Genomic DNA, 57671 nt, shown 5'->3' on the forward strand with positions numbered 1-57671 from the left:
TTTAGTTTTCAAGGAGCGACGCTACCGTTCGAGGCAGCCCAATCAATATATCACATCTCACACTTCATCGTCAACCGGTAAGTTTTGCACCGCTCACGCACTCGCGAGCATAGCATCGTAACCGACTGGCCACCGGGCGTCGCAAACTGCGCCGTCCGCAGCGGCATCGACTACTATACTACGCAGGAAGGAGATTGTCCACTAGAAGATGTTGGTGAACCAACTCGTCTTTGAGGAACCTCACAACGCGTAGTGTAGCAAGATGAAGGCCGCCATCACGGCGGCGAAAAGCATACTAACACCTTTCGCCGCCTGTGTCAAGCGCCACCCGCACATGCTGTGAATCACTCTGACCGCTCACGCATCAACGGGAACAGCAGTACATCGCGAATCGAAGGTTGCCCCGTAAGCAACATCACTAAACGGTCGATCCCAACACCGAGACCTCCCGTGGGCGGCATACCATGTTCGAGCGCAGTCAGGAAGTCCTCATCGAGCTCTTGTGCTTCCTCGTTTCCTGCTTCTTTCTCCCGAAGTTGGGCCATGAAACGTTCCCTTTGATCGATCGGATCATTCAGCTCACTGAACGCGTTGGCATGCTCGCGCCCCACAATGAAAAGTTCAAAACGATCTGTGAACCGCGGATCGTCCGCGTTTTTCTTCGCAAGCGGTGAAATTTCCACGGGATGCCCATATACAAAGGTAGGCTGAATAAGCTTGTCCTCAACCCGCTGTTCAAAGAACTCGTTGAGGATGTGCCCATACGTCATGTGCTCCTCAAAGCGCACCCCATGTTCGCGGGCGATCGCGCGAGCAGCATCGTCACCGTCGATCGTCCGGAAATCGACCCCAGTATGCTCACGCACGAGATCGAGCATATGGGCACGGCGCCATGGCGATTCGAGATCGATCTCAGCATCGCCGTACACAAGGTGCAGCGACCCTGTCACGGTTAGTGCCGCGTGTCGAATCATGGCTTCTGTCAAATCCATAATGTCGTGAAAGTCTGCATACGCTTCATATAATTCCAGCATAGTGAATTCGGGGTTGTGTCTGGTCGATACGCCTTCATTGCGATACACGCGCCCGATTTCATACACGCGCTCCAACCCACCGACAATCAGCCTTTTCAAGTGGAGTTCAATTGCGATCCGCAGGTGCAATTCCATGTCCAAAGCGTTGTGATGCGTGAGGAACGGCCGTGCATGAGCTCCGCTTGCCACCGTATGTAAGGTCGGTGTCTCGACCTCAAGATAGCCGCGATCCGCCAAGAAGTCGCGAATCGCTTGAATGATACGCGACCGCATGATAAAAATCTGACGAACGTCGGGGTTTACAATCAAATCGAGATACCGCTGGCGATAGCGCGTCTCGATATCCTTTAAACCGTGCCACTTTTCTGGCAGCGGCCGCAACGCCTTTGCCAATACTGTAATTTGCTCGGCAAGCACCGTAATTTCTCCGCGGTTCGTGCGAAACACAGTGCCCTCAACGCCGATAAAATCGCCTAAATCCAACAGCTGAAACATGTCGTATTGCGCGTCCCCAAGGACGTCAAGTTTCGCATATATTTGAATGTTCCCAGTTAAATCGTTAAGGACCGCAAATGTCGCCTTACCATGGCCGCGGCGCACCATCATTCGACCCGCAATACGCACATGCAAGGACACAGTTTCCAACTCATCTTTGTCCTTACCTTCACCAAACGCCAGAATGTCGGCCGCATGGTGAGTAACAGGATACCTCGCGCCAAATGGATCGATCCCGCGCTCGCGGAGCGCATTCATCTTTTCAATACGCATTTGTATCAAGTCGTTATCTTCCAAGATGCCACTCCCCTTATGTATGGTTGCACATAAATGGACGAGGCCCAGCCTCGTCCCGAGTTCATCGATCATGGCAGATGATTTAGCGTTTGATATCGAGAATTTTGAACTGAATGACACCTGCAGGGACATTGACCTCAACAATGGAACCAATTGTCTTGCCAAGCAGCGCCTTACCGACTGGGGACTCGTTCGAAATCTTGTTCTCCGCCGGATTTGCTTCGGCCGAACCAACGATGGTATATTGCACATCTTCGTCAAATTCCACGTCGCGAAGTGTTACCGTAGAACCAATGCTCACCACGTTGGTATCGACTTCGTCTTCATTGATAATTCGCGCATTGCGCAATTGCTTTTCGAGCGTCATAATGCGCCCTTCAATAAACGCCTGCTCGTTCTTGGCGTCCTCATATTCAGAGTTCTCACTGATATCTCCATAGCTAATCGCGACCTTGATACGCTCTGCGACCTCGCGCCGCTTTACGCTCTTTAGGAGTTCCAGTTCCTCCTCAAGTTTCTTCAGACCCTCCGGCGTCAAAAGAACTTCTTTTTCTGCCATATGCCTTCTCTCCTTTACACAAGCCAGTGAACGATTCATATGCGACAAGCGTGCCTACCATGTATATGGCAGCACGCGCATTCCAAGGGCCATCGCTGTCGAGAAGACGCCGAGCGAGAGGCTGTCGATGATCTATGCGCCATTATAGAGACGGCCCCACAGATTGTCAACGGACGTTCCGCTTGGCTTCTGTGTCATCATTGTCCACAGCTTCAGACCCGGAACGACCAAACAACTCATCTTCACTAATCTGCAAGATGCGGGATATTTCGCCGATCAGCTGGGGAGTCGGAACTCGGGTGCCACGCTCGAGTGAACCCACAATCGCGACACTGACACCTAATTTCTGCGCTAATTCGACCTGTGTCAAGTTTTTCAGTTTCCGAAACGCCCGTAGCTTTCTACCAAAAACGTCCGACATATCGCACCTCATCTCCAGCCTGCAAAGACCTTGCAAGTTCTGCCATCCGGATCCCCCCCAACGCCGGGCGATCCGGCGTCATGTCCGCCAGCGGAACGATCACAAAAGCCCGCTCCCACATTCGCGGGTGGGGAATCTGCAAATCGGAAACGCAATAGTATTCGTTGTCATACAACAGGATGTCGAGATCGAGCGTACGTGGTCCGAAGCGGATTGTGCGTTCGCGTCCCGCCTCCTGCTCAAGGCGAGATAGGTGCCCGAGGATCTCGCGCGGCTTGGCGTTGGTACGCAAATGAACGACCATATTGAGAAACTTGCCTTGATCTAGATATCCCACAGGTTCTGTTTCATAGACAGGTGAACATTGCACAACTGTTCCAATATCGCTTAACCCACACACTGCAGCATCGAGATGAAATAGGCGCTTGCCCACATTGGATCCTGCCCCAATATAGACATCATGTGCCTCATCATGCGCTTGAAGCATGGACAATCGCCTCCATCATCCGACACAATCGAACCGTCGCGCGCACATCGTGAACACGGATGATCTCCACACCTTGAATCACTGCGTAAGCAGCGGTCGCAAGGCTGCCCTCGAGCCGTTCGCCCACCGGCAAGTCCAACACGTTACCTATCACGCGTTTTCGACTCGTCCCAAGCAAGACCGGGTAACCCAAAGCACGAAACTTGTCGATCTCGCTTATGCACGCAAGGTTTTGCGCCTGGGTTTTCGCAAAACCCACCCCCGGATCGACAATCAGTTGTCCTGGTTGCACACCGCTCTCCAGAAGGCGATCAATTCCGTAACGAACTTCAGCCACGAAGCCGTCGACGGTAAGCGACGGCTCGATATGCGAACGGTTGTGCATATACACGTACTGTGAACCGGTCTCGCGAACGATGCGGGCCATATCGGGATCCGCAGCAGCAGACACATCATTGATAATGTCGACGCCCATGTCGGCAGCCCGACGCGCTGTCTGTGCGTGATACGTATCGACAGAAATCGGCACCGATAGTTCGCGACACAATCTCGTAAGGACGGGCTTTAATCGTTGCCACTCCGTATCGGGATCAACAGGCTTGAATCCCGGGCGTGTGCTTTCCGCACCGATGTCGATCAGCTCAGCCCCCTCGTCCACCATGGCGAACGCGCGCTCACTTGCCGCTCCCGGATCAACATAACGCCCACCATCAGAAAACGAATCCGGCGTGACATTCAAGATGCCCATGACACGTGTCATACGGTTCCTTCACCCTCATGATCCACGGTTGTCTGCAGTGTCGCCATCATCGACTCAAGTTCCTCTTCTTCAAACGTGTAGACGTTCCCACAAAAGTGGCAAGTAACTTCTGCAATACCCTGCTCCCTGCGGATGGCCCCAAGCTCATCCGTCCCCAAGTTGAGCAAAATCCGTTTAATGCGCTCATACGAACATTTGCAGCGAAAGCGCACATCTTGCATAGCCAATATCTGTGCATCAGGGAAAATTTCGTGTAGCAGAGCCTCTGCGCTCGCATGTGACTCGAGGAACGAAGTCACACTTGGCACTCGCTTCAGCCCTTCTTCGACGTAGGCAATATCGTCCTCACGATGGTCTGGCATCAATTGAATAAGAAATCCTCCGGCAACAATGGGTACGTCATCAGTGCCGACGAGCACACCCGCACCGACGGCGGATGGCGTCTGTTCGGATGTTACGAAATAATACGTAAAATCATCGGCGATCTCACCTGTCTGCAGTTCGCTGCTGCTCGTGTAGTAATCCCGCAAGCCCGTGTCTCGAATGACATATAATTGACCGCGCCCGACAGCACCACCAACGTCCAATTTGCCAGCCGCGTTGAGAGGAAGATCGACATACGGGTTGTCCACATAACCGCGGACGTCTCCGTTAGGCAGAGCCTCCACCCAAATTTGTCCAATCGGGCCATCCCCTGCGACTTTGACGGTAAGTGACTCCTCATTTTTCAACAGCATGGCCATCATCGCCGAGATCGAAGCGGTACGGCCAAGCGCGGCGGTGGCTACAGGCCACGTGTCGTGCCGCTTTTGTAATGTCGCGACAAGTTCCGTCGTCACACAGGTGAGCACACGCACACGACCTTCGCGAGCAATAGCTCGAATGATTCGATCCGTCGTCATGGTAATCCTCCAACCCCCGTATTTGAGCTAGACTGCTTGTTAAGATTCACACGCTTCAATCCGAATATCACTTACAGTTGCTAGGTCGATCTCATATGGGACAATCGCTTGGCCATGTTCATCTTCGATAACCCGCACAATGGGAAACTGAAGATGCTCTGAGGAACGCACAACAACGGCAAGATGCCCATTTGAAAGACGTACGGACATCCCGATTGGGTAAATCGAGATGGTTTCCAAGAAGGCCCGCACCGCAAAATCCGAAAAGCGCCCTTTCGCGTGTTCGTCTTGGATCACCCTCATCGCATCATGAGGCAAAAACGCCCGCCGATACACGCGATTTGCGGTCAAAGCTTCGTACACGTCAGCGACCGCCGACAACTGACTGAATGGATGGATGTCCTTCCCTGTTAGGCCGCCTGGGTACCCGCTCCCATCCATGCGCTCGTGATGTTGCAGCGCAATGATGGAAGAACGTGCAGAGATGTCCCCCTGCCGGCTGAGTATGTCATAACCGAGCTGCGCGTGGCGCTGAACTTCTTGAAATTCCTCATCTGACAAACGCCCAGGCTTTTGCAGCACACTGGCGTCGATGCAGAGCTTACCCACATCATGTAGTAAGGTTCCGATACCAAGATCAATTAATTCCGATTTGTTCAGTCCCATGTGCATACCCAACGCAAGTGCATAAAATGTCACATTCACCGAATGGTGAAAAAGTTCACCATCCGTCACATAGACCGAGCTGAGTTGGTCGCCCGCGGCGCCACTCTCTTTAAGTTGCGCGATCACGTCCTCGACCACCGGAGCAAAGGACTGCCGCAACCGCTTGGGCTGAACATACGGTGTAAATTGAGTGGTGGCAAGTTCGTGCAAGGTATCGTACGTCATCCCGAGCAATTGCACTTTCGTGCGCTCGTCGACAATTTCACGTACCAAAATGTCATCCGTCGCCCGATTTTCGATGCAGACCGCACGGACGCCCACCTCGCCAAGACGGCGAATCAGACTCTCGGTCAGTACAACGCCCCGTGCCAACAGGGTCCTTCCTCGTTTGTCCGCCACCCTTTGTGCTAACACAGAGTTTGGCTTAACGTATTGTAAGGCGACCCACCTCACGGGAAAAATCCCTCCATCGCGATATCATGATTGTTGTCGAATCCCATAACTATTTCACAAAAAAGCCTCCGAGTTCCTGCCTCGGAGGCACAATTTGTGATTCAAATCAGCCACAGCTTTCCATGATCTCACGAACCTCTTGTTCGTCAATCGTCTCTTTTTCCAGCAGTCGCTCTGCCAGCGCATTGAGACAAGCTCGCTTCTCCGTCAGAATCTTACGCGTACGTTCATGGCACGCCTCGACAATATCGCGCATCTCTTTGTCGATTTCGAAGGCAACCTGGTCGCTGTAATTCTGCTCTCCCTGTAAATCTCGCCCCAAGAATATCTGTCCGCCTTGACGGTTGCCGTATTGCAACAGACCGAGTCGGTCGCTCATGCCATATTCGGTAATCATTTGACGAGCGACCGTGGTCACGCGCTCCAAGTCGCCTGATGCACCGGTACTGATTTCCCCAAACACAATCTCTTCTGCAACCCGACCACCCAAGGTCATACAAATTTCATCGAGCATTTGCTGTTTCGTAATGAAATACCTGTCCTCTTTGGGTAGCGATAGGGTATAGCCGCCAGCCATGCCGCGCGGCACAATGGTCACCTTATGTACCGTGCGCTCGGGTTGTACGAAATAGCCAACCACCGCGTGCCCCGCCTCGTGAAACGCCACCAACCGACGTTCCTGTTCACTCATGACACGACTTCGCTTCTCAGGCCCAGCCATCACGCGGTCAATCGCTTCGTCGATATCGCCTTCCGTGATCTCCCGCTCCCGTCTGCGCGCCGCCAATAAAGCGGCTTCGTTCAGGACGTTTTCAAGGTCAGCACCGGTAAACCCTGGCGTACGCTTCGCAATGGTCTCCAAGTTAATACCCTTGGCAAAGGGTTTGTTGCGCGCGTGCACACGTAGAATCTCTTCGCGTCCCTTGACGTCGGGACGGTTGACGACAATTTGCCGATCCATGCGCCCAGGCCGAAGTAGAGCCGGATCAAGAATGTCAGGTCGGTTTGTCGCCGCGATGATAATAATACCCTCATTGGCTGAGAAACCATCCATCTCGACTAACAACTGGTTGAGCGTCTGCTCGCGCTCGTCGTGCCCACCGCCAAGACCAGCACCCCGGTGGCGACCTACAGCGTCGATTTCATCGATAAAAATGATGCAAGGTGCATTCTTCTTGGCGTTATCAAACAAGTCGCGCACACGAGATGCGCCGACACCCACGAACATTTCGACGAAGTCAGAACCACTGATACTGAAGAATGGAACGCCAGCTTCCCCGGCTACGGCCCGTGCAAGCAAGGTTTTACCTGTACCAGGTGGCCCAACGAGCAAGACACCCTTCGGAATACGGGCACCAAGTGCCGAAAAGCGTTTCGGATCCTTCAGAAACTCGACGATCTCCTCGAGTTCGGCTTTTTCCTCATCCGCCCCTGCAACATCCGCAAAAGTGACCTTCCGCTTTTCCTCAGAATAGAGGCGAGCGCGACTCTTGCCAAAATTCATCACTCGGCTGCCCCCACCCTGAGCCTGATTAAACAGGAAGAACATCAGGATGAACAGGAACACAAAAGGAACCACTTGCTCTAAGAACGAAATCCAGACACTTCCACGCGGTTGTGGTGTTACATTGAAGGAAACGTTGTGATTCGCCAAGAACGGTTCTAAATTGTTGTCATATAGGGCTCGCGTCTCAAACTTTTGCCCATTTTTCAGCGATCCATCAATGGTTGCAGTCAGCCCTTCCGGCGTCACCTGCACCGTCCCACTGATGTCTCCATCTTTGACGTAAGTCACGAATTGCGTGTATGGAATTGGCCCGCGCGCCCGTTCTGAGCCAGTCAGATATTGCACGACGCCAACGAGTACCAACAAAATCAGCACGTATAACAGGATGCTCCGGTAAAAACGGTTCATGCCTTACCTCCTCTCGGTCATGGCGCGACTATTGTACCATACCCATATGGGCGTTCCTAGCAATCGTCAAGCCTGTTCCGGCTTATCCGAATTGCCTGTCGCATAGATGTCAGATTTCAACACGCCGACGAATGGGAGGTTCCGATACCGTTCCGCATAATCGAGACCATAGCCGACAATAAATTCATTAGGCACGGTAAAGCCATAGTAATCCGGGGCAATCTCCACCTTGCGGCCACCAGGTTTGTCGAACAAGGCTACAATACGAACCGATGCCGCTTGCCGACGAAGTAATGTATCTCGTAAATAGGCCAGCGTAAGACCAGTGTCAACAATGTCTTCGACAATAATGACGTCTCGCCCCTCAATCGGTTTGCCAAGGTCATTCAAAATGCGAACCGCACCGGAGGATTGCGTGGAGGCGCCATAGCTGGAAATCGCCATGAAGTCCATCTCCATCGGAACCGTTACCCGCTTGACCAAATCGGCCATGAACAGCGCGGCACCCTTCAAAATGCAAATAAACAGCGGATTTTTATCATAGTAGTCCGCGCTCAACTGTGCGCCTAGCTGGCCCACCTTTTCTAGAATCGTTTGTTCATCAAATAGGATGCGTTCTAAATCCGGATGCATGAGTGCCTCCCAAAACACCTGTGGTTTCTTTATCATACGCTGACCCTTTGCCGTACATGTCCCGACCCTTGCGATCCTGTCCTAGGCTCTCGACGCCCGCGCAAACAATACGTACCCCCCGCTTGCGCCATCCCACCTTAGCACATCTGTGCGAATCGCGCCTGGGATCCAGACGATCTCGCCACCTACGCGAATGATGGGCCACGCAGGGCGAAGCCGACGCGGAATTTTGCTGTCTGAAAACACGTCTTGCAGTTTTTTACTGCCAGCGAGTCCCAGCGGACGGACACGTAGACTTGTCGGCAGACCACAGACGATTTCCACCCGTTCCACATCGGGAACATATGCTCGCCAAGGCGATCTGCGTAGTTGTGCTGGGCGTCTCGCGAGCGGAATCGCACGAAAACGCCAGAACACATCCGCAGAAGCAAATGACAAGTGCCGTACGCGCACCAGATCCCATTGTGCAAGTGAACGGGTACCTAGCGCTTCACAGCCATGCGGTGGTGCCTGATGTCCTATGTATATGCGCCCATACTCTCGCCAAGCGCCCAAACCGTGCGACAAGCTCACAGCAGCCGAGGCAGCATCTTGGCGCAGGGCGAGTTTTCGAATTGGCTCGACATGTGAAAAAAGCCAATCCTGCGCGAAGAAACAATTCAATAGTATGTGAATAACCCTGCGTTGTAAAGAAACGTGAAGCGCGGCAAACGCCTCGGTTGAAATTTCGACGAAACGCTCGGAGCGACGCACAACCACCTGTTCAAGCGCACGCTCTGCTTGTTCCTGCAAAAAGGACTCATCCGCCTGTAATTGTGTGGTCAGATCAAGAGTTCGCACTTCGATGGCAGGTTGAAACGTTTCGAGAACAGGAAGCAACTCGTGCCGAATGCGGTTGCGAAAGAAGCGCGTATCCGCATTTGTCTCATCTTCTCGAAACGGAATGCCCCACGCTTTTGCATACTGTTCAATCTCACTGCGCCCTGTCTGTAATAAAGGCCGGAACAAGCGCACGCCCTCCCGCATGGTAACAGCGCGCATGGCTCCGAGGCCTGCGAGGCTTGTTCCGCGCAACCAACGCATGACAAACGTCTCCAACTGATCTCGACTGTGGTGCGCAACCAAGCAAACGCCATGGTGGTGCAATCTCGTCCTGGTCAACAAAGCCTCATAGCGAGCACGCCGTGCGGCAGCCTCAATTCCTTCGCCGCAATGGTCCTTGACTTGTACCGGGACGATCTCGCAAGCGACTCCCAATCGAGCACATTGGTGGGCCACGAACTTCGCATCTTCGGCCGCAGACGGTCGCAGCCCGTGATCGACATGGACGACAGAAAAGCCGCCTAAAAGCGGCTCACTTCCCTGCGTGGCGCGATGGCATAAGTGCAGCAGCACCATGGAATCGACACCACCCGAAACGCCAATCACGGCGTGGGCAGATTGAAGTTGATGGACTTTGCAAAAATGAGCAAATTCGCGTTCGATCTGGCCGTTGTTCAATCGCGGTCCGCGCCTTTCGATGACATATCCATCATTGTAGCAAATATGCCACTCAGCTTTGCAAACTACGGCAAACAGGACATCCATTTTTATATCAGGCGCAAATACAGTGCCCATGCACAGGCTGTCGATAATGTTGCGCTGGCAAGGCTTCCCCACATCAGCCTTGCCGACCAATCAGGTCGCTCCGGATCCTTTGGTAACGGAATGCTGTGCAGTAACATTGCAAAGGTAGTAGCATCTGTCACCGAACCGCGTAACACCTTTTGCAGAATGCTCTGCCAGCACGCTCCCGGTGCTTGCACAATGGCCTTGTTGAGCCATGCTCGCCGCTGTTCTTGGGATTGACTAGATAGATTCGCAGGAGGTTTGACGTCGAGCAGCAAAGCCATAAGTGCGACGCCGACGAGATCGTACTGCGCGCACGCGCGGCGCTCGCAGACGCCCCAAAACGCCCCGTCCGAAGTCGGCGTGAACTGCCGTACGGCTTTGCCAAACGGCGTGACACCCCCCGCGTCCACGAAGCGTACACGCATGTCATCGGATACATCCACTAAGATATTTTGTGCCTTCACGTCGCAAAATGCATATCCGGTCTCGTGCAATTGGACTAACCCTGCCACAATGTCGAGTAACACACGTTGGCGATCCGCTGGTGTCAATCCAGACCACACTTGGTCGAGGGATTTACCCCCCACCCGCTCCATCACGTAAAAATATTGCGCAAGGGGATGGTCACTGTCGTCGATTTGCTGGGGCGCAGGAAACGGGGAACGGGCACCTTTTACGCGCTCCAGCAAAGACCATTCGAACGCGACTTGTCCTGCGCCCGCACAGACCTTCATCGCCCCCGGCAGTCCATCATCGCGATCGACAGCGTAGACGACGCCATTGGCACCAACGCCCAGGCAACCGCGCACGCGCCAGCGGCGACCGGTCCACTTCCCGTGGATCCACGTGCCACTCGGAATCTGCTTCTGCGACTTATCGCTCATGCAAAGTCACGCCTTGGCCCGTCAAACCCGTCGACTTCGCCGCGACGTTCAATAATCAGGGATACTGCATAGTCAATGGCTGGCCCGGTCGGCGTCCCTCCACGCGCGACCAATGCCGATTCAAGAGCGGCAACATCAACCTTGTCCGAGAATGGTTGCACGAGTTTTGTCATTTCCTCTCCTTTCCCGGGAAAACTCAACACGGCGACCGCAAGCGATCCGGTTCTGACCTGCAACGATAATGAAAGATCGCGCACCGCTTCGCGCACGGTAGGAATCTTGTCGCGCATGCTCGCGCTCATATCGAGGGCGACGACGAGTTGTAATGCAACCTCTTCCTCGAGCTTCTCGACCACCTGCATCACGCGCGAACGTTCCGTGGGTGGCAAATCCTCGGTTGTTTTCCCCATGACCGACATGAGTTCCTGATTGACAACCTGCTGCAGGGTCATCTGCATCGTCTGATGAGTCATCATCTGTGCAGTAGCCGAAATGTCGGCCGGTTGCACGATCCGGCACATACCGCCACCGGCATCCGCTATGGATTGTGCTTCTTCATATCCTTTTTGTGCCGCTTCACCGTCGCCAACAATGCCAATGACATTGACGACAATTCCTCGCCCGTAGGCACGTCGCGCTGCATCCACCGGATCCGGCCCGATATTGGAACAACCGTCGGTAATCACGAGAATTTGTCGAATCGTTGCCTCTTTACTCAACGAATCCACCTCCGTATGTCTAGTTGCCAGTATCGCCGACCAATCGGCGATTCATTCCAAAAAAGAGAGTAGATTCGCTTGCACAAAAAGCGCGGCCATTTACGCGCCGCGCTTGCTCTTGTGTGGTTTGCGCAGACTGGGGATGTTCGGCAGTTTAATGGCCGCCCATTCCTCTTGACTGCGTTCGACTACGGCTACAACGACGGTCATATCGTCGCGCACAAGGCCGTGATTCATGCGTACCGCGTGTTCAATCAATTCGTCGGCAATGGCCTGCGGTTCCATCACCGTCAGATCCGCAATCACTTTCTTCAACCAACTGTCACCGTCGTATCGATGCAAAGGAGCGTCGTATAGACCATCCGAGACAAGGATGAGGATATCCCCTGGATACAACTGTTGCTCGATGGCCTGTACCTCGATGTCTTGCAAAATGCCGATGGGCACGTTGCTACCGGTAATTTCGATGACATCGTTCCCACGCTTCACATAGCTGGGTGCAGAGCCGACCTTTAAGAATTCCGCCTTTGCGTTAAATAAGTCGATCAACGCCATGTCGAGCGTTGTGAACATCTCATCGCGGGACCGCAGTAAAAGTGTCGAATTGACGGTGCGGATGGCTAGTTTCTCGTCAAATCCGGCCTTCATTAGTTTTTTCAACAGGTCGATGGCAGCCTTCGACTCCTGGCGCGCTCGTTCGCCGTTACCCATACCGTCGCTGACGGCCACTGCATACCGCCCATTGCCAAGATCCACTGTCGTGTGCGTGTCGCCGGAAACTAAGCGACCATCGCGAGCGACCGCAGCCACTGCAGTGTTCACTTGGAACAAACGGGCGGAAGCAAAGACGCTCGTGCATGGGCCTCCTCCTTCGGACACATGGACGTGCGAGACCGAGATATGCTCGCCCAACACGCCGGACAAGAGGGGCGCAATCATCTTGGCTGCCGTCTCATAAGCTCCCTCGGTCGGTTGCACGACTTCGATCTCGACCTTGCCTGGTTCTAAGCTGACGATATGTACATCGTCGACATATAATCCAAGCTGCTCCAAGGCCCCTAGGATTTGCTCCTCATCCGACAAGAGCGTCTGTTGTTCAGCATCGAGTTCGCGAGCCATTGTACGCACGACTTCCGCGACCCCGGAAAGCTGAGCGGAGAGTAACGTCCGCTGATCGCGCAACTTTTGCAACCATTTGGCATCGCGATGCGTGATGTCAAGGTTATAGCGAAGCGTACCAAGCAATGGGTCAAGTCGGATGCATCGTTCGCGCAACTCCGGGCTGGGAACGGCGCGACGCCCAGCGGACATTTCGAGATTGCGCAACGTGTTCGCGATTGCGTGATACGTCTGCACGCTTTCTTTCTCCCAACAGCGAGATCGCCGCGGACACAACGAGCACACCGTCTGCCTTGTGGCCTCGACCATTTGCGTCACGAGTTGCTGGGCTGTCTGAAATTCACTGTCGCTCGTATCGGCAAAGCTCTCGGACAGTTCGTCAAACACGAGACTGACCTCACTGATCTTTTCCGTAAGTAGAGCATGCACTCGATGCGCGCGGGCTCGCTCCTCCGCCGAATGTTCCGTCGTGCCTGGCACGAACGAACGCAACTCGCGGGACAGGCTGAGAGGGGTGATAAGAAAGCCAATCGAAGCGACGCCGGCAGCAATCATTTGATCCAAGAGCAACGTATAGCCATGCGCATAGGTCAGTGTCAAAACAGTCGTGGCCAGCACGAACGCCAAGGCAATCAAAACCTTGTGTGTATCGCGTAAAAGTCCGCATAGCAGCCCCGCAAAGCCAAAGATGGCCACTTCCGGAAGGGAGGACTGGTGGTTGAGCAGCGTGAGCATGCTCACAGCGATGGCACCTGCGGCACACATGCCCATTCCGCCGGCACTCATGACCAGCACCAACCAGTCGACGGCAACGAGCGCAACAGACACGTTGTGCACCTGTAGGCCATCAAAGCCCATAATCACTGACGCAATCAAGATGATGACACTTAAGAGTTGTTCATATCGCAGTGTGCGTGATGTTTCCTGGCCGACAAACAGGTTCATGCACTGAATGAAAATTAACGATAATATGGTGACGAGAGCTCCTTCGGCGAAGCTGACAAGCACTTCGAGTCCAGTGATTCCTGTACCATACATCCCGAGTTTGGCCAAAAAGCCAACTCCGCCTGCAGCGATGGGGATCCACATCAGATCGGTTGATTCGCGACGAATGACGAAACGCCGGACAAGCCTATAAAGCACGAGCGAGGCAAACATCAAAAAACCATTGTCGATACCGGTGGTTAGCGCTCCAATCACAGCGGCATAGGCAGGCCAAGCGCGGCGCTGGCCTGCCACCTCGGCGAGCACAGCAAAATAGGCAAGGCCGAACGGAGATACAACGTGATCGATGTTGGCTCGTCCGAGCAATAAGCCAAGTACCGCCAACAGAGCAACGCGCCGCCACGCCCGCCAAGTCCACCGTGGGGAGACCGCCGTACGAACGGGCGCTTGTTGATTTTTCTGGCGCTTATGAAGCGATGAGAGTTGGACCATGAGACGTAACTCCCTCCTCGAATGTGTATGGCCATTATACGGGTGGTATGCCTGAATAATTTGTCAAACGGCGTCCGTAGAGGGAACAAAAATTGTGACATGATACGAGAAGGTTCGCATAAGAAAGGGAGAAACCGACATGGAAGAAACACCGTCGCGCGAACGCATGGATTGGCATACGTTTTTTGCCTCACAGAGCCGCGTGATGGCGGCGAGATCAACCTGTCCACGACTCGCGGTCGGATGTGTCATTGTCCGCGAAAAACGGATCATTGCCAGTGGCTACAACGGAAGCATCCACGGCGATGAACATTGTATCGATGTTGGCTGCAAGGTCATCTCCGGCCATTGTGTACGAGCTGTGCACGCCGAACAGAACGCGTTGCTGCAGTGTGCCCGCTTTGGCATCGCGGCGGAGGGTGCAGATCTGTACGTAACACATACACCGTGTCTTAACTGCACCAAAAGTTTGATTCAAGCTGGAATCGCAAGAGTATTTTACGAGTTTGCATATCGTCCCGATCCATACGCGCAGGAACTGTTGAACAAAGCGGGGATTTTTGTCGAACAAGTCACGAGTAGGCTCGATTTGCTTCTGGATCTTCGCGAAGGAAACCGATGACGTCGATTTTCGGCGGTCAAGTGAGAAGAATGCGGTCATTCTGGGCGCAGATTGGAGCCATCGTGCGTAGACTAACAACAAACACCGAAGAACCGCGGCGAACACCGCGATGGGCGAGGTGAAGTGGAATGCCAGAATGGCTTCGTAGTCAGCTCAGGCGAGCGTTCCTCAATCGCGATCGAAAGTCCATCCTGATGCTTAATCAAGCATTCTACCGTTATCGCCAGACGCGAACATAAAACGGGCGGCCACACTGGGCCGCCTCGAAAAGCCACTGACCTTGCACCGCTCAACGCTATCTGGCAATGCGGCCATGAAATTTGTTTACAATGCGCGACAGAACTTCCTCTGTGACAGGACCAAGTTGGGCTTTATACATATCGAGAGATATGTGGCACCCATCGCGGTCGTTCTCCTCATCAAAGGCTAGAATCACACGTTGGCCGTCAGACAACTCGTATTCCAAATAATAGGTATTCATGAGCAACCAACCTCTCCACAACAAAACACCGGGCCTTGCTTCCAAGCCCGGTGTTTTGCTTGTGCATTAGCCGCGGCGTCCGCCGCGCCCACCGCGTTTGCTTTCATTGCGGCGCAGCGCTGAAAGGCGCTCTTCGCTGTCCTTTAGAAACCGGTTCATAATCTGTTCGAACCCCGGTCGCCGCCCATCACCGCGGTGACCGCCCCCGCGCGGACCACCGTGCCCACGGCCTGATTGGCCGTTGTTGGAAGACTCATTGGCCTGGCGAATGGAAAGGGCGATTTTTCCATCCCCACCGATGCTGATGATCTTCACTGTGACTTCGTCGTCGACTTTCAAAAAGTCGTGGACGTCCTTCACGTAGCTGTCCGAAATCTCGGAGATGTGCACCAATCCAGTTGCGCCCTCGGGCAAAGTTACAAAAGCCCCAAACTTCGTGATGCCTGTAACTTTCCCTGTCACCTTGCTGCCGACCTCAATGGCCATAAAGACGTCTGTTCCTCCCTGTTCGCATGAGACGAAAGAATCATTTCTGATGAGTGCGAAGCTATCCAACGAGTCATCCTTGGATCAGGATATCCTCTTTGCAAGAATGGAACACAAGGACCGACTGCGAATTACGACAATCTTAGCCTTTATGACCATTCGGTTGCAAATCGAACGGAACTTGATTTGGCATCACCAAATTCTGATGTTCCGTTGCGTACTTTTCAATATACGATGGATCATTCAATTGTTGCTTCTCTTTTTGAAGGGTTTGCTGCTGTGTCTGTATGCGGTGCAGTTGATTCTGAAGCTCGACGTTTTGGGCCTGAAGTTGCTTCAACTGAGGACGCTCCGCATGTAGAAAGTACACTGCGGCCCAACCACAAATGACGATCATCGCAAGATAGCGTACGCGCATCCACGGATGCCGAACGGCACGGCTTCTATGTTGCTCGGCACCATAACGTTGACGGTCTGCTCGCACGAGTATACGCTCCCTCATGGACGTTGACAAAGCTGAGGACTACTGTACCGGCTTTCGAGTACGCCTTAACCATTTCGCCGTCAGTTGCCAAAACTCCTCTTGCCATTGCGAAAGTTTTTTCCGCCAAGCGGCATCTACCGCCACGTATCGTCGGATTGGAAACGTGAGTATCAAGAACACAATCGACAGCAGTCTGGCCATGACATCCTCGAACCGACAGCCCAACCGATACAACAACGTAGCCAAGCCACTGACCAATCGCCAAATCAAACGCGCTGGCACGCCAAACAGCATGTACAACATGCGGCCACAGATGAGTACGACAACGCGCATCACATGCAGGATGGCAAAGGCACTACCCACGACCCAGCGCCTCAGGAGTAAGCGATACAAAGCATACCCGGCGGTAAGCAACAAGAATGTCCAAATGCGGAACGCACCGGAGATGGTACGATACGTGCATACGTATGCGACAACAGCAGCGACAAGCCAAAAGGCGAGATCGAACAATGGCCGTAACCGACGCAACCAACGCGATGCGCCCGTGATGGTATTGTAGAAGTCAAACGTCGCTCCCATAGCCATGCCGCACAGAACCATCCATGCGACGTATGCGGCGTTTTGCGCTGTGTTCATCGCAACAACCGCCCCATCAATCCCCGCGGCTTGCCATCGTCATACACGATGGCCCCTATCTCGCCCTCGATGCACACGATACCTGCTTGTCTATCAAACTGCTTCATGTGCAGCGACTGCCCTGCGATACGCATATTGCCTGCCGTGGTGGACAATTCAAACGCCTGAACGTCAAAGCTCTCGACGCGCTTGACCCCCGTGATTTGCAACTCGCGGCGCCCTGTCAAGTGCACATCGTGTTCCTCAGCCGCAGCCATACCGCCACCTCCATCGACCCAAGTCGTCCATCTTTAGTCTATGAGGACGTTTGCGATATAGAACGGCGGTAAATGCAAAAGGATCGATCCGTTACAAACGGATCGATCCTCCCACTTAGCGAGCGACGTCTTCGTCTTCGTCGTCGACAAACGCGGCATCTACTTGATCTTTGCGCGTCTCCACCGCGATCACGTCATACAGGGAAGCAGCCTCATCCCGGCGCGGATTCTCGGTCAGCTTGCGAACGACGACCGTCATGGTCTTGTTACCATAGCGAATGATAAGTTCGTCGTCGACCGCGACGTCTGTCGATGCTTTCGCTGTGCGCCTGTTGACGCTCACACGACCAGCGTCGCAAATCTGCTTCGCCAATGTACGTCGTTTGATGAGACGCGATACTTTGAGAAACTTATCGAGACGCAAGGCTTACCGCGTGCTTTCCTTCAGCTTGTTGCCCGGCTTAAATGCAGGAACGGTAGACGCCGGGATTTCAATGACTTCACCAGTCTGCGGATTCCGGCCGGAACGCGCGGCGCGCGAACGAGTCTCGAATGTGCCGAAACCGATGACCTGCACCTTTTCCCCTGCAGCCAGAGCTTCCTCGATGGTGTCGAAGACGCTGTTGACAGCCAATTCGGCGTCCTTCTTTTTCAGACCGGTCTTCTCGGCCACCTTGTTTATCAGTTCCATCTTATTCACTCGCGAGATACCCCTTTCGTGGGAATGTCGGGAATCTAATTCGTCCTTCGCCGCAGGAATCCTGCTAATTTTCCTTCGGAAGCGTTATTTTTGCTTCATTCCAGTAGCGATCGAGCGTTTCCTGCGATATGTCTGACCAGGATTCGTTGCTTTCCGCCACACGCCGCTCCACGTACTGAAATCGATTGGTGAATTTGCGCGTCGCCCTTGCCAATAACGTCTCGGCATCCAGTTGCAGAAACCGGGCGATATTGACACAAGCGAACAGTAAATCCCCCAACTCTTCTGCCACCGCTGTATCACGCCTGCGATCGCGGACAAGCTCGATTTCAAGTTCATTCATTTCCTCTTTTATCTTGTCCCATACATCCTCGAGCTTTGCCCAGTCGAATCCGACTTTGGCGGCGGCAACCTGAACGCCCTGTGCAACCGCGAGCGCAGGCCCTGCAAAGGATACCGTGGAAAGCACACTCTTCTGACTCTCTTGTTTTGTGCGCTCTTCCGCTTTCACACGCTCCCAAATGGCATTTACTTCTTCGGCAGATTGTGCAGATTTCTCACCAAACACGTGCGGATGGCGACGCACCAGCTTCTCTGACAGTCGAGCGAATACGTCGCGCACGTCAAAATCGCCTACTTCGCTGGCAATCTGCGCGTGCAACAACACCTGCAAAAGCAGATCCCCAAGCTCTTCCGCCAGATGGTCTGGATCTTGCTCGTCGATGGCTGCCGCGACTTCGTAGGCCTCTTCGATGACGTACTTGCGCAACGATTCGTGCGTTTGCTTCCTGTCCCACGGGCACCCATCCGGACCTCGCAACGTCTCGACGATGCCAACAGCCGCAAACGGTTCTCGCCAGGTGAGCCGAGCCTCCTGTACAGGCGGGACATACACAGTCGTCAGGTGATCGATCCAATCAAGCCTGTCCAATTCGTACAACGGCACGACCTCTATGCGCTCCTCCCCTGTCACACCGGCAGCGCGAATCACGGTTACTGGGTAGTCGTCCGGATAGACATCCATGAGACTCAACTTCACATCAGTCGCTACTTGCCGTTGATATACTTGGGCGATAAGCGTGTGCAGGCGCGGGTGTAACAGACGGCTCGCCAGTTGCGTCCCGTCAAGCAACAGGAGTCCCTCTATGGGGTCGATCCGCAACCTCGATGCGGCAACATCCAGAAAGCTCTGCCCGGGTCCGATTTCGATCGCGACCTCAGGGTCGTTCATTGCGAGTAGAAGCTGCACACTCAACTCCGCGATGAGCGGATGCCCTGGCACGGCGTAAATCACGTGATCGTGCGTTCGCGCGCGCTCCCGCACCCGCTCGGCCATCCGAGCGTAGGCCTCATCAAACGTCTCGCTTGTTTCATAGATGTCGTCAAGGGACTCATACGCGACGCCGAGTTCGGGCAGCGAACGGACGACCGGATGCACGGCCGTGCGCAACACGACAGGCCATCCGGATTGTAGCAAACGATATGTGCCAAGGGGCAACCCGTTCAAATCCCCCGGTCCGAGCCCTACTACATGCACGATTCCCACGTAAAAACCGCCCTTCTGCAACGTAAACGTGTCATTGGCCAGTATAAACAATCTGCCACTGCACGGGAAATCTCCTTACGCCGAAAAGGCCTGTTGCGGACTCTCCTGCAACAGGCCTTTTCAGAAAAACAGCAGACAATACCAGGATTCCGTGAGCAAGCTCATTATTGCTCCATTTGTTTACCAAGAAAGCCGGCTGCCGTTTCGGCAAGCTTCGTTTCCGTCTCTCCCATCCGCACATTGTCTTCGCGCGTCACCAGGATGACTGCACCAATTGGATCGCCAGCGGCGATAATGGGAGCGATCACGCGTGCACCAAAGCGCTCGCTCCGATCCCGGACAATCGAGTAGTCGCCGGGTGTAGAGTTGATCACCGTCTTGCGATCCTCCATCGCCTGTTCGATGTCTTCGCTGACCTGCTTCTCCAAGAAATCCTTCTTCGAGGCACCCGCAACTGCGATGATGACATCGCGATCGGCAATCATAGCGATATGTCCAGTCGACTCCGCCAATGAATCGGCGTACTCCTTTGCAAAATCACCAAGTTCGCCAATCGGCGAGTACTTCTTCAAGATGACTTCCCCGTCGCGATCGACAAAGATTTCTAAGGGATCGCCTTCGCGGATCCGCAACGTGCGTCGAATTTCCTTCGGAATTACAACACGACCGAGGTCATCAATTCTCCGTACGATGCCTGTAGCTTTCAAGAAATGATCCCTCACCCTCATGAAGTTTGGTGCAACGGATGTCTGACGTGACTGTATTATGTGACACCATAAGATCCTCTATGCACCAAGGAAGCATGAGGGTTGTCGTTAAACACCGGCCACTTCCTCCTGCGTTTTGGACTGGCGGACCATCTCCAGATAATCGCGCAAAAATGCGGAAAGCTTGTTCAGAATCTCTTCCCCAGGCATACCCTTCGTGCGGAACGACACGAAGAATAGGCCATTGGGTCGGCTTGTCGGCTGACCGTGGTGCTTCATCGCCATCGCCAACGCTTTGCTATAGTCGACAGGCCGCGATGCATCGTTGCCAAAGCGAATAGCTGTCTCAGCGCCATGCACCGAGATCTGATCGACGCCGGCGCTGGCGGCGAGGCTCTTGAGCCGCGTGACGTTGAGCAGGTTGCGTACCTCGGTGGGCAGATCGCCATAGCGATCCTCGAGTTCTTCTTCGAGATCGTCTGCCTCCATCAAGGTCTGGACCGCACGGAAGCGTTTATACATCGCAATTTTCTGCGCCGAATCGGAGATATAGGTATCCGGGATATACGCTTCAACCGGCAGATCGATACTCGGTTCGACGCCTTGTTCCACTTGCTCTCCGCGCAGTTCGCGAACCGCCTGCGCCAGCATCTCGGTATACATATCAAAGCCGACGGAATTGATGAATCCGTGTTGTTCAGCGCCGAGCAAATTGCCTGCACCGCGAATGGACAGATCGCGCATGGCAATCTTAAAGCCGCTGCCAAGTTCTGTGAACTCCTTGATGGCTGACAACCGCTTTTCTGCCACCTCTGTGAGCACTTTGTCCCGCTGATACGTGAAATACGCGTAAGCGATCCGATTCGAACGCCCAACGCGCCCGCGCAGTTGGTACAACTGTGAAAGCCCGAACTTGTCGGCATCGTAGACAATCAACGTGTTGACGTTGGAAATGTCAAGTCCCGTCTCAATGATGGTGGTCGTAACGAGAATGTCGATCTCGCCCTCGAGAAAATCGAGCATCACCCGCTCGAGTTCAGCCTCCTGCATCTGCCCGTGGGCAACGGTCACGCGGGCGTCCGGCGCCATCTCCTGCACCCGCTCGGCCATGCGATGAATGTTGTGAACCTGGTTGTAAACAAAGTACACCTGACCACCGCGCCCAAGTTCTCGCTCCAACGCTTCCCGAATCAACCCCTCGTTGTACTCGACGACATACGTTTGTACCGGAAAGCGATTCTCTGGAGGCGTCTCAATCACGGACAAGTCACGCACACCCATCATCGACATGTGCAGCGTTCGCGGAATAGGCGTCGCGGTCAACGTCAAGCAGTCGACATTGGCGCGCAACTGCTTTAGGCGCTCCTTGTGCGTCACGCCAAAGCGCTGCTCTTCATCGACAATAAGCAAGCCAAGGTCCTTAAATTGAATGGACTTTTGCAGCAAACGATGCGTTCCGATCACGACGTCGACTGTGCCGTCCTTTAATCCCTTGATACAAGCCTGCGAATCCTTGCGCGATCGAAACCTGCTCAACATGTCGATAGTCACCGGAAACCCGGCAAAACGCTCCTTAAATGTCTCATAGTGCTGTTGTGCCAACACAGTTGTTGGTACAAGGACGGCCACCTGCTTGCCGTCCATAACAGCCTTAAAGGCAGCCCGGACAGCGACTTCCGTCTTCCCATATCCGACATCTCCGCACAACAGCCTATCCATTGGCCTTGCCCGCTCCATGTCGCGCTTAATATCCGCGATCGCACGCAATTGATCCGGTGTTTCCTCGTACGGAAACATATTTTCGAAGTCAACTTGCCATGGTGTGTCCGGTGAGAATGCATGTCCCGGCGTCGCCTCGCGCTGCGCGTACAACTTCACGAGGTCGGCCGCAATATCCTTGACCGTCTTACTGACGCGATTTTTGACCTTTTGCCATTCGCCACTACCCAGATGGTGTAGTTTGGGCTCCTTTTCGCCCGAGCCGATATAGCGCTGAATTTGATCGATCTGATCGACCGGTACATACAAGCTGTCGTTGCCTGCATAGCTCAAGTACAAATAATCGTTATGTCGTCCCTCGACTTCGAGCGTCTTGATGCCCATGTACTTGCCAATACCATGGTTGACGTGGACGACATAGTCGCCAACATTCAATTCCTGATAGCTTTTAATTCGCTCGGCGTCCGAGACGTTCGAGCGCGTGCGCCGGTGTTTGCGTTTGGCGGTAAACACCTCGGTCTCGACGATGAGCGCGATATGCTGCATCGGCAATTCAAAGCCACTCGACAAGTTGGCGACGACGATTTGCGGCTCTTTGGCGCCAGGTGTGAACGACTCCACTTCGTCCGCACCGATCCGATAATCGTCCAACACGCGCGCGAGATGCTCCGCACGCTCCTTGGTCGCAGCCGCAAACACGACGTTCATACCGGCGTGCTGCCAGCGTGCGACTTCCGTCTTCAAGACATTCATCTGGCCATGGAAGTTCTGCATGCTCCGCGCCGTCAGATTGACAACCTGCCCGAAACGCGTACCTGCCTGGCTGCGGGTGAACGTCGAAAAGTGCACCTTCGCTTTCGACAATTCTGCAATCTTCGCCTCATAGTCAACGGCCTCGACCGTGCCTGATAAGACTTCACCACGCATGAGCGCACCCGAGAGCCACTCATTGAACTCCCTCTCTAAAGCTTGCGCACGCTCCAGCAATCGCGATGTCTCGTCCAGGCAGACAAACGTCGAACCCGTGACATGATCGAACAGCGTATCCACGTGATCGGTAAGAAGTCCGCGGTATCGGGCGAGCCCTGGGAACGACTGCCCACTCTGCAACTTGCGCAAATCTGCACCAATCGCCGTCTGCAATCGATCGCGTACATCGGCGTCCGTCGTCGTGCGCAGGCGAGACTCAAGGTGTTCGGCAACGCGATCCGCCACCTCTGCCGCCACACTGGGGGGCACGGCCAAATCGATGGCAGGTCCGAAAGATACCTCGTTCAGCTTCTCAAGCGAGCGTTGCGTGTCGGGATCGAACGTGCGAATCGAATCGATCTCGGTATCAAACCATTCCATCCGATAGGGCTGTGTCGCCGCCATCGGAAAAACGTCCAAAATGCCGCCGCGAACGCTGAACTGGCCTCTACTCTCAACCAGATCAACACGTTCATAACCGCCTTTCACCAACTGCGCCACAACATCGTCAAGTGGCTGATTCAGGCCAACCTCGAGCCGAACGAGCGTTTGCATAAACTGACTGCGCTTCGTAATAGGTTGCCAAGCGGCCAAAAGCGTCGTTACCACGACAACAGGGCCCTCCGCAACGAGGGCCTCCATCACATGCAACCGATCCGACATGACGTCAGATGAAGCTGCGATATAGTCGACCAAAGCGTTTTCGCGCTCCGGAAACAGATAGACGCGCGCATCTGGAAGATACTCTTTCAGGTCTTCCCAAACGGTTTGCGCTTGACTCGCCGTATGCGTCACCACGATCATGGACTCGGGCCCACGTGCATTGCGCAATGCGTACAGTGCGGCCATCGTCAATTGTCGAGCCGCGCCTGTCACGCCTGTGATCAGTGCGTCATTGCGCCGTGGCCCCATCCCGCCGGCCAACGCTTGAAGCGCGTCATCAGCAGCCATGAGTTGGACGAGACCTTTCACACTACTCCCCCTCCCAGTCCGCGCACGGAGTTGGATCTATTGAATGATGTTGCCCTCTATCAAGAGCTCTGGATGCATCGCAACAGCTTGTTCGCAGGCGTCGCAAACCGTCTGAATCTCATACTTGTCCGGGCCCGCATGAATCACGTCGCGCTGATGTTCAACGTCCAAATGATGCAACCCAAGCCGTGATACGGCGTCGGCGTATGACCAAGCTTCGTGATCGACGACGCCAACCGGCTGTTTACAATACCGGCATACGTATTCAAAGCGCATCTGCGCCACCCCCGACAACGATGTCTGCCATTAGTATGGGGGTAGAACAAAATGGACATACGTCACACAGCAAATTTGCACGCACAAGCCGATCCAACTAAAACGAAACGCGGTTATATTGATTCATCGCATGTTCAAAACCGTGCTCGACGGCATGCATTGCCGCCTCCGCGGCGGCCGCGGCTGCCTTTTCCACCCGCACGCGCTCCTCTTCAGGGAAGGTGCCCAGCACATACGGAATGATGTCGGATCCACGCGGTGGACGCCCGATGCCGATGCGAATACGGCAAAAGGTATCCGTTCCCAACGACTGTATCAGCGATACCACACCGTTGTGCCCGCCCGCCGAACCGCGCGCACGCAGTTTGAGTTGACCGGGTGGAAAATCCATATCGTCGTATATCACCAAGATGTCTTGCTCGACATCCAATTTGTAAAAGCGGACGATCTCGGCAGCTGCAACTCCGCTTACGTTCATATACGTCTGCGGTTTCACGAGCAGAACTGGTTCCCCCGCAATCCGCGCCTCACCGATGAGCGATTGAAATTTGGCGCGATCGACAACGACGCCGAGCCTTTGAGCGGCGTTATCGATCGCCCAAAAGCCGACGTTGTGCCGGGTTCGTTCGTATTTGAAGCCTGGGTTACCAAGCCCAATGATTGCTTTCAAAAGTCTGTATCCTCCTGTGGCGATGGCGCTCAGTCAAACAACTGGCTGATGGAGCGCTGTGTATGCACGCGGATGATGGCCTCGGCAATCAGTTCGGCTACGGATAAGACGCGAATTTTATCGATCCGCTTATGTTCCGGCAAGGCAATCGTATTGGTGACTACGACTTCTTGGATCTCGGATTTCGCGATGCGCTCGACCCCGGCACCGGACAGCACCGGGTGAATGCAACACGCGTAAACACCTTTCGCTCCCCGTGCCAACAACTCGCTGGCCCCTGCCGAGATGGTTCCGGCGGTGTCGATCATGTCGTCGATAAGAATAGCCGTCTTGCCCTCAATATCGCCGATGATGTTCATCACTTTTGCTTCGTTGACTTCGGGACGTCGCTTATCGATGATGGCCAAAGGCGCCCCCAGCCGCTCGGCGAATGCGCGGGCTCGCGTCACACCACCCATGTCTGGCGACACGACGACGGGATTCTCAATTTGCTTGTCCAGAAAATAATCAGCCAGAATCGGCATGCCAATCAAATGATCCAGCGGGATGTCGAAGAAGCCCTGAATCTGACCTGCGTGCAAGTCCATGCAGATCACGCGGGAAGCCCCTGCTGTCTCAAGCAGGTTGGCGACCAATTTTGCCGTGATCGGATCGCGAGCGCGCGCCTTGCGGTCCTGACGCGCATATCCATAATACGGAATGACAACGTTGATGGTGCGCGCCGACGCTCGCTTGACAGCGTCGATCAAGATCAATAACTCCATGAGGTGCTCATTGACCGGCGCGCTCGTCGGTTGAATAATAAACACGTTGCTACCGCGAACGCTCTCGCCCAGCTTGATCTGCACTTCGCCGTCCTTGAAGCGGCTGACCTTGCACTCGGCCAAAGAGACGCCAATATAATCAGCAATTTCCTGCGCCAAGGCTGGATTGGCGTTTCCCGTGACAAGCTTCAAATCGCTGTCAATGGCCACTGTCGTCCCCGCCTTTCACGAGATTCTGGTTCTGCTTGCGCGCTTTCCACGCTCGTACATAGTTCGGCTTCGTCGTTTGGGGAACGCGAGAGATGACAAACGCGTCATCCCCTACGTTGTCTGTGACGGTCGATCCGGCCGTGATGTACGCCCCCTCGCCGATGACGAGCGGCGCGATAAGATTGACGTTCGATCCGACGAAACTGTTGTCGCCAATCACCGTTCTGTGTTTGCGCTCGCCGTCGTAGTTGACCGTGATCACGCCGCAGCCGACGTTCACTTGGCTACCCACGTCTGCGTCGCCGACGTACGCGAGGTGACTTACCTTTGTATCGTCGCCAATATTGCTATTTTTGACTTCGACGAAATCGCCAATCTTGACGCGCTTACCAACGCGCGAACCCGGCCGCAGGTAGGCAAACGGCCCAACTTGAGCTTGCTCACCAATTTCACTTTCCACCGCAACCGCATTCTGCACGACGGCACCCGCTTCAACCCGCGTGTCGACGAGCCTGGTATGCGGGCCGATCACCGCGCCTTCGCAAACTACCGTGCGACCGCTGAGCAACGTCCCAGGCAACAGTGTAACATCCGGAGCGAGCACCACGTCGGCATCGATATAGGTATTGCTTGGATCAACAATGGTCACACCTTCGCGCATCCATCGCGTGGCGATATTGTGGCGGCAAATCTGCTCGACGTGCGCCAGTTGTGCGCGATCATTGACACTGGCGATTTCCAAAGGATCCTCGACCATCCGGGCAATCACGCGTTCGCCGTCGGTACGAAGGATGGCGAGCGTGTCCGTCAAATAATATTCACGTTGAGCGTTATCTGCTTGTAACCGACCCACCGACGCTTGAAGTGCGTCCAGCCGATATGCGTAAATGCCAGTATTGATTATTCGATGCTTGCGCTCTTCAACAGACGCGTCCTTTTCCTCGACGACGCGAAGAACGCCGCCCTCGTCATCCAGAAAGACACGCCCTAATCCCGTCGGATCTGGAACAGAGGCCGTTAATACGACCGCCGCTGCACCAGTCGTTTCGCGCGCCTCAAACATACTTGCAATCGTCTGCGGACGGATGAGCGGCGCATCGCCGTACAGCACGACCACGGTATTTGTATCCGAACGCAATGTGGGAAGAGCCGCCTTGACGGCGTCGCCAGTACCAAGCTGAGCTTCTTGAACTGCGATGTCTGCACGCCCAGCGACTGCTGCCGCCACGCGTTCCCGCTGCTGGCCGACGACAACGACAATTTGGTCGACGCCCACCTCTTCGAGTGTGTCGAGAATATGGTGAATCATCGGTTTCCCGCAGACCGGATGCAACACCTTATGCGTCTGCGATTTCATGCGTGTGCCATGGCCAGCGGCCAACACAATGGCACTCCTCGTCATTCGGATCTCCCCCACACAACGTAACACTGCGGATCTTGACTGATGTTGTCGACCCCCAGTGTACCTGAAGGACATTTGCGATTTCAATTTCAAACGCCCTTATCCACAAAAAAGCCCTGGCATTTGCCAGGGACTTTTCAAACAAGATTCAAAAGTTGTTCAAAAAGGTCAGTTGCCCTTCCAGGGGTACGCTTTACCTGGTCGTCTCACCGACCACTTGCTCTTCCGCCTGGATGGTTTCGCCGGGCTGTTGAGCATCGCGGAAATACGCATCGAGGACTGCCTCTTGAATCTTTTGCCGCGTCGATGCAGAAATGGGATGCGCGATGTCCCTGAATTCGCCGTCTGGGGTCTTTTTACTCGGCATCGCAACAAACATCCCATTGTTTCCATCAATAATGCGAATATCGTGGACTACGAATTCGCTATCAATGGTAATAGAAGCAATCGCCTTCATACGGCCTTCTGTCGCAACCTTGCGAAGCCTTACATCGGTGATTTGCACCCTTTTCACCACCCTGATGTCGCGATTGGTCAGTTCTACCTAAAACACCAATTCAACATCGAGGCGGTAAACTCCTGCATCAAACGTCATACATTATTCAAAAATTCACGTACATGCGGTACATCAACCACGATACGCAATGAATTCAATTTCTACGCGCGCCCCGCGCGGAAGGGCCGCAACTTGTACCGTCGATCGCGCCGGTCGATGATCTCCAAAAAAACTTGCGCACGCCTCATTGACGACCTGAAATTCCGCGAGATCCGTCATAAAAATGGTCGCCTTGACGACTTGCTCGCGCGTGCTACCTGCAGCTTTGAGGACTGCGTCCAAGTTCGCAAACACCTGCGCGACCTGCTCGGCGATACCACCCTCAACGATGTGGCCTTCCTTCGTCAGCGGTATTTGTCCCGAGGTATACAAAAACGGACCAACACTGACTGCCTGTGAATACGGGCCAATCGCGGCCGGTGCGTCATTCGTTTGAATGATATCCATGCTACATCCTCCTCAAGGGTTTCTCGCCCATCATCATTGTGTTAAGGGAAACGGGCGAACTTCAATACCAGCCTCACTGACTTCGTTCACTTGTAACAGAGCCACGTATGAATCGACCATCTTGGCCACCGGCATCGCAGTCGCCATAAAGACGGCTGTGCCAACCACTTCGGCATCGAACTCGGCCAACAATTGCGCCACTGCCCTCGCGGTCGCACCCGCCCGCATGAAGTCGTCGACGATAAGGGCCCGCGCGTCGTTTGGCACCAGCCTCTTACTGAGCGACATCGTCTGAATGCGCTTCGCCGATCCAGATACGTAATGCGTGGTCACGGACGCCCCTTCGGTAACGCGTTGGTCGCGCCGTACAATCGCGATGGGAACGTGGAGGTAGCGAGCCACCGATGCCGCGAGCGTAATGCCCTTGGTCTCTACCGTCACGACGACGTTGACGCCCGCGTGTTGAAAATGCGCACTCACTAACCGCCCAACAAAATCGAGAACATCCGGATCCCCCAGAACGTCCGACAGGTAGACAAACTGCCCCGCTAACACCCTGTCCGGATCGGAGAGTCGCGCCGCAAGTTCACCCAGAAATGCAGCTCTGTCGTCATGGGCGACAACGGGCCGATAGCGCACGCCGCCCTGGACGCCTACCATCGTCTCGACGTTCCCCGTTCCTGCGCCCGCAAACGTCTCCCGAATGAGCGCAATATCTTCACTTAGCGTCGATTTTGCGACTCCCCATCGATCTGCGAGCTGTGTCACATGAAGCGGCGCCGCAGGTTGTTCGACAAGTCGCTGGGTCAGGCGAATCAGTCGTTCCTGTCGCTGCATGGCGACGCTCCTTTCCCGCGAACTGGGCGTTTCCTACTCTTACTCAGCGGCAGTTTGCCCCACCACTTCTTCAGCGCCGACAAAGCGGCATATGTACACGTCTTTCATAATCCCGCGCAAGGCGTTGTACATCCGCTGCGCCTGTCCCGACGTCACAGCAAGGCAAAACAACGTCGGACCGCTGCCCGACATGTGCACAGGATGGTGCGTCACTGCTTCAACCTTTTCGGCCAGGGCCCGCAATTCCGGATACATGTCAAACGTGACGCGCTGCAATGCGTTACGCACCAAGGGAGCGATCCCCTGTCCGTTTGCTTCCGCCAGACAACTCACCATCGCTGCACTTGCCGGGCTGTCCGTAAAGTCATCCGGTCGTAACCCCTGATAGACCTCCGCCGTCGACACAAACAGACGTGGATGGACGAGCACCGCAAACATCGGAAGCACATAAGGAATGCGTGTCAATTTCTCGCCACGACCGCGCGCAATTGCCGTACCGCCATACATGCAAAACGGCACATCCGAACCAATGCGAGCCCCCACTTGTGACAGTTCCTCGAGCGACATACCGGTTCCGAACAACTCGTTCAACCCGCGTAGAACCGCAGCCGCATCGCTCGATCCGCCTGCCAAGCCGGCCGCAATCGGAATGTGCTTCTCAAGCTGGATGTGCACGCCTGCAGCTATGCCCGTGTGCTCAAAAAAACAGCGCGCCGCCTGCACCGCGAGGTTGCGCTCATCAACAGGAATGGCAGCCGATGTGCTTTCGATGGTCACCTCTCCCGCCGGGCGCTTATCGAGCCACACCAAGTCGGATAAGTCAATACTTTGCATGACCATGTCGACTTCGTGGTACCCGTCGTCGCGGCGACCCAATACGTCCAACGTCAAGTTGATTTTCGCGTACGCCCGCTTAAACAACAAATGCCCCACCTCGACTAGGACTAGCATGCCGAGGTGGAGCGGCAAAGTCAAGCTCCGGTTACAGCATCGCGTAACTAGGACCATCCGACTGCACCGGAAGCCCGTGGACGCGCACTGCACCCAACTGCGTCAGTCGTTGCTCAAGCGGCGCCAACTTTTCGTAGAAGACGCACAACACATCCCCGGCTTGCATGTCGCATAGCGCCGCCTCCATCGCCTGCACCTCCGACAAGACCACCTTCACCGGCTTGTGAGGCACCGCCTGCGCAATGGCTGTCTGCAAAATGCGGGCGATCTCGCCCGGTTTGCGTCCCCGTAAATCCTGATCCTCCTTGACGATAAACTGATCGAACCATGGCGCCAACGCTTGTGCTGCCTGCTCGACGACGTGATCGGCCCGGTCTCCCGGAACGCCAACAACACCCAGCAGCCGTTTGTGCGGCACCCGCTCCAGCCACTCGCCGACGCGTTGAAAGCCCGCTGGATTGTGAGCATAGTCAAGGATGACATGAGCGCCATTCTGCAACTGAAACATCGCACAACGCCCTTGATTGCGATCCGGTTCAAACGTCCGCAAGGCCTTTGCGACCAAACGCCGAGGAAGGCCTGCCGCACGCATTGCCGCGGTCGCAAGCAAGGCATTTTCCACATGAAAACCGACTGTGCCGCCTAACGTAATGGGAATCTCGGCAACGGGAACAACCGTCCGCCGCACGCGCCCATTCGCCTCGACAATCTGTCCGTCTTCCACGTAAAATGCAGTGCCGCCGGCTGCGATATGGCGGGCGATCCGCTCGTTCCGCTGCGACAAAGAGGTCAAAAATGCCTCAGCCTGAAAGCGGGAACGCATCGCCATGACGCGATCGTCGTCGGCGTTGAGCACAACGATTCCACCCGGGCGTACACGCTCGCCTACCAATGCTTTGACATGCGCGATGTCATCGATGGAATCGAGGCAATCTTGACCGACGTGATCGAGCGAGATGTTTGTGATGACTCCGACATCCGCGTAGTCGTATGCAAGACCGCCACGGATGATGCCGCCTCGCGCGGTCTCGAGCACAGCGACCTCTACTTCTGGATGAGAGAGCACCAAGCGAGCACTGCGCGGTCCTGTCGTATCACCTGGTTGTACCAACGTGCCACCAATATAGACGCCGCCTGTCGACGTGTGACCCACCGTTTTGCCAGCCGTAGCAAAGCCGTGCGCAACTAGGCGCGAGGTCGTCGTCTTGCCGTTGGTGCCCGTGATGGAGATGATGGGAATACGCCCGTTCTGGCCATTTGGGAACAACGACTCCACAATCGCCTCCGCCACCCGCCGCGGCTCGCCTTGGGAAGGATGTTCGTGCATGCGGATGCCTGGCGCCGCGTTGACTTCGATCACCGCGCAATTGCCACGTGCTGCAGGTTCATGTAGCGAGCGGATCACCATATCGACACCACACACGTCGAGCCCAATGTGCATCGCACTCTGTTCCGCAATTCGCCGATACGTCGGGTGGATCACATCCGTGACGTCACAAGCTTCGCCACCCGTTGATAGATTGGCACTGTCGCGCACCGTGACACGTTCTCCCTGTGCCGGGACGCTTTCAAGTGTGTAGCCAGCCTTTGCTAAAACCCGTTCGACAACCGCGTCGATCGCGATGCGTGTGAGCGGCTTTTCGTGCCCGACGCCCCGCCTCGGATCCTGATTCACCCGCTCAATTAACTCGCGAATCGTCGCCTTACCGTCGCCCTCCACCATCGCAGGTTGGCGCAACGATGCAGCCACACAGCGCCCGGCGACGACAAGCAAACGGACGTTGGACCCAGGGATGTACTCTTCGACGACGGCGCTTCGCGAAAATTCCGACGCAACAGCAAACGCCTTGCGCACCTCGTCTTCTGTCGTTAAATTCAATGAGACACCTTGGCCCTGGCGGCCATCCAGCGGCTTTACAACGACCGGCGCCCCCACGTCGCACAACCAATCGATGGCCTCCTCGGGCGATGTGGCAACCCCGCCATAAGGCACAGGAATCCCGACGTCTTCCAGCAAACGTTTGGTAAACGCCTTGTCGCTCGCAATGTCAACACCGACGCATGACGTCTTTTGCGTGATCGTCGCTTCAACCCGCTTGCGATGAACGCCGTACCCCAGTTCCAAAAAACTGCCTTGCAGGCGGCGAACCGGAATGCCTCGTCGCTTACAGGCGTCAACGATGGCCTGTGTACTGGGGCCAAGCTGGTATTGCGCGTGGATGTCGCGCGCCTCCGTGATAATCTGCGCAACATCTGGCGCGCGTTCGTCGCGACTGAGTGCGCGGACAAGTTCTACTGCTTGCAAGAGTAACCAGCGCTGCGTCTCAAAGCATGCACATTCCAAGACAATGTCATAGATACCTGGCCCATCGGCATACACCGTCTTGCCATAGTTGACGCCGAGCCCAGCCAAGTTTGCCAGCTCAATGGCGACATGTTCACAGATGTGCCCGAAGTATGTTCCGCCCTGAAGGCGCCCCACAAAGCCCCCTGGCGCACCTTTGGCACAGTGATGCTCGGCAAGTCCCGGCAAAAGTGCGAGCAGGCGCTCCGTGAAGCCAGGGTAATCCACGCTCTCTTTTTCCGTCCATTCACCCAAGTGAATGCGCGCAACAAGGATGGGTTTATACAGATAGACGTTCGGGCCTTCGATATGCCGAACTGATTGAATGTTCATGAGGAAAGCTCCTTGCGGTGAAGCCATTGTTCAAAATCGGGAATTGGTTTTCGATCGCGCAGTAAGAACCCGCACCCCTCGGGCAACATGTGCAACTGGACCCCACATAAGGCCAAGGACTCGTCCCGCCGCACGCGATCCAGATTCGAATATGACACTTTTCCTGCATCCACAATGCTAACGGCCCCCCGGCCAATCACTTGCAAGACGTGATCGCGCACAATGACGGCCGTATCTTCGTCGATCCCAAGGCCGAGATGATGCGGATACTGGGCGACTGCCGACAACAATCTACCAAGCCTACCTCGTTGTGCAAAATGTTGATCGATCACGCAGCCGTCAAGAAACTCCATGCCCGGTGCCATGTCGACGATCGAGGGTCGCGGATTGGTTTCCGCCTGGCCATCGACAATCATCGTACTTGACATCATCGAGGCACCAGCGCTGGTCCCACCGAGCACAACGCCACGATGATGCGCCTCGTGTAGCGCTGCATCCACGCGCGTGCCGCCGAGCAGCTTCGTAATCCGGAGCTGATCCCCTCCAGTGAAGTAAATACAGGTCGCCTGCTCGATCATTTGAATCGCGCTCGCAGCATTAGCGGCATCTCGATGCGACACGTCAAACGTCCGCACGTCTTCCACGCCGATGCGCTGAAACACGTCGATGTACTCCGCCCCGACTTCCACTGGAAGTTTCGTTGCGACCGTAATCACGAGCACGCGCGCGTGCTTCCCGCCCCCGAGTTCGACGAACCTTCGAAGAATGCGGCACTCGCCCGTTTTATCTTCGGCGCCGCCGACAATAACCAATGGCCCCGACTGACTTGCCAAACGGTTCTCCTCCTCGCGTACCTATGAGCGCCGCCTGCGGATAGGCGATGCTAGTACTTTTTCCACGCAGGTTGGAGTATATTCCAACAAAAATGGCCGGGAACGCGCCCGGCCATCGTCGTCACCTCTGCCCGGTTTTGTCTGCCATAGCTTGCTCTGCGATCTCGATGGCGCGTTTGACCATGTTCCCTGCATCTCTCGCTCGAATTCCGCCCCATCCTTCTTTCTGGACGGTGTCGTAAAACCCGAGTTCCTTCGCAAGTTCCACTTTCAACGCATCGGACATCGTTCCGCCATGCCTTGCCATGCCAAATCCCTCCCTGAGTCAGAGGACGACAATTCCTAATATGCCGCACTTGTGTCACCTTTATCCCAATGCGCGATGGATATAAGCAGGCCTTTGGCACGACAATTCTCGACAAAACAAAAGCGAGGCTCGCGCCTCGCCTACAACGATGTAACATCGTAATATCTCATTGTTCAACAGCGAACTTCGCGGTGTTGCCGTCCTCTGTGCACAGCATGAGCTCAACAGTTTCAGTCAGCACGTCAGCGTAACTGTACGAAACGCGCTCAAACGATCCGTCAGGCGGGTCAAGCTTCACCACAAAGACAGACGGATACGTTTCTTCCAAAACCCCGAAGCGCTCAACCGTCTTACGACGTCCTCCGTTTGCACGAAGGAGTACGCGTTCGCCGATGAGTCCATCCAGACTCTTTTTAATTTCGTGGAGCGCATTTTTGGCCAACACACACCACCTCTTTCCGCGCTTGATTATAGCACGGCAAAGAGGCTATGTCAACAAAATTCAAACATTATATCAGCGTATGTTTTTCGTTGTCAATGGGTAATTTACGACGTTGACGGCCCGTCAGTACGCTGATCTAGGCAACCCCAGCCTGTATTTCCCTCTTGATTCCAGCCCTCCGATACCGTCGGTTCCCGTATATGTCGATTTGACGACATCGTACAAATTGACCGTTTCATGAATCGGTGTAAAGGCAATTTTCTCCGCAATGAACACTGGATCAAGCGCGTGGATCATAATGCGCTGCGGAGATGAGGCAAAGTTGGCCCCGGCATCAAGGATTCCCTCGAAGTGCGACTGACAGGCACCCGCAATAATGACGAGATCGTCCATATTGCGCACATGTTTCCGTGCATTGGCGACCGTCCTGACAAAGTTTTGGGAGTTCCGGTAATTGCGTATATCCGACCAATCCTTGCCCTTTTTGATGACCCCGTCGTGACCGGTAATAATCAAGATATCCGGCTCATACTGTTCCAGCAAGCCGATAACTTTATCAGGCATCTGCGATTCTGCCACGTGTTGGCCAACCGCCCGGATCCCGAGTTCCCGATACATGGCCATGCACTTTTGCAAATACGTTCCGTCGCCGTCCAAGTGCAGAACCCGGCCGGGCCGCTCAAAAAAATCCGGGTTGCTTTGGAAGCGGCTCTCACGCCGCAAAGCTCGCTTTTCATACTCGTGTGCGCGCCTTGACTGAATCAGGCGTAAACACTCGCCCTCAACCTGATTCCGGGCCGCCTCAAATTGGCGAAGTTCATCTTCGCTCACGCGCTCCAAATCGTCAAAAGGCGCGTCTGCCATCAAGCGCACGTCGATCCCCTTCAGGATTGCCGTTTCCGTGGCGTTATCCACCTCCACGACGACGAAGCAGACGTCTTTGCCGTAGGACTTACGCGTGACCATTTCGCCCGCTTTCCACATGCAACCACCCCTCACGAACGACTCTGCCATACGATATGCAAGGTCAGTTCGATATGACAGACGCGGAGGCGGCTCATGAGCAAAGATGGAAGGCAAACCACCGCAGCCATCATCGCGGCATGCAACGAAGCGCAAACCATTGGCAATGTGCTGCGCCAATTGCTGCGCGCAGGTGTCAAGAAAGTCGTGATCGTCGACAACGGAAGCGAGGACTCGACCAGTGAGAAAGCCTTGGCGTTGCATGGCATGGATGTGCGCATCATCAAGTTCCACCGTGCGCTTGGGCACGACGTGCCACGCGCGATCGGCGCCATCGCTGCCTTGCGTGCATGGTCAAAGCAGGATCTGGCTGCGCTTTTATTCATTGACGGAGACTGGGGCGGTTCATTTGGACCGATGTTGCAGGCATTTATCGACGAAGCCCAAGCGGTACCAGAAGCCATTGTGGGTATTGATGCGGGTAGCTTGCAACACGGCCCCCTTGCCGAGGCCATTCGTTCCGCTTGGCTGCCGGTGTTAGACGTCGCTTCGACATGTGACAAGCCTATACCGTGCCTTCTGCCGCAATACGTGCCGCGGACGGTGTTCCAATCCGTGTCGCCTATTTGGCTAGGATCGCCCGGCGCCTGGTTTGCCGCGACGGTACAAGCCGGTTGGGTTTGGCGAGGATTTCGCGGTTGGAATATCGGCCTGGTCGGCAACCGCTCGCGCTCTGTATCCCATAATCGCCGACTTGCCGAACTGATTCGCCTGGACGCACGCATTGCAGCAACGCACCTTGGACTTCAGGGCGACCGTATATCCGTTCTGTCGACCCTTCCCGGTCGGGAGTGGTCCGCTCTGATCGATTATGCAAGTTCGTTCTGCACAGGACAAAAGCTATGATTTCGTGTAGCGATCCGCCACCTTGCTGGCGCCAAACGAATCGGGCTTGATGTGGGCTTCGTAGCCATTGGCCTCGATCCAGGCGACAATTTCGCGAATCCACTGCTTGGTTTCGCCAGCCTCGCCGATGTCGAGATGAACTTCGATGTGCCACTTGTCCGCGTCCTGTTGAAGATATTCGCTAAGGATGCCGCCTGTCTGAATGGAGAGGGATGCTTCGGTGAACATGCGCTGCCTGAGCGCACGCATGTTGGAGTGGTGTTCCTTGTGGATATAATATCGGGCGCCGTGTCCTACACGATGCAAGATCACCGCCGTAACAAACGTTGCTTCGTGTAGCCGCTCACGCGGCTGTGAATCGGTACCGATGATTAAACGATACCTATCGGCTTCATGTAATCGCCGTTCACGAATGATATCGTCGGCGACCTGCGCCAACGTCAGTGTGCCTAGCGTCGGACTTCGGAACATCATCATGCCCATCGCCCCCTATGCTATCACTAGTATATTCTTCCCAAAGGCGATGGTCACGTGTTCAAGCCGTTAGGCCACGTGGTGGGGCAGTGCGGACACAGCGCAGAAAGCGCTTGCATACAAAACTCCCGTTTCGCATAATAGAAACCGTATTTCCCAGATCACACAATGTCCTGAGGGGTCCTCGCTATGAACATACACGATATCCCGGGTACCATCGCCGTGCGGTCGGAAGATGCGTTTGATATCGAGGCTGTTCGGGCATATCTCGTCCGCGAAAAGCTCATACCATCTGACCAAAGTGCAAACTTCGAGGTGGTGCAGTTTCCAACTGGGGCTTCCAATCTGACCTACCTGCTTCAATGCGGGTCATGGATGGCCGTGCTGCGTCGCCCCCCACACGGACCACTGCCTCCGCGGGCCCATGACATGAAGCGAGAATCCGCTTTTCTGGCTAAATTGCATCCACACTTCCCCAAGGCGCCGCAACCGTACGCTTTCTGTGAGGACACAACCATCATGGGAGTCCCCTTCTTCCTGATGGAATATCGCAAAGGCATCTGCATCGACACGGCGTTCCCGTCCCACGTGCCATTTACGCCGGAAAAAGCAAGAGCCGTTGGCGAACAAGCCGTGCACGCGCTCGTCGAGTTGCACAACGTGGACATCGCAGAGACAGGGCTTCATACTTTCGGACACCCCGATGGCTTTTTACGACGGCAGGTCGAGGGTTGGATGGAGCGTTTTCGAAGATCGAGCACCGGTGAAAGCGTACCAGGAGCCGACGCCTTGATGACATGGCTTGCACGCAACATCCCAGACACGCACAACCACACCGTCATCCACAACGATTTTAAGCTCAATAACCTGCTCTTTGAGTCAAACTCGCTTGCGGAAGTCGTCGGAATTGTCGATTGGGAGATGGCAACTATCGGAGATCCTCTCTTCGATCTCGGTGTCATGCTCAGCTATTGGGTGGAGGCCTCTGATCCGGAGCCGCTGCGCAGCCTGCTGCCCTCCGCCACTGCCCTGCCAGGCTTTTTGCGACGCGACGAAGTCGTACACATCTACGCTCGCACAAGCGGCCGCTCTGTCGATCATGTGAACTTTTATTATGTGCTTGGAACGTTTAAGTTGGCCGTGATCGTGCAACAGATTTATGTTCGTTACAAAATGGGCAAGACGACCGATCCGCGCTTTGCTCACTTCGGGGATGCGGTACGCACACTGATCGAACACGCGGTTTCCACCGCCGGCGTATAGGTACCAAAAAGCCAGGCGCCACGCATGACTCGCGTGACGCCCGGCGTCAATCCCAGATCGCTGTAGACTGCGTGCACGTGTGTGCGCAAAAGGCACAATATAACCCGCGCACCGCGTGTCCCGGACAGCCTATGCAAATATGCGAAAGCGCGCTGTACCTTGAACAACCTTGACGTCCCCAGGCGCTTTTGTGGCCCAAACATCACATGTTACAATCTGCCCATTCGGCGCTTCTTCAACCTCTGTCACTACGCCCTCACAGGTGATGATATCGTCGGGCCTAACCATGTCGATAAAGCGGATCCCGAAGGTCGACAGTTCCCCGGATTCGCCAAACAAATCGGTCAACATCTGCCCCACAAATGCCATCGTCAACATGCCATGCGCGATCACGCCGCCAAGCCCAGCCTCCTGTGCAAACGACTCGACTGTGTGTATCGGATTGAAATCGCCGGATGCCCCCGCGTACATCACCAACTGCGTGCGTGTCACTGGCGGCTTGGTGAGCGGCGCGAGCCGGTCGCCGACACCAAAACGCATGCCTTTAGTCATGACTGTTACCTCCCTCCGGCCGATAAATGATGGTCGATGTCGCCGTTTGTACTAAGTCTCCCGCTTCGTTCTCCACCTTGTACGAAAACAGGAGTATAATCATGCGGCCAAGCTTTCCGGATCGCTCCTTGACATCGACCAAGGCCTGGCTCGCATATAACACGTCGCCGGCTAAGATGGGGCGATGGAACACATACGACTGCTCACCATGGATGAGTCCTGCCGTCGGTAATACGAGATTAGGAATGCGGCCGTAGTCAAAGGTACGGCTAAACGTCGGCGGCGCCACGAGGCGTCCGTAACGGCTTTTCTTCGCAGCCTCCTCGTTGCTATAGAGGGGATTGTCATCTCCGATGGCCTGCGCAAATTTTCGAATCGCGCCTTTTTCCACTTCATTTTTCACTGGCTCTGACCAGACGCCAACCAGCGGTAAAAAATCGTGCATATCCACGCCCACAGCTCGCTCCCTTCTCTTTAATACGCGGACGCCAATCGACCTTGCTCCCACCATTCACGAAGCGTCTTTTTTGAGAATTTTCCAACACTTGTCTTTGGGATTTCCTCTAAAAACACCACATCGTCGGGGAGCCACCACTTGGCCACGCGACCAGACAGATATGCGAGGATCTCCTCCTTTGCGACCTTGCCGCGGGCCTCAGTCCGCAGCACGACACAGGCAAGCGGTCGTTCCTGCCACTTTTCATGCGGTATGGCAATCAGCGCCGCTTCAAGTACATCCGGGTGACCCATCAGCGCGTTCTCCAAGTCGACAGACGAAATCCATTCGCCGCCACTCTTGATCAAATCTTTGACGCGATCGACAATCTGTAAATAGCCGTGCTGGTCTATTGTCGCGATATCGCCTGTGCGGAACCAACCATCGATAAAGGCTTCGCGCGTCTTCTCGGCGTCTTTGTAATACGAGTCAATAATCCATGGTCCGCGTAACCACAGTTCCCCCATCTCTTTGCCGTCGTGTGTAACATCTTTGCCGTCGGCATTGACAATGCGCATTTCGAGCCCTGGCACAAGCAACCCGGTTTTCGCCCGCAATTGGTACTTCTCCGGCTCCGGTAGGTCTTTAAGTGACGACTTGGGAAAGCTGACAAACGTGATGGGACTGGTCTCCGTCTGACCATAGCCCTGATAGAGCTTGACGCCTAGTTCCTTTTCGTATGCCTCGGTCAACGTCGGCGATAGCGCAGACCCGCCGGACATTAAGAGACGAACAGAGGAAAAGTCGTACATACCAAGATGCTCGCGCACATGGTTGAGCACAGCCATCCAAATGGTCGGTACGCCTGCGCTATACGTCACGCGCTCGTTGTGAATCAATGCACAAAGATCTTGTGCCTGCGGACGCGGACCCGGATAGACCTGCTTGGCTCCTATCCAAGTGTCTGAGTACGGTCGGCCCCAGGCGTTGACATGGAACATCGGAACGACCGGCATTGTAACGTCCGCGTCGTCGACGCCAAGTTCTCCAATAAGCGACGTCAGACAATGCAGGTAAAGGCCCCGATGGCTGTAAAGAACTCCTTTGGGATTGCCAGTTGTGGCAGATGTATAGCCGATAATGGCCGTGGTGTTTTCATCGAACGTCGGAAATGCATAATCGTCCGGCACTTGTGCCAACAATTCCTCGTACGAATAGACAGGTGCAAGCGTGGTCTCTGGCAGCCTCGTAGCATCGGTCATGATCACGTACGCCTCAACCGTACTCAGTTTCGGCGAAATGCTCTCGATGAGGGGCACCAAATCTTCGTCGATGAACAGCACCTTGTCTTCTGCGTGGTTGATGGTGTATACAATTTGTTCCTGAAATAAACGAATATTGATGGTGTGCAGCACGCGCTCTGAGCACGGCACAGCGAAGTACAATTCCAGATGGCGATGGTGATTCCAAGCGAACGATCCCACGTGTTCGCCGGGCTTTACGCCCAGTACTTCCCCAAGGGCATGAGCGAGTCGACAGACTCGTTTGTACATATCACGGTACGTATATCGAAAGATGCCATGCAAACCTCGAGAAACGATTTCCTTCTCGGGGAATACCGTATTCGCGCGATACAGTACAGATTTCAATAAAAGCGGATAGTCCATCATGCTCCATCAACCTCTCTTCAAGAGAATGTCAGGATGAATGCATCGCACCGTCTATCGCGTAGCTGTCAAAATAGGTCGGAAATATGGAAGTACCAGGCCGTCATCGCGTTCGCTGAACACCACTTCGACCCTGTCGCCAATCCCTATGCCCTCACCCGCGTCCACAATGCGCGTCATCATGCGAACACCTTCGTCGAGATCGACAAGCGCGATGGTGAACGGCACTTCGTCTTGAAACGGCCCGAACCCGCGATGCACAACCGTGTAGGTATAAACGGTGCCAAGCCCCTTGGCCTCAACAAAGGCGAGATCGTCCGACATGCAGTGGGGACAGATGGATCGCGGGTAAAATACATATTGTGCGCAAGTTTTGCAACGTTGGATGCGCAGGACACCTTGGCGACACCCTTCCCAAAACGGGCGTGAGTCCGTGTCGAGAACGGGAACGGGCTTAGCCTGCATCGTCATCTCTAATCCCTCCCTAAGACAACAGTTGCACTCGAAGACAACTGGACGCCCGTTCCGTGGACGAGTGCAATTTGTGCGTTGGGCACCTGACGCATACCTGCGTCCCCTCGCAACTGCAGCGCCGCCTCAATCAGCAGGAAGATTCCATACATGCCTGGATGGCAATAGGACAGACCACCCCCGTTCGTATTCATTGGGAAACTGCCCCCTGGTGCGATCCGCCCACCGCTGACGAACGCTCCACCTTCTCCCTGGTGACAAAAGCCCAAAGCTTCGAGCGTGACAATCACCGTGATCGTAAACGAGTCGTAAATCTCGGCGACATCGACGTCGTCGTGGCGAATGCCGGCCATCGCCATGGCGCGTGGACCAGTCACGGCGGCACCGGTGGATGTCACGTCCGGCATCGAGAGCAATGTGTGATGCGTGTGCGTCTCGGCGTGCCCGAGTACCCAGATGGGCTTGTGTCGACACTGGCGCGCCACGCGTTCGGATGTGACAACAATGGCGCCGCCACCGTCTGTGACTAGACAGCAGTCATATAGATGAAGTGGCTCGCAAATCATCCGGGAGGCAAGGACGTCCTCGACGCTTAGCGGATCGCGCGCGAAGGCACGCGGATTTTGCATCGCCCACTGGCGCGCTGCAACGGCGACCTCGGCAAGCTGCTCGGAGCGCGTGCCGTATTCGTACATGTGCCGCATGGCCGCCATGGCGTACGCGCCTACGGGTACAGGTAATCCAAATGGAGCCTCGTACTGCTCGGTGAGACCGACTTCCCCCGGTACCTTGCCACGCAGGCGCTGAGACCGTTGCGTACTGCCATAGACAATTAGGGCAACCTCGAACAACCCGGCCTGAATCCCAGCCACGGCATGCCCTATATGCGCCTCGAACGAAGAACCACCTATGTTAGTGGAATCCGTATAGATGGGCTGTATGCCTAGATACTCGGCGAGCATCAGGTTGGTCCACGTGGTCCATGCCCCCGCGCAAAACAGGGCCTGCACGTCGCGTGTATGCAATCCGGCATCGGTCAAGGCGCGCACGGCTGCTTGCGCCTGTAGCTGAAGGACAGTCTTATCCGGTGTCACGCCAATATCTGATTCCGCGATACCGACAATTGCCGCGATCCGATCGCGCCTCATGACACAACCTCCTCAGCGCATCCTGCAACCGTCGATGTAGATCACTTGGCCCGAGACATAGGCTGCATCGTCACTCACGAGGAAGGCAACCACATTTGCCACATCCTCCGGTTTACCGACTCTACGCAGCGCGATCGATTGCACCGCCATTTCCTTAAATTGATCAAAGTCCATGCCGACGCGATCCGCCGTCTGTTTCGTCATATCGGTCTCGATAAAGCCGGGCGCGACCGCATTCACCCGAATGCCAAATGGCCCAAGTTCGAGTGCCAGGGTACGCGTAAATCCCTGGATGCCCGCCTTCGCCGCGGCATAGTTGGCCTGTCCCCGATTGCCAAGGGCGGACGTGCTCGACGTGTTCACGATTTTGCCTGAACGCTGTTGTACCATGTACGCTTGCGCGGCTTTACTGCACAAAAACGCGCCTTTAAGATGCACATTCATCACAATGTCCCAGTCGTCCTCCGACATCTTAAAGAGTAAATTGTCGCGAATCACACCTGCGTTGTTCACGAGGATATCAAGCCGGCCGAAGCGTTCGACGACGGTCTGCATGGCGGTTTCCACTGCAACTTTGTCCGTCACGTCACAACCGAACCCGATGGCCTCGCCGCCACCAGCTTGAATGGCCTTCACCGTGTCCCCAGTCCACTCTTCTTTCAAATCGAACACAGCCACCTTCGCACCGTCCGCCGCCAGCCGTTTTGCTGTCGCCGCGCCGATCCCTCGTGCCGCACCTGTCACTATTGCTACCTGCCCCGTTAAACGCGCCATACAAATGACTCCCTTCTGTTTTTCTCAGCTTGACGATTCAACCACGGTAAGCGTTTTCAACCCAATCACTTTACCGACATCTCCATGAGTTGCTTGCGATTCTGCTTCTAAAGCTATGGTCGAACTACATAGAGTAACGAACTTCACAGAGGATATGTGCCCGCCTACTCAGGCTGTCGGCGTTGGTATTCCTTGTGCAATTGCGCGGCGATAATATTTTTTTGAATTTCAGACGTCCCTTCATAAATGCGCGTGATACGAGCGTCCCGATAAAACCGCTCGATTGGATACTCCGCAATATAACCAAGCCCACCGTGGATCTGGACCGCCTTGTCGGCGATTCGGTTGTACACCTCAGAACCGTAGAGCTTAAGCATCGCAGCCTCTTTCACCACATTCATGCCTTGGTCGGTCATCCAAGCCACACGGTGCACAAAACTGCGCAACAGCTCGATCTCGGTCGCCATTTCCGCAAGGTAGTGCTGGATAATCTGTTGTTCAAAAATCGGCTTCCCGAACTGCACCCGCTCATGCGCATACTGAACGGATTTATCGAGCAGATACTCGCAGGATCCTAAGCACCTGGCGGCTAAACCAGCCCGGCCATTGGCCAGAATTTTTAAGGCATTGACATACCCATCGCCGGCCACGCCCAGCACGTTCTCTTCCGGCACTTCCATATCGTCGAAGAACAACTGGGCTGTGTGTGACCCATGCAGCCCCATCTTCTTTTCAATATGCCCTACGCGAAAACCCGGGAAATCGCGCTCGACGATAAATGACGTGATCCCCTTTGCTCCCTTCTCGGGATCCGTCACGGCCATGACGGTGAACACGTGTGCCAAAGGCGCATTGGTGATATAAATTTTCTGCCCGTTCAGCACATAGCGATCACCCTTCTTCACGGCTGTCGTTTTGAGCGCCGCCGCGTTCGATCCCGCCTGCGGTTCGGTCAATGCGAATGCCCCTATCCACTCGCCGCTCGCCATCTTCGGAAGATACTTCATCTTTTGTTCCTTAGTTCCAAACGCAACAATCCCGACAGAACCAATGCCATTGTGGGCTCCGATGATCGATGTGTAGCCGTTGATGGTTTTGCCTAACTCCGTAAAGAGCGTGCATTTGCCAACCATGTCAAGCCCTAAGCCACCGTATTCCTCCGGAATGCTAAGCCCAAAAAGACCAAGCCTTCGCGATGCTTCCATGATGTCATCGGGTACCTCATCCTCGTCCTCAATCTGCATCGCGCGCGGTTCGATCACGCCCTCAACGAATTCCCGGATGGCCCGGCGCAACATATCCAGTTCAGGCGTAAGCACATAGTCCATCGGCTCACCTCTCCATTCCAACAGGACACTCAAGTCTCCAACGCAGCCTACTATTTCACGCATGCGTCATCGATCTCGCGACGCCACTTCTATACCTTCCAGCAACATCGCCGCGAATGCATCAGCAACTTCTTGATCCGACAGTTCGCCGTCAGGATGAAACCATTGGTAGCTCCAGTTTGCAATGCCGAGCAGTGCAAACGCCGCAAGCTTTGGATTGGTTGCGGATCGAAAAGCGCCAGCCTCCACGCCCTCGCGCACCATTTGTTCAATATTGAGACGGAATTGGTTGCGCAATGGTACAATTTTGGCCTTTCGCTCGTCGTTGAGATGGCGCATCTCGCGGAAAAACACGCGCCCCCGAGCACCGCGCTTTTCGATGTCGCGAATCAGCATGTACAAGATGGCGCAAACCTTTTCTCGATAAGTCAAATCGGCATCGGCCAAAATTTTGCCCTGTTCCTCGAGCAACGTCACGATGTACTGTTCATGGATGTCCATGAGCAGGGCCTCTTTGCTGGCGAAATAGTAGTAAAACGTCCCTTTGGTGACACCCAGTTCATCACAAATGTCTTGGACAGACGTCTCCGTAAATCCACGTTTCTCAAAAAGGGCAAGGCTCACCTCAGCGATGAGTGTTCTCATGTCTGGTTTCTCGTCGTTCATGCACCATCCACTTTCGCTGTAGATTCTTCTCGCAAGGCACGCCGCAACAACTTGCCTACGCTGCTTTTGGGAAGCTCGCTGCGAAACTCGATGAGCTTCGGAACCTTATATGGAGACAATCCCGCTTTACAGTGTGCAATAATTTCGTCTTCCGTCGCTTGCGCACCTGCCTTAAGGACGATAAACGCCTTCACCGTTTCTCCGCGGTACGCATCAGGTACACCGACGACAATGGCCTCCTGAACTGCCGGATGTTCGTATAAAACCTCCTCGACCTCGCGCGGATAGATGTTATAACCACTGGCGATGATCATGTCCTTTTTGCGGTCCACAATCGATACGTAGCCATCTTCGTCGACGGTGGCAATATCGCCCGTATATAACCAACCGTCACGCAGCGTCCGCGCGGTCTCCTCCGGCATGTTCCAATACCCTTTCATGACTTGCGGGCCACGAATGACCAGTTCGCCAATCTCCCCAACAGGCACCTCCGTGACGCCGTCTTCCAGATCGACGATTTTGTATTCGGTCGACGGGTACGGCAATCCAATCGTCCCTGGCTTACGTGGGGCAAACGTCGAATTGCAGTGCGTCACCGGCGAAGCTTCGGACAAGCCAAATCCTTCGTACACGGTCGTACCCGTTTTCGCTTCAAATGCGCGCATCAACTCGACTGGCATCGGAGCGCCTCCACTATTGCAAACTCGTATGCTATTCAAGCCGTAATTTTCGATATTCGGCAAATGTAACAGCGCGGTATACATCGTGGGCACCCCAGGGAACATCGTCGGTTGCTCCGCCTTGATAATCTGTGCCACCTCCGCCGGATCGAAGCGCGGTATCAGGAGTAAGCGTGCGCCGTTATAAATGGAAACGTTCATACACACGGTCATGCCAAAGACGTGGAACAGTGGGAGGACGGTTAGGCACGTATCGTTGCCGGGATGATAACTGTCGCGGAAGAAGTAGTAGCATTGCAAGGTGTTGGCGACGAGGTTGCGATGCGTCAGCATAGCACCTTTTGAAAGCCCTGTCGTACCACCTGTGTATTGAAGCACAGCGACATCCTCTGCCGGATCGATCATCACTTCGTCCAATGGCCTTGCCAGACCGTTTTGTACCACGGCGGCAAACGGAGTGGTACCCTCAGGTGTAACACTCTGATCCTGCAACGCAACACTAATGATGTACGCCACATCCGTTTCGCTTTGCACACCCTGTACGCGCGGCGCGAGGGCGTCGAGCGTCACCATCACCTTTGCCCCGGAATCGGCCAGAATGTGTTGGAGTTCGCGGGGCACGGACATCGGATTCACCTGTGCGACAACGGCACCGGCCGTCAGGATCCCGTAATACGCAATGACATATTGCGGGCAATTCGGCAACATGATGGCAACTCTATCTCCCTTACCGACGCCCAGTCCTTGAAGTCCTGCAGCAAAGGCATCGACTGCCTGTTGCAACTCGCCGTAGGTCATCTGCCGGCCGTAGAACCACGTGGCAACGCAGTCGCGATACGTCTTCACCGATTGCCTGAATAAATCCCGCATCGATATCTCCGGCACGTCAATGCTCGTCGGAATGTGCGCGGGGTAATGCTGAAACCCATAGCCTTGTAACATTACGCAACCTCCTTTACAATTCCGCGGCGATGCAGGCCGCAGATCAGTGATGCGCCGAGACACCACCGTCGATCGTCAACACAGCCCCCGTCATGTAATCGGATGCGGCGGATGCAAGAAAAACAGCAGCACCCTTTAAGTCAAAGTCGCCGCCAAAGCGCCCCAAAGGCGTCTGTGCCAAAAGTGCCTCGCCAGCCTGGGCGAGAACACCCCTCGACATCTTAGTGGGAAAGAAGCCCGGCGCAATGGCATTGACCGTGACGCCGTGCGGCCCCCATTTGACGGCAAGATCCTTGGTAAATGTCAAAATGGCACCTTTGCTCGTGTTGTAGCCAATGGCATCCATCAATCGCGGATCGACGCCGCCAAAACCGGCAGTGGAAGCAATGTTGATGATCTTCCCGCCGCCTTGCTGAATCATGACGCGACCAACCGCCTGGCTCATCAAGAACGTGCCCGTGACGTTTGTGTCAATGACCTTACGCCAGGCTTCAAGCGGCATGTCGACAGCAGGGGCACCCCAAGTCGCGCCGCTGTTGTTCACTAAGATGTCGATTCGGCCAAACTCTGCCATGGCCCGCTCGACAACCCGAGCCACATCCTCAGGTTGCGCGATATCACAGGACATCGCAATCACCTTGACACCTGTCTCGGCTGTAAGGCGATCCGCCACTTCTCTGCAAGCCTCGACCTTGCGCGAGCACAAAAGCAAATCCGCCCCCGCTTCTGCAAGCGCCTCGGCCAACTGTTCACCCAGTCCACGCCCACCCCCTGTGACAATCGCTACCCTGCCATGAAGATCAAATAAATCACGGATATGCATGGAGTTCCCCTCTCTTATGGCGCCTCACGATACTTCCGCAACTCGTCGCGCGCGATTTGCATAAGATGCACTTCATCTGGCCCGTCCGCAATGCGCAAGGTTCGGGCGTTTGCCCAAAAGGCCGCAAGCGGATAATCGTCGCTCACACCGGCGGCGCCATGGGCTTGGATAGCTCGATCGATCACGCGGAGTGCGACGTTCGGCGCAACAGCCTTGATCATTGCAATTTCGGTACGGGCCGCTCGATTGCCAACCGTGTCCATCATGTATGCGGCCTTCAGGGTCAAAAGGCGCGCCTGCTCAATCTCCATTCGGGACTGTGCAATCCAGTCTTGAATGACTCCTTGGCCGGCAAGGGGCTGGCCAAAGGCCACACGCGATTGTACACGCTTACACAAGAGCTCGAGCGCGCGTTCCGCCGCACCTAATAGGCGCATACAGTGATGAATGCGGCCAGGGCCCAAACGCCCCTGCGCGATCGCGAACCCCTTTCCTTCCCCCCAGATGATGTGACTTGCCGGGACGCGCACGTGATCAAATATAATCTCACCATGACCATGTGGAGCGTGATCGTACCCGAAGACGGAGAGCATGCGTTCGACTCGTACACCAGGCGTATCAAATGGCACGAGAATCATAGACTGTTGTTCATGCCGCGGTGCCTCAGGGTTTGTGCACCCCATGACGATGGCGAATTGGCAACGCGGGTCCCCCGCTCCCGTAGACCACCACTTGCGGCCGTTGACGATATATTCGTCTCCGTCGCGAACAATGCTCGCCCTGATGTTGGTGGCGTCGCTTGAGGCGACGTCTGGCTCGGTCATCGCAAAACAAGAGCGAATCTCGCCAGCTAAAAGCGGGCGAAGCCACCGGTCCTTCTGCTCCTCGGATCCGTATCGCGCGAGAACTTCCATGTTCCCGGTATCAGGGGCATTACAATTAAAAATTTCAGGAGCGATGATAGATCGACCCATGATTTCACAAAGCGGCGCGTATTCGAGGTTTGTTAGGCCTGCTCCATAATCACTATCGGGAAGGAACAAATTCCATAATCCTTGCTCTTTTGCCCGTGCCTTCAGTTCCTCCACAATCGGTGGTATGCTCGACCACCGTCGCGATTTGGTAGTAAGCGCTTTCAGCTGGGCGACGTAAACAGCTTCGTTCGGGTACACATTCGTTTCCATAAACTCCGTGAGCTTTTCTCGTAACCGAGCGACCTTCTCAGAATAGGAGAAATCCATGAGCCCCTCCTGTGTACTGACCGGTTGGTATGTTACGGCGCTATTATAACGCATGGATGCCTGTCCGGGCTACATAGAGATTTTGCACTTTGGATGACAAATCCCGCCTGTCAGACTGCATGAAAAAGTTCATCGCGGCGGACAAGTGTCCTTCCCCAAAAAGACCAGAAGACATCGTAAGTTTGCAATATAGTATACAAGTAGGAAGTCAAGCGCTCAGGCTTGCGTCGTCCTAGGGACGATTGCACGGTATCGTGCCGCCCACAGTAATATTCGCTTCACTGTCGGCCATCTCAATCGTGGTCAGGCTGCCTGACAAATCATCTGTCTGAAGGGAGATAGGAGCTATGCAAAGCATGTTGCGGGTCGTGAAGGTCGAGAACGGTTTCGTTCGGGGGCTCCCGGCAGCCGACCCTCGTATTACAAGCTTTAAAGGCATTCCCTTTGCAGCTCCGCCAGTCGGAGAAAATCGCTGGCGAGCTCCTCAGCCTGCAAAGGACTGGGACGGCGTACTCGACGCTTTTACCTTTGCACCGATTTCCATGCAATCACCCATACACCACAATGAAAACAACATCTACGGTCGAGAATGGCATGTCGATCCGGATACCCCCATGAGTGAGGATTGTCTTTATCTCAACATCTGGACACCGGCACACAGCCCTGACGAAAAGCTTCCCGTGTTTGTTTGGTATTTCGGTGGCGGATTGCAGGTCGGTTACACATCTGAAATGGAGTTTGACGGCGAACGCCTCGCGCGCCGAGGAATCGTCGTGGTTACCGTCAACTACCGCCTCAACGTGTTTGGGTTTTTGTGTCATCCGGAGATTACAGCAGAAGCCCCCGAAGCTCCGACCAATTTTGGACATCTCGATCAACAGTTTGCGACACAATGGGTCAAGCGCAATATCGCTGCATTCGGCGGCAATCCGGAGAATATCACGATTGGTGGCCAATCCGCTGGCGGTGGAAGTGTAGTAAGCCAACTCACGTCCCCCCAGAACGAAGGGCTCGTACAGAGGGCAATTATCCAAAGTGGAATGTTTGGCAGAGTTTATCCCGGCGGTCGTATGCCAGGTTACGGGAGAACGCTGGCGGAAGCTGAAGCGGACGGGATGCAATTCTTTGCGTTTCTTGGCGTATCCTCCCTAGCCGAAGCCCGCCAGCTCGACGCTTTCTATATCCGGGACAAAGCACTCGAATATAAGGGCTTCTGGGGGACTGTCGTGGATGACGTATTCTGCATGGGTAACGGATTTGATCTCTTTGTCGAGGGTAAACACTTACAGGTTCCCGTGCTTGTTGGCCACACGTCTGACGAATTTTATAGCACCCCAAACGTCAAAGATTTAGATGAATTAAAGCAAATGGCCGTCGAACGTTTCGGTGATGACGCGGCAACATATCTTGCGCTTTGCGAAGCAGATGCTCATGATTTCGAAGACGTTCTGAAAAAGGCCACTCTCCATTCCTTGGAGTTTGCTATCCGCACCGCCGTACAAGCCAGTAGCAACTGGAAGACGCAAGAGCCATTGTACTATTACGTATTTGATGCGGAAATTCCGGGGTGGGATCAGCCAGGGGCCTTTCATTCGGTTGATTTGTGGTTTTTCTTCGAGACTCTGGCTAAGTGTTGGCGGCCGTTTGTCGGCAAACATTACGACTTGGCTCGCCAAATGTGTGATTATTGGGCCAACTTCATCCGTTCTGGAGATCCAAATGGGAAAGATGTGACGGGTCAAGATTTGCCACACTGGTATCCCTGCACACCCGATGCGCCGTACGCCATGGTATTCGGCGACGAGCCCAAATTTATCCGACAAGAGCCAAGTCCTCTTATGCAGTTCTTCGTGCAAGCGTACTTTAAGCAAAAACAATACATTTTCTGATTTAAGTACGACGATGTAGATCGGAGGACAAAGTTGCGGCACCATTCGCGACGCTTGGAACATCGGTGTTGCTGACACAGGGTACGCCAGATAACCGTCTGGGCATAAGGGGCTCTAGGGCCCCATTTGCTCAGCTAAACGTACAAAATCCTCAATGGACAAGGCCTCCGCGCGTGCCGAGGGGTTGAGGCCCGCCCTTCGAATCAGGTCGGCTGCTTCCAACTTTGCGATGCCTAGACCGCCTGCCAGCGCATTTTCAAGCGTTTTCCGGCGCGTCGAAAAGGCCGCCCGTACGACTCGAAAAAATGTCTCCTCGTCGGGAGCGCGCAAAGGTGGACGATGCTCACAGTCGATCAGCACAACGGCCGACTCAACCCCCGGTTGAGGGAGAAAGGCACTCGGCGGAACGACAAATAACCGTTGCACCGCACCCCGATACTGTACGCCGACCGACAGGACGCCATAGTCTTTACCGCCCGGCGCGGCTACCATTCGATCCGCGACCTCGCGCTGGACCATGACGACGGCGCGACGAAGTGGCAACTTGGATTCGAGTACGGCAAACAAAATCGGCGTCGTGACATAGTACGGAAGATTGGCGGCAAAGACGAGATCGTCATCCTCTTGCAAAAAAGGGGACACCAAGGTCTCGATATCGACCTTTAAACAATCCGCAAACACGAGCTCCACATTCCCTTGCCCGGCCAGCACGCCACCAAGCAGTGGCCGCAGGGTTTCATCCTTTTCGATAGCCACCACCTGTCGAGCCCGTTCCGCCAATTGCGTGGTAAGCGCTCCAAGCCCAGGCCCCACCTCAAGTGCCACCGTGTGGTCATCGGCGTTGACAGCGGCGACAATCCCATCCAACACACGTGCATCAATCAGGAAGTTTTGCCCCAGTTGCTTCTTGGCGATCACGCCGTACTGCCGCAAGAGCTCCTTCGTCGCCCGCGGTCCAAAATCGACCCCAGCCATCAGTCAGTCAACCTTTCCACTGCTCGTTCGAATTCGTCGCGCGTGACACCATAGGCGTTTAACTTGTGCAAAAACGCCTTCGTATTGCCGTAACCAATACCCAGGGCATCACCGACTCGCTGCCTGCGGATTGCCGCTTGCGGGTGACCTGTTAAGCCATGCTGCAGCAAATCGTCGTAGGTATATTCCTCCTGAACGTATACCTGCTTTGCTACATCTGTCGATCGCGCTGCCAGCAACGCACATTTAACGTCTTCGGAACGTGCGTGTTCGACGCCAAGCCCGCCGTCTGCGATGGCCTTCGCACGTGGCAGATACGCATGTTTGCATCCGGGCGCCAATCTGTCGATGCGGCGCCTGATCCGCTCGCCGGCACCATCCGGATCGGTGAGCAAAATGGCCCCTCGCACCGCGATCGCGCGGCGCAACAGCGCTAGCACCCGCTTGCTCAGCCGATCCCCGCCAAGAACAATGACGTCCGCCTCGACGGCTTCATCGACGCGCTGCTTGTCGTGAATGCCCTCGACCACCACCACTTCCGAGAGTTTTGGCCGTTCGTCTGTCATCTAGCGCTTCACCTTCCAGAACAGCCGATGAGCGTTCTCCCAGGTCTGCTTTGCGCAAGTTTGAATGGACTCACCGCGCGCATAGGCCACCGTATCGGCGACGAGTTTCACGCGTGCCGGCTCGTTGCGCTTGCCGCGAAACGGATGGGGCGACAAATACGGACTGTCCGTTTCGACGAGTAACCTGTCGGGCGGTACCTTCGCCGCGAGCGCGCGCAGATCGTCCGACTTCTTAAACGTAATTGGGCCCGCAAATGAGATGTACATGCCGAGGTCTAAACACCGCACAAGGACCTCCTCGCGCTCGTTGAAACAGTGCATGACACCTCCGACACTCGTTCCGACCTGAGCATTGGCAATCAGCGTGATAACGTCCTCGGTTGATTCCCGGTTGTGCACGATGATGGGCAGCCCCACCCGCTTGGCTATTTCAATCTGTCGTTCCATGACCTCCTGCTGAACGGGCCGGGGTGCATGATCCCAGTAATAATCGAGGCCAATTTCACCAATTGCGACGACTTTTTCGTGCTTGGCGAGGCGTTCGATCTCATCATAGACCTCGCTCTTGACGTCCGCCGCCGACTCTGGATGAATGCCAACCGCCGCATAGATGCCTTCGTGTGCTTCGGCGATGCGGATGGCCGCATGCGCCGTTAAGAGGTCGACCGCCGGAATGACCACGCGGTCGACCCCCTCCTCGCGCGCTCGGGCGATCACCTTGTCGAGATCGTCCGAAAACTGCCCATCCATCAAATGGCAGTGCGTATCAAACAGTCTCACTTGACAATCGCTCCGTTTGGCATGGAGTCAGGTACCGAGACAATGGAGAGCTTATCGCCTTCCGAGGCGCACAAAATCATGCCCTGTGATTCGACGCCGCGCAATTTCGCAGGCTTTAGGTTCGATACGACAACCACCTTTTTGCCGACGAGTTCCTCCGGCTGATAAAACTTCGCGATACCGGAAACAATTTGCCGCTTCTCCGAGCCGAGATCGATATCGAATTGGAGCAATTTGTCCGCACCCTCGACCTTTTTTGCGGTCAAAACCTGGCCGACGCGAAGTTCGACTTGGTCGAACGCGTCAATGCCGATTTGCGGCTTGCCGGTTGGCGCAACCTTTGCCGCCCCCTGTGGCTCTGCCTTGGCTGTCGTATGCTGGTTGGTCGTCATTTCAGTCAATGCTTCAATCTCCTTTTCTACATCGAGTCGCGGGAACAAAGGCGCCGCTTCGGCAACATGCTTGCCGTGACCGCCCATCCCGATGACAGCTGCTGTCCAAGCAAATTCGTCAGCCGTCCATCCGAACTGCTGCCGGATTGCCGCCGGTGCATCAGTCATAAACGGCTGCACTAAAATCGTCGAAACGCGGATGGCCTCGACCATGTGATACAACACCGTCTGTAGGCGATCCGTCTGTCCTTCTTTGTGCAAGCGCCACGGCTGACACTCGTCGATGTACTTATTCGCAGCGCGCACAAGGTTCCAAATCTCCGTCAACGCGAGGGAAAACTGCATTTTGTCCATGTGCTCTTCGACTTTCGCCCGCGTCGACTCAGCCAACTCGGCCAGTGCCTCATCCTGTTCCACGCGTGCGCCCGGCTCAGGCACAATTCTGTCGGTGAACCGCCCGAGCATCGCGGCCGTGCGATGCACCAAGTTGCCAAAGTCGTTGGCGAGATCGTAATTGAGGCGCTCGACCATGGCTTCAGGCGTGAAAACACCGTCCTGGCCAAACGGAATCTCGCGCAACAGGAAGTAACGAAACGCGTCGCGGCCATAGCGATCGATTAAGCGCAGCGGATCGATCACGTTACCTTTCGACTTACTCATCTTCCCACCCTTGGCCAGGAAGAAGCCGTGACCGAATACCTTTTTCGGCAGCGGCAAGCCTAGTGCCATAAGGATGATGGGCCAGTAGATGGTGTGAAAGCGAACGATGTCTTTGCCGACGACGTGTACGTCGGCCGGCCAATACTTCTCAAACTTCGCCCGTTGCTCCGGGTTGTCAGAACCGTAACCTATCGCTGTGATATAGTTGGTCAAGGCATCGAGCCACACGTAGACAACATGCTTCGGGTCGCTCTTGACGTGGACGCCCCAATCAAACGACGTGCGTGATACGCATAAATCCTGCAACCCCGGCTCAATGAAGTTCTTCAGCATTTCCGTCTTGCGGCCAACGGGTTCGATAAACTCTGGATTCTCGTCGTAGTATTGCACCAATTTGTCGACATACTTGCTCATCCGGAAGAAATACGAAGCCTCGCGGACAAACTGTACCTCGCGGCCGCACTCAGGACACTTTCCATCCTTCAGTTCCCGCTCCGTCCAAAATGACTCATCCGGCGTGCAGTACCAGCCTTCGTATTCAGAGAGGTAAATGTCGCCTTGCTTTAAAAGGCGTTCAAAAATGTCGGCGACCACCTTCGTATGCCGCTCTTCTGTCGTCCGTATGAAGTCGTCATAGGAAATGTCGAGTTTCTTCCACAGCGATTGGATCCAGTCGATAATCGGATCGAGAAACTGTTTGGGCGGTAGCCCGGCCTGCGCCGCGCGTGTTTGGATTTTCTGGCCGTGCTCATCTGTTCCGGTCAAGAAATAGACGTCGTAACCGCGCAATCGCTTGTAGCGCGCCATCGCGTCCGCGGCAACGGTGGTATAGGCATGGCCAATGTGCAGCTTGTCATTGGGATAATAAATCGGTGTCGTGATGTAAAACGTCGGCTTTGCCAATGCTGCTTCCCCCTTTTCTTACTGGCACATCACAGTTTCCTGGCAACCACGAAAAAGCCTCGCCCCAGATTGGGACGAGGCTTGGCTCGTGGTACCACCCAACTTCGCCAGTACACCGCAATTTTCGTTTACCGGCCTTGTTGCAGGCGCTCATCTTGCGCCCTGTTCTGTAACGGGAACGTCCGCGCCCGGCTTAGCCAAACTGTAAGCCTCACCGTGCGATTCTCCAGAACCATACTCCCCAACCGCTCTGTTACCGGCTTCCACCATCCCGGCTCGCTGTCAACTGCGTTTTGGGTACCATTCCTTCACCGAATCACAATGTGCAGTTGTGACTTGATTTGCACCCCATAATACGCGATCCACCTGCATATCGCAACTGCCGGTTACCCAACACACGTTTGCGCTCTGGAGCGTAGTTTGAAAGCGAAAGTACATCATGATACGACACATCGATATACTCCGAAAGCTTCATCGCACACGAACACGGAAATCTGAATCATTCGAACAGCTACCTTCAGAAATGTAAGGTCTTGCAAAATGCCAGATATCCAGTATAGTAAGACTATAGAAGTATTTGCATGGCGTGATAGTGATGGTATAGTCGCTGCCGAGCTGTGCGATATTTCAAAAAGAAAAATATTATTGATTGAACGGGGATGGTACAGTGAAGTCTACAGGTATCGTGCGCAAGGTTGACGAGTTGGGTCGTGTCGTGATTCCTATCGAGCTGCGCCGCACGCTCGGCATTGGCGAAAAGGATGCTCTCGAAATCTATGTCGATGGGGATCGCATCATTCTGAAGAAGTATGAACCAGCTTGCATCTTCTGCGGACAAGCGGACGAGATTATCCACTTTAAAGGCAAGAACATCTGCCCGTCTTGCATCTCCGAGATGCAACACGCGTAAGTTGAGACGAGTATAGGCCAAGGCCGCCGCAGGCACCCCCTGCTGTGGCCTTTTTTACTCGACGCAAGACAGCATTCAGTCCTCGCCTTGCGCCAGGGTCGCATTGTAAAGTTCTCGACGCTTCACGCCAAACCGCTCACTCGCCTCGGCCACAGCCTGTTTGTGCGACATCCCTCGCTCCATGGCGCGGTGAACTTCTTCAAAGGCTCTCTGCCACGCGCATTCAGCTTCCTCGGCACGGGCGCGTTGTGCATCCTCTGCGGTCAACCGATTGTCAATTAACACGACATACTCGCCCCGTGGCTCCTCCTCAGCCATTCGCTCGCATAACGTGGACAACGTTCCCCGCATAAACGACTCGTGCAGTTTTGTAAGTTCTTTGGCCAAAACCGCAGGTTTGTCACCAAGCGCCTCGCGTAAAAACGCAAGCGTACCCGGCAAGCGATGAGGCGCCTCATACATCACCAGTGTCGCCGGCACAGTCCGAAACGGTTCTAGCCATAGCGTGCGCTCAGACTGCGACCGCGGTGGAAATCCCAGATAGACAAACGGTGTCATGGCGAGCCCACTACCCACCAATCCTGCCAGTACAGCGCTCGGCCCGGGAATGGGCACCACTGGAACGTTCATCGCGATGGCCGTTTCGACCACAATTGCACCTGGATCTGATACGAGGGGCGTACCTGCATCCGATACGAGCGCGATGCGACTGCCTGCAGCAAACTGCTCGCGCAACCACGCCTGACTTGCCCGCTCGTTATGCTGGTGGTAGCTGCGCAGTCGATCCGCTGGGATATCGTAGCGGCTGAACAGCTTGCGGGTTTGCCGCGTATCTTCGCACAACACAAGATCTACCTCACGCAATACCTCAAGAAGTCGCAAACTGACATCTGAAAGATTTCCAATCGGGGTACTGCATACGTATAGACAAGCTGATGACGTTACGCTCGTCTCCAACTATGTTCACCTACCAAAAAAGGGCCTGTCGCAAGCCGAACATCCATCCCAATGAACGGACGGCTTGATACCGACAGACCCTTAGTTGTTCTATCGCAGAAGGCACAGCCCGCCTGTGATTTCAGGCGCGATCGATAAACGAAAGGCAAAACAGACATTCTCCTTCAGTGCGCAAGCTCCCATACTTGACGTTGCAGATGTGGAATCCTTCTCGATAAATACGGCGCAAGTTTTCCTGCGCAGAACCAGACTCCAGGTTGACCGTCTTGCCCAGCGATTCAGCTTGATAATGTTCATTCTCCCGTTGCAATCGCTGGTTTTCTTCGATGAGTTCCTGGATCTTGTGCTTGAGCGATCCCAATTCCTCGTACAACTCGCCAATCCGCTCTTCCAAATTCGCAACTTGTACGAACAAAGATTGCTTGTCCATGTGCGGACACCAACCTCTTTTACGCCATCGCGTCTTGGTCTTGGTACGAATCGTTCTCAAATTTCAAACAACACATCAAACGGCCGCACAAACCCGAAATTTTGGACGGGTTGAGTGATAAGCTTTGATCCTTGGCCATGCGAATAGATACAGGATCAAACTCGCCCATCCACGTTGAACAACACAGCAGGCGGCCACACGGGCCAATCCCACCAAGGATTTTTGCCTCATCGCGGACGCCGATTTGCCGCAACTCGATGCGAACGCGGAAGACGCTCGCCAAGTCTTTTACGAGTTCGCGAAAATCGACCCTGCCGTCCGCTGTAAAGTAGAAAATCAACTTGTTTCTGTCAAATGTATATTCAGCGTCGACCAACTTCATCTGTAGTCGGTGTTTCGCGACCTTTTCGCGAAATGTCACCATGGCTTGCCGTGCGCGCACACGGTTTTCCTCTACAGTCATCTCGTCTTCTGGCGTCGCCACACGCATCACCTGTTTCAAAGGCAACACGACCGAGTCCTCCGTCACTTG

The 57671-nt window shown here is 54.8% G+C and carries 60 protein-coding genes and 1 pseudogene (1 of these 61 running past the window's edge); 6 read left to right on the forward strand and 55 right to left on the reverse strand.

Annotation, left to right across the window (positions count from 1 at the left end):
- Nucleotides 1-344: 344 nt before the first annotated feature.
- The 13 genes from lysS to spoIIE all read right to left on the reverse strand — a co-directional run bounded on the left by lysS (nt 345) and on the right by spoIIE (nt 14392).
- A complete protein-coding gene (gene lysS, locus BLU70_RS05945; protein WP_006445635.1) occupies nt 345-1826 on the reverse strand; it encodes a lysine--tRNA ligase in 1482 nt (493 codons plus the stop codon).
- An 82-nt stretch (nt 1827-1908) separates the two neighbouring features.
- The gene (greA, locus tag BLU70_RS05950; protein WP_006445636.1) at nt 1909-2385 is read right to left on the reverse strand and encodes a transcription elongation factor GreA; all 477 of its coding nucleotides are present in this window, start codon (nt 2383-2385) and stop codon (nt 1909-1911) included.
- Nucleotides 2386-2551: 166 nt separating this feature from the next.
- Nucleotides 2552-2806, reverse strand: a complete 255-nt coding sequence (locus tag BLU70_RS05955) for a helix-turn-helix domain-containing protein (protein ID WP_052012171.1) — start codon at nt 2804-2806, stop codon at nt 2552-2554.
- Nucleotides 2787-3293, reverse strand: coding sequence for a 2-amino-4-hydroxy-6-hydroxymethyldihydropteridine diphosphokinase (gene folK / locus BLU70_RS05960; RefSeq protein ID WP_074692655.1), 507 nt, complete (start codon nt 3291-3293; stop codon nt 2787-2789). The genes BLU70_RS05955 and folK overlap by 20 nt, the downstream gene beginning before the upstream one ends.
- Nucleotides 3277-4053, reverse strand: coding sequence for a dihydropteroate synthase (gene folP / locus BLU70_RS05965; protein WP_074692657.1), 777 nt, complete (start codon nt 4051-4053; stop codon nt 3277-3279). Before folP ends, folK begins: the two co-directional genes overlap by 17 nt.
- Complete coding sequence (gene hslO, locus BLU70_RS05970) at nt 4050-4955, reverse strand: Hsp33 family molecular chaperone HslO (RefSeq protein WP_074692659.1); 906 nt, start codon at nt 4953-4955, stop codon at nt 4050-4052. Before hslO ends, folP begins: the two co-directional genes overlap by 4 nt.
- 39 nt (nt 4956-4994) lie before the next feature.
- The gene (locus BLU70_RS05975; RefSeq protein ID WP_244885125.1) at nt 4995-5993 is read right to left on the reverse strand and encodes an HD-GYP domain-containing protein; all 999 of its coding nucleotides are present in this window, start codon (nt 5991-5993) and stop codon (nt 4995-4997) included.
- A gap of 187 nt (nt 5994-6180) precedes the next feature.
- Nucleotides 6181-7989, reverse strand: a complete 1809-nt coding sequence (gene ftsH, locus BLU70_RS05980; protein ID WP_074692665.1) for an ATP-dependent zinc metalloprotease FtsH — start codon at nt 7987-7989, stop codon at nt 6181-6183.
- Nucleotides 7990-8055: 66 nt separating this feature from the next.
- On the reverse strand, nt 8056-8622 hold the full coding sequence (gene hpt / locus BLU70_RS05985) for a hypoxanthine phosphoribosyltransferase (RefSeq protein WP_040288414.1): 567 nt from the start codon (nt 8620-8622) through the stop codon (nt 8056-8058).
- Between the two features lie 81 nt (nt 8623-8703).
- A complete protein-coding gene (gene tilS, locus BLU70_RS05990; protein ID WP_074692842.1) occupies nt 8704-10122 on the reverse strand; it encodes a tRNA lysidine(34) synthetase TilS in 1419 nt (472 codons plus the stop codon).
- 89 nt (nt 10123-10211) lie between these two features.
- A complete protein-coding gene (locus BLU70_RS05995; protein ID WP_074692667.1) occupies nt 10212-11117 on the reverse strand; it encodes a protein kinase domain-containing protein in 906 nt (301 codons plus the stop codon).
- Entirely contained in the window at nt 11114-11845 is a 732-nt protein-coding gene (locus BLU70_RS06000) for a VWA domain-containing protein (protein WP_006445646.1), read from the reverse strand. Before BLU70_RS06000 ends, BLU70_RS05995 begins: the two co-directional genes overlap by 4 nt.
- A gap of 90 nt (nt 11846-11935) precedes the next feature.
- Nucleotides 11936-14392 (reverse strand): stage II sporulation protein E, encoded by a 2457-nt coding sequence (spoIIE, locus tag BLU70_RS06005; RefSeq protein WP_081503857.1) that lies wholly within the window; start codon nt 14390-14392, stop codon nt 11936-11938.
- A 139-nt stretch (nt 14393-14531) separates the two neighbouring features.
- On the opposite strand from spoIIE, the gene BLU70_RS06010 reads away from it, so the two are divergent.
- Together BLU70_RS06010 and cmpA are read left to right on the forward strand one after the other, a co-directional pair.
- On the forward strand, nt 14532-15014 hold the full coding sequence (locus BLU70_RS06010; protein WP_074692669.1) for a deoxycytidylate deaminase: 483 nt from the start codon (nt 14532-14534) through the stop codon (nt 15012-15014).
- A gap of 128 nt (nt 15015-15142) precedes the next feature.
- Entirely contained in the window at nt 15143-15253 is a 111-nt protein-coding gene (gene cmpA / locus BLU70_RS14345) for a cortex morphogenetic protein CmpA (RefSeq protein WP_100218561.1), read from the forward strand.
- A gap of 56 nt (nt 15254-15309) precedes the next feature.
- Here the strand turns inward: cmpA and BLU70_RS06015 are convergent, their stop codons facing one another.
- The 23 genes from BLU70_RS06015 to yabG all read right to left on the reverse strand — a co-directional run bounded on the left by BLU70_RS06015 (nt 15310) and on the right by yabG (nt 35327).
- Nucleotides 15310-15495, reverse strand: coding sequence for a hypothetical protein (locus BLU70_RS06015; protein ID WP_040288480.1), 186 nt, complete (start codon nt 15493-15495; stop codon nt 15310-15312).
- A 66-nt stretch (nt 15496-15561) separates the two neighbouring features.
- Entirely contained in the window at nt 15562-15981 is a 420-nt protein-coding gene (locus tag BLU70_RS06020; RefSeq protein ID WP_006445651.1) for a S1 domain-containing RNA-binding protein, read from the reverse strand.
- Nucleotides 15982-16123: 142 nt separating this feature from the next.
- The gene (locus BLU70_RS06025) at nt 16124-16465 is read right to left on the reverse strand and encodes an FtsB family cell division protein (protein ID WP_237716368.1); all 342 of its coding nucleotides are present in this window, start codon (nt 16463-16465) and stop codon (nt 16124-16126) included.
- A 39-nt stretch (nt 16466-16504) separates the two neighbouring features.
- Nucleotides 16505-17101, reverse strand: a complete 597-nt coding sequence (gene yabQ / locus BLU70_RS06030; protein ID WP_074692670.1) for a spore cortex biosynthesis protein YabQ — start codon at nt 17099-17101, stop codon at nt 16505-16507.
- Nucleotides 17098-17358, reverse strand: a complete 261-nt coding sequence (locus BLU70_RS06035; protein WP_006445654.1) for a YabP/YqfC family sporulation protein — start codon at nt 17356-17358, stop codon at nt 17098-17100. The genes yabQ and BLU70_RS06035 overlap by 4 nt, the downstream gene beginning before the upstream one ends.
- Before the next feature lie 115 nt (nt 17359-17473).
- Nucleotides 17474-17782, reverse strand: a complete 309-nt coding sequence (locus BLU70_RS06040; RefSeq protein WP_074692673.1) for an RNA-binding S4 domain-containing protein — start codon at nt 17780-17782, stop codon at nt 17474-17476.
- A gap of 3 nt (nt 17783-17785) precedes the next feature.
- Nucleotides 17786-18058, reverse strand: a complete 273-nt coding sequence (locus tag BLU70_RS06045) for an HU family DNA-binding protein (RefSeq protein ID WP_006445656.1) — start codon at nt 18056-18058, stop codon at nt 17786-17788.
- 64 nt (nt 18059-18122) lie between these two features.
- Nucleotides 18123-19604: a bifunctional methyltransferase/pyrophosphohydrolase YabN gene (gene yabN / locus BLU70_RS06050; protein ID WP_074692847.1), complete on the reverse strand. Its 1482-nt coding sequence runs from the start codon at nt 19602-19604 to the stop codon at nt 18123-18125.
- A gap of 164 nt (nt 19605-19768) precedes the next feature.
- On the reverse strand, nt 19769-20311 hold the full coding sequence (gene spoVT, locus BLU70_RS06055; protein ID WP_040288424.1) for a stage V sporulation protein T: 543 nt from the start codon (nt 20309-20311) through the stop codon (nt 19769-19771).
- A gap of 108 nt (nt 20312-20419) precedes the next feature.
- On the reverse strand, nt 20420-23971 hold the full coding sequence (gene mfd, locus BLU70_RS06060) for a transcription-repair coupling factor (protein ID WP_074692676.1): 3552 nt from the start codon (nt 23969-23971) through the stop codon (nt 20420-20422).
- A 36-nt stretch (nt 23972-24007) separates the two neighbouring features.
- Nucleotides 24008-24247, reverse strand: a complete 240-nt coding sequence (locus BLU70_RS06065; protein WP_040288428.1) for an anti-sigma-F factor Fin — start codon at nt 24245-24247, stop codon at nt 24008-24010.
- A gap of 97 nt (nt 24248-24344) precedes the next feature.
- Nucleotides 24345-24917 (reverse strand): aminoacyl-tRNA hydrolase, encoded by a 573-nt coding sequence (gene pth / locus BLU70_RS06070; protein ID WP_074692679.1) that lies wholly within the window; start codon nt 24915-24917, stop codon nt 24345-24347.
- 29 nt (nt 24918-24946) lie between these two features.
- The gene (locus tag BLU70_RS06075; protein ID WP_006445663.1) at nt 24947-25891 is read right to left on the reverse strand and encodes a ribose-phosphate diphosphokinase; all 945 of its coding nucleotides are present in this window, start codon (nt 25889-25891) and stop codon (nt 24947-24949) included.
- Complete coding sequence (gene glmU, locus BLU70_RS06080; protein WP_074692682.1) at nt 25881-27293, reverse strand: bifunctional UDP-N-acetylglucosamine diphosphorylase/glucosamine-1-phosphate N-acetyltransferase GlmU; 1413 nt, start codon at nt 27291-27293, stop codon at nt 25881-25883. Before glmU ends, BLU70_RS06075 begins: the two co-directional genes overlap by 11 nt.
- A 193-nt stretch (nt 27294-27486) precedes the next feature.
- A complete protein-coding gene (gene spoVG, locus BLU70_RS06085; protein WP_040288429.1) occupies nt 27487-27798 on the reverse strand; it encodes a septation regulator SpoVG in 312 nt (103 codons plus the stop codon).
- A gap of 123 nt (nt 27799-27921) precedes the next feature.
- Nucleotides 27922-28296: a RidA family protein gene (locus BLU70_RS06090; RefSeq protein WP_006445666.1), complete on the reverse strand. Its 375-nt coding sequence runs from the start codon at nt 28294-28296 to the stop codon at nt 27922-27924.
- Between the two features lie 33 nt (nt 28297-28329).
- Complete coding sequence (gene purR / locus BLU70_RS06095) at nt 28330-29133, reverse strand: pur operon repressor (protein ID WP_006445667.1); 804 nt, start codon at nt 29131-29133, stop codon at nt 28330-28332.
- A 39-nt stretch (nt 29134-29172) separates the two neighbouring features.
- Nucleotides 29173-30054: a 4-(cytidine 5'-diphospho)-2-C-methyl-D-erythritol kinase gene (gene ispE / locus BLU70_RS06100; protein WP_006445668.1), complete on the reverse strand. Its 882-nt coding sequence runs from the start codon at nt 30052-30054 to the stop codon at nt 29173-29175.
- A gap of 61 nt (nt 30055-30115) precedes the next feature.
- On the reverse strand, nt 30116-32761 hold the full coding sequence (gene cphA, locus BLU70_RS06105) for a cyanophycin synthetase (RefSeq protein ID WP_074692685.1): 2646 nt from the start codon (nt 32759-32761) through the stop codon (nt 30116-30118).
- The gene (locus BLU70_RS06110; RefSeq protein WP_040288434.1) at nt 32758-33594 is read right to left on the reverse strand and encodes a cyanophycinase; all 837 of its coding nucleotides are present in this window, start codon (nt 33592-33594) and stop codon (nt 32758-32760) included. The genes cphA and BLU70_RS06110 overlap by 4 nt, the downstream gene beginning before the upstream one ends.
- A 121-nt stretch (nt 33595-33715) precedes the next feature.
- Nucleotides 33716-33901, reverse strand: a complete 186-nt coding sequence (locus BLU70_RS06115; RefSeq protein WP_040288436.1) for a small, acid-soluble spore protein, alpha/beta type — start codon at nt 33899-33901, stop codon at nt 33716-33718.
- 166 nt (nt 33902-34067) lie between these two features.
- Nucleotides 34068-34343, reverse strand: a complete 276-nt coding sequence (gene veg, locus BLU70_RS06120; protein ID WP_040288486.1) for a biofilm formation stimulator Veg — start codon at nt 34341-34343, stop codon at nt 34068-34070.
- Nucleotides 34344-34466: 123 nt separating this feature from the next.
- A complete protein-coding gene (gene yabG, locus BLU70_RS06125; protein WP_040288437.1) occupies nt 34467-35327 on the reverse strand; it encodes a sporulation peptidase YabG in 861 nt (286 codons plus the stop codon).
- A gap of 75 nt (nt 35328-35402) precedes the next feature.
- Here yabG and BLU70_RS06130 point away from each other — a divergent pair, with 75 nt between their 5' ends.
- Complete coding sequence (locus BLU70_RS06130) at nt 35403-36212, forward strand: glycosyltransferase (protein ID WP_074692687.1); 810 nt, start codon at nt 35403-35405, stop codon at nt 36210-36212.
- Here BLU70_RS06130 and BLU70_RS06135 read toward each other — a convergent pair.
- Nucleotides 36207-36689 carry a ribonuclease H-like YkuK family protein gene (locus BLU70_RS06135; RefSeq protein ID WP_237716369.1) on the reverse strand — a complete coding sequence of 161 codons (483 nt, stop codon included), beginning with the start codon at nt 36687-36689 and terminating at the stop codon, nt 36207-36209. The genes BLU70_RS06130 and BLU70_RS06135 overlap by 6 nt on opposite strands.
- A 186-nt stretch (nt 36690-36875) precedes the next feature.
- On the opposite strand from BLU70_RS06135, the gene BLU70_RS06140 reads away from it, so the two are divergent.
- Nucleotides 36876-37949, forward strand: a complete 1074-nt coding sequence (locus BLU70_RS06140) for a phosphotransferase family protein (protein ID WP_074692689.1) — start codon at nt 36876-36878, stop codon at nt 37947-37949.
- A gap of 129 nt (nt 37950-38078) precedes the next feature.
- Here BLU70_RS06140 and BLU70_RS06145 read toward each other — a convergent pair whose 3' ends face one another.
- The 11 genes from BLU70_RS06145 to BLU70_RS06195 form a co-directional block, all read right to left on the reverse strand.
- Nucleotides 38079-38501 carry a MaoC/PaaZ C-terminal domain-containing protein gene (locus tag BLU70_RS06145; RefSeq protein ID WP_040288438.1) on the reverse strand — a complete coding sequence of 141 codons (423 nt, stop codon included), beginning with the start codon at nt 38499-38501 and terminating at the stop codon, nt 38079-38081.
- Complete coding sequence (locus BLU70_RS06150) at nt 38494-38946, reverse strand: MaoC family dehydratase N-terminal domain-containing protein (protein WP_040288493.1); 453 nt, start codon at nt 38944-38946, stop codon at nt 38494-38496. The genes BLU70_RS06145 and BLU70_RS06150 overlap by 8 nt, the downstream gene beginning before the upstream one ends.
- A gap of 29 nt (nt 38947-38975) precedes the next feature.
- On the reverse strand, nt 38976-40607 hold the full coding sequence (locus tag BLU70_RS06155) for a long-chain fatty acid--CoA ligase (protein ID WP_074692690.1): 1632 nt from the start codon (nt 40605-40607) through the stop codon (nt 38976-38978).
- 51 nt (nt 40608-40658) lie between these two features.
- Nucleotides 40659-41075 carry a Zn-ribbon domain-containing OB-fold protein gene (locus BLU70_RS06160; RefSeq protein ID WP_083341174.1) on the reverse strand — a complete coding sequence of 139 codons (417 nt, stop codon included), beginning with the start codon at nt 41073-41075 and terminating at the stop codon, nt 40659-40661.
- Between the two features lie 2 nt (nt 41076-41077).
- Nucleotides 41078-42223 carry an acetyl-CoA acetyltransferase gene (locus BLU70_RS06165; RefSeq protein WP_006445682.1) on the reverse strand — a complete coding sequence of 382 codons (1146 nt, stop codon included), beginning with the start codon at nt 42221-42223 and terminating at the stop codon, nt 41078-41080.
- A gap of 12 nt (nt 42224-42235) precedes the next feature.
- Entirely contained in the window at nt 42236-42997 is a 762-nt protein-coding gene (locus BLU70_RS06170; RefSeq protein WP_074692692.1) for a beta-ketoacyl-ACP reductase, read from the reverse strand.
- A 164-nt stretch (nt 42998-43161) separates the two neighbouring features.
- Complete coding sequence (locus BLU70_RS06175) at nt 43162-44325, reverse strand: acyl-CoA dehydrogenase family protein (RefSeq protein WP_006445684.1); 1164 nt, start codon at nt 44323-44325, stop codon at nt 43162-43164.
- 66 nt (nt 44326-44391) lie between these two features.
- A complete protein-coding gene (locus BLU70_RS06180; RefSeq protein WP_244885126.1) occupies nt 44392-44991 on the reverse strand; it encodes a TetR/AcrR family transcriptional regulator in 600 nt (199 codons plus the stop codon).
- Nucleotides 44988-46613 carry a long-chain-fatty-acid--CoA ligase gene (locus BLU70_RS06185; protein WP_074692695.1) on the reverse strand — a complete coding sequence of 542 codons (1626 nt, stop codon included), beginning with the start codon at nt 46611-46613 and terminating at the stop codon, nt 44988-44990. Before BLU70_RS06185 ends, BLU70_RS06180 begins: the two co-directional genes overlap by 4 nt.
- Nucleotides 46614-46656: 43 nt before the next feature.
- Nucleotides 46657-47436, reverse strand: coding sequence for an SDR family oxidoreductase (locus BLU70_RS06190; RefSeq protein WP_074692698.1), 780 nt, complete (start codon nt 47434-47436; stop codon nt 46657-46659).
- Between the two features lie 14 nt (nt 47437-47450).
- Nucleotides 47451-48677 (reverse strand): acyl-CoA dehydrogenase family protein, encoded by a 1227-nt coding sequence (locus BLU70_RS06195; RefSeq protein WP_074692700.1) that lies wholly within the window; start codon nt 48675-48677, stop codon nt 47451-47453.
- A 356-nt stretch (nt 48678-49033) separates the two neighbouring features.
- Between BLU70_RS06195 and BLU70_RS06200 the strand changes: the two genes are divergently transcribed.
- Nucleotides 49034-50566 (forward strand): carboxylesterase/lipase family protein, encoded by a 1533-nt coding sequence (locus BLU70_RS06200; protein ID WP_074692856.1) that lies wholly within the window; start codon nt 49034-49036, stop codon nt 50564-50566.
- A 114-nt stretch (nt 50567-50680) separates the two neighbouring features.
- Here BLU70_RS06200 and rsmA read toward each other — a convergent pair whose 3' ends face one another.
- The 4 genes from rsmA to metG are packed head-to-tail and all read right to left on the reverse strand — an operon-like array spanning nt 50681 to nt 54842.
- Nucleotides 50681-51541 carry a 16S rRNA (adenine(1518)-N(6)/adenine(1519)-N(6))-dimethyltransferase RsmA gene (gene rsmA, locus BLU70_RS06205; RefSeq protein WP_074692703.1) on the reverse strand — a complete coding sequence of 287 codons (861 nt, stop codon included), beginning with the start codon at nt 51539-51541 and terminating at the stop codon, nt 50681-50683.
- Nucleotides 51541-52107 carry a ribonuclease M5 gene (rnmV, locus tag BLU70_RS06210; protein ID WP_074692705.1) on the reverse strand — a complete coding sequence of 189 codons (567 nt, stop codon included), beginning with the start codon at nt 52105-52107 and terminating at the stop codon, nt 51541-51543. Before rnmV ends, rsmA begins: the two co-directional genes overlap by 1 nt.
- Nucleotides 52108-52887 (reverse strand): TatD family hydrolase, encoded by a 780-nt coding sequence (locus BLU70_RS06215; protein WP_040288442.1) that lies wholly within the window; start codon nt 52885-52887, stop codon nt 52108-52110.
- Nucleotides 52884-54842, reverse strand: a complete 1959-nt coding sequence (metG, locus tag BLU70_RS06220; RefSeq protein WP_074692707.1) for a methionine--tRNA ligase — start codon at nt 54840-54842, stop codon at nt 52884-52886. The genes BLU70_RS06215 and metG overlap by 4 nt, the downstream gene beginning before the upstream one ends.
- 667 nt (nt 54843-55509) lie before the next feature.
- Between metG and BLU70_RS06225 the strand changes: the two genes are divergently transcribed.
- On the forward strand, nt 55510-55752 hold the full coding sequence (locus tag BLU70_RS06225; protein WP_040288444.1) for an AbrB/MazE/SpoVT family DNA-binding domain-containing protein: 243 nt from the start codon (nt 55510-55512) through the stop codon (nt 55750-55752).
- Nucleotides 55753-55827: 75 nt separating this feature from the next.
- On the opposite strand, the gene rsmI is transcribed toward BLU70_RS06225, so the two are convergent.
- The 3 genes and pseudogenes from rsmI to BLU70_RS06240 form a co-directional block, all read right to left on the reverse strand.
- Nucleotides 55828-56709, reverse strand: a complete 882-nt coding sequence (gene rsmI, locus BLU70_RS06230; RefSeq protein ID WP_074692709.1) for a 16S rRNA (cytidine(1402)-2'-O)-methyltransferase — start codon at nt 56707-56709, stop codon at nt 55828-55830.
- Nucleotides 56710-56830: 121 nt separating this feature from the next.
- Nucleotides 56831-57139: an initiation-control protein YabA gene (locus tag BLU70_RS06235; protein ID WP_006445701.1), complete on the reverse strand. Its 309-nt coding sequence runs from the start codon at nt 57137-57139 to the stop codon at nt 56831-56833.
- A gap of 40 nt (nt 57140-57179) precedes the next feature.
- A pseudogene (locus BLU70_RS06240) lies at nt 57180-57671 on the reverse strand (PSP1 domain-containing protein); its annotated part runs 147 nt beyond the window's last position; the annotation flags it as partial.

It is taken from the genome of Alicyclobacillus hesperidum, assembly GCF_900107035.1.
Taxonomy (GTDB): domain Bacteria; phylum Bacillota; class Bacilli; order Alicyclobacillales; family Alicyclobacillaceae; genus Alicyclobacillus; species Alicyclobacillus hesperidum.

What these genes read in the sequence shown, in the direction of transcription:
- greA (WP_006445636.1), bottom strand. Translation starts at nt 2,385, where the DNA reads ATGGCAGAAAAAGAAGTTCTTTTGACGCCGGAGGGTCTGAAGAAACTT.
- BLU70_RS05955 (WP_052012171.1), bottom strand. Translation starts at nt 2,806, where the DNA reads ATGTCGGACGTTTTTGGTAGAAAGCTACGGGCGTTTCGGAAACTGAAA.
- folK (WP_074692655.1), bottom strand. Translation starts at nt 3,293, where the DNA reads ATGCTTCAAGCGCATGATGAGGCACATGATGTCTATATTGGGGCAGGA.
- folP (WP_074692657.1), bottom strand. Translation starts at nt 4,053, where the DNA reads ATGACACGTGTCATGGGCATCTTGAATGTCACGCCGGATTCGTTTTCT.
- hslO (WP_074692659.1), bottom strand. Translation starts at nt 4,955, where the DNA reads ATGACGACGGATCGAATCATTCGAGCTATTGCTCGCGAAGGTCGTGTG.
- ftsH (WP_074692665.1), bottom strand. Translation starts at nt 7,989, where the DNA reads ATGAACCGTTTTTACCGGAGCATCCTGTTATACGTGCTGATTTTGTTG.
- hpt (WP_040288414.1), bottom strand. Translation starts at nt 8,622, where the DNA reads ATGCATCCGGATTTAGAACGCATCCTATTTGATGAACAAACGATTCTA.
- BLU70_RS05995 (WP_074692667.1), bottom strand. Translation starts at nt 11,117, where the DNA reads ATGAGCGATAAGTCGCAGAAGCAGATTCCGAGTGGCACGTGGATCCAC.
- spoIIE (WP_081503857.1), bottom strand. Translation starts at nt 14,392, where the DNA reads ATGGTCCAACTCTCATCGCTTCATAAGCGCCAGAAAAATCAACAAGCG.
- BLU70_RS06010 (WP_074692669.1), top strand. Translation starts at nt 14,532, where the DNA reads ATGGAAGAAACACCGTCGCGCGAACGCATGGATTGGCATACGTTTTTT.
- cmpA (WP_100218561.1), top strand. Translation starts at nt 15,143, where the DNA reads ATGCCAGAATGGCTTCGTAGTCAGCTCAGGCGAGCGTTCCTCAATCGC.
- BLU70_RS06015 (WP_040288480.1), bottom strand. Translation starts at nt 15,495, where the DNA reads ATGAATACCTATTATTTGGAATACGAGTTGTCTGACGGCCAACGTGTG.
- BLU70_RS06020 (WP_006445651.1), bottom strand. Translation starts at nt 15,981, where the DNA reads ATGGCCATTGAGGTCGGCAGCAAGGTGACAGGGAAAGTTACAGGCATC.
- yabQ (WP_074692670.1), bottom strand. Translation starts at nt 17,101, where the DNA reads ATGAACACAGCGCAAAACGCCGCATACGTCGCATGGATGGTTCTGTGC.
- BLU70_RS06035 (WP_006445654.1), bottom strand. Translation starts at nt 17,358, where the DNA reads ATGGCTGCGGCTGAGGAACACGATGTGCACTTGACAGGGCGCCGCGAG.
- BLU70_RS06065 (WP_040288428.1), bottom strand. Translation starts at nt 24,247, where the DNA reads ATGCGCTTTGAATACGTATGCCGGTATTGTAAACAGCCGGTTGGCGTC.
- glmU (WP_074692682.1), bottom strand. Translation starts at nt 27,293, where the DNA reads ATGACGAGGAGTGCCATTGTGTTGGCCGCTGGCCATGGCACACGCATG.
- BLU70_RS06090 (WP_006445666.1), bottom strand. Translation starts at nt 28,296, where the DNA reads ATGGATATCATTCAAACGAATGACGCACCGGCCGCGATTGGCCCGTAT.
- purR (WP_006445667.1), bottom strand. Translation starts at nt 29,133, where the DNA reads ATGCAGCGACAGGAACGACTGATTCGCCTGACCCAGCGACTTGTCGAA.
- cphA (WP_074692685.1), bottom strand. Translation starts at nt 32,761, where the DNA reads ATGAACATTCAATCAGTTCGGCATATCGAAGGCCCGAACGTCTATCTG.
- BLU70_RS06115 (WP_040288436.1), bottom strand. Translation starts at nt 33,901, where the DNA reads ATGGCAAGGCATGGCGGAACGATGTCCGATGCGTTGAAAGTGGAACTT.
- yabG (WP_040288437.1), bottom strand. Translation starts at nt 35,327, where the DNA reads ATGTGGAAAGCGGGCGAAATGGTCACGCGTAAGTCCTACGGCAAAGAC.
- BLU70_RS06130 (WP_074692687.1), top strand. Translation starts at nt 35,403, where the DNA reads ATGAGCAAAGATGGAAGGCAAACCACCGCAGCCATCATCGCGGCATGC.
- BLU70_RS06135 (WP_237716369.1), bottom strand. Translation starts at nt 36,689, where the DNA reads ATGATGATGTTCCGAAGTCCGACGCTAGGCACACTGACGTTGGCGCAG.
- BLU70_RS06140 (WP_074692689.1), top strand. Translation starts at nt 36,876, where the DNA reads ATGAACATACACGATATCCCGGGTACCATCGCCGTGCGGTCGGAAGAT.
- BLU70_RS06145 (WP_040288438.1), bottom strand. Translation starts at nt 38,501, where the DNA reads ATGACTAAAGGCATGCGTTTTGGTGTCGGCGACCGGCTCGCGCCGCTC.
- BLU70_RS06150 (WP_040288493.1), bottom strand. Translation starts at nt 38,946, where the DNA reads ATGCACGATTTTTTACCGCTGGTTGGCGTCTGGTCAGAGCCAGTGAAA.
- BLU70_RS06155 (WP_074692690.1), bottom strand. Translation starts at nt 40,607, where the DNA reads ATGATGGACTATCCGCTTTTATTGAAATCTGTACTGTATCGCGCGAAT.
- BLU70_RS06160 (WP_083341174.1), bottom strand. Translation starts at nt 41,075, where the DNA reads ATGACGATGCAGGCTAAGCCCGTTCCCGTTCTCGACACGGACTCACGC.
- BLU70_RS06165 (WP_006445682.1), bottom strand. Translation starts at nt 42,223, where the DNA reads ATGAGGCGCGATCGGATCGCGGCAATTGTCGGTATCGCGGAATCAGAT.
- BLU70_RS06170 (WP_074692692.1), bottom strand. Translation starts at nt 42,997, where the DNA reads ATGGCGCGTTTAACGGGGCAGGTAGCAATAGTGACAGGTGCGGCACGA.
- BLU70_RS06175 (WP_006445684.1), bottom strand. Translation starts at nt 44,325, where the DNA reads ATGGACTATGTGCTTACGCCTGAACTGGATATGTTGCGCCGGGCCATC.
- BLU70_RS06180 (WP_244885126.1), bottom strand. Translation starts at nt 44,991, where the DNA reads ATGAACGACGAGAAACCAGACATGAGAACACTCATCGCTGAGGTGAGC.
- BLU70_RS06185 (WP_074692695.1), bottom strand. Translation starts at nt 46,613, where the DNA reads ATGTTACAAGGCTATGGGTTTCAGCATTACCCCGCGCACATTCCGACG.
- BLU70_RS06190 (WP_074692698.1), bottom strand. Translation starts at nt 47,436, where the DNA reads ATGCATATCCGTGATTTATTTGATCTTCATGGCAGGGTAGCGATTGTC.
- BLU70_RS06195 (WP_074692700.1), bottom strand. Translation starts at nt 48,677, where the DNA reads ATGGATTTCTCCTATTCTGAGAAGGTCGCTCGGTTACGAGAAAAGCTC.
- BLU70_RS06200 (WP_074692856.1), top strand. Translation starts at nt 49,034, where the DNA reads ATGTTGCGGGTCGTGAAGGTCGAGAACGGTTTCGTTCGGGGGCTCCCG.
- rsmA (WP_074692703.1), bottom strand. Translation starts at nt 51,541, where the DNA reads ATGGCTGGGGTCGATTTTGGACCGCGGGCGACGAAGGAGCTCTTGCGG.
- rnmV (WP_074692705.1), bottom strand. Translation starts at nt 52,107, where the DNA reads ATGACAGACGAACGGCCAAAACTCTCGGAAGTGGTGGTGGTCGAGGGC.
- BLU70_RS06235 (WP_006445701.1), bottom strand. Translation starts at nt 57,139, where the DNA reads ATGGACAAGCAATCTTTGTTCGTACAAGTTGCGAATTTGGAAGAGCGG.